Origin of the sequence: Nostoc sp. C117 (genome assembly GCF_043099735.1) — a bacterium.
GTDB lineage: Bacteria > Cyanobacteriota > Cyanobacteriia > Cyanobacteriales > Nostocaceae > Nostoc.
In genome coordinates this window covers 57,672-115,342 of record NZ_CP170992.1, presented here as the reverse complement: position 1 = coordinate 115,342, position 57,671 = coordinate 57,672, and the positions used below count along the sequence as shown (strand labels likewise).

The 57,671-nt window shown below is 39.7% G+C and carries 51 protein-coding genes and 4 pseudogenes (1 of these 55 only partly in view); 18 read left to right on the top strand and 37 right to left on the bottom strand.

Annotated features, from left to right (window positions below; genetic code table 11):
• From ACFG4S_RS34310 to ACFG4S_RS34300, 3 genes are all read right to left on the bottom strand, one after another.
• Positions 1 to 898, bottom strand: partial view of a hypothetical protein gene (locus tag ACFG4S_RS34310; RefSeq protein ID WP_392536176.1) — the 5' end (the start) only. 6,848 nt of this gene lie to the left of the window's left edge; 898 of the gene's 7,746 nt are visible here — the first part of the coding sequence; it begins with the start codon at positions 896 to 898; the stop codon falls past the left edge of the window.
• Between the two features lie 799 nt (positions 899 to 1,697).
• A complete protein-coding gene (locus ACFG4S_RS34305; protein WP_392536175.1) occupies positions 1,698 to 2,054 on the bottom strand; it encodes a hypothetical protein in 357 nt (118 codons plus the stop codon).
• Between the two features lie 171 nt (positions 2,055 to 2,225).
• The gene (locus tag ACFG4S_RS34300) at positions 2,226 to 2,903 is read right to left on the bottom strand and encodes a hypothetical protein (RefSeq protein ID WP_392536174.1); all 678 of its coding nucleotides are present in this window, start codon (positions 2,901 to 2,903) and stop codon (positions 2,226 to 2,228) included.
• A 61-nt stretch (positions 2,904 to 2,964) separates the two neighbouring features.
• Here ACFG4S_RS34300 and ACFG4S_RS34295 point away from each other — a divergent pair, with 61 nt between their 5' ends.
• Both ACFG4S_RS34295 and ACFG4S_RS34290 read left to right on the top strand, forming a co-directional pair.
• The gene (locus tag ACFG4S_RS34295; protein ID WP_392536173.1) at positions 2,965 to 3,159 is read left to right on the top strand and encodes a hypothetical protein; all 195 of its coding nucleotides are present in this window, start codon (positions 2,965 to 2,967) and stop codon (positions 3,157 to 3,159) included.
• Positions 3,160 to 3,187: 28 nt separating this feature from the next.
• The gene (locus ACFG4S_RS34290; RefSeq protein WP_392536172.1) at positions 3,188 to 3,550 is read left to right on the top strand and encodes a hypothetical protein; all 363 of its coding nucleotides are present in this window, start codon (positions 3,188 to 3,190) and stop codon (positions 3,548 to 3,550) included.
• A 289-nt stretch (positions 3,551 to 3,839) separates the two neighbouring features.
• Here ACFG4S_RS34290 and ACFG4S_RS34285 read toward each other — a convergent pair whose 3' ends face one another.
• A complete protein-coding gene (locus ACFG4S_RS34285) occupies positions 3,840 to 4,169 on the bottom strand; it encodes a hypothetical protein (RefSeq protein ID WP_392536171.1) in 330 nt (109 codons plus the stop codon).
• Between the two features lie 282 nt (positions 4,170 to 4,451).
• Between ACFG4S_RS34285 and ACFG4S_RS34280 the strand changes: the two genes are divergently transcribed.
• Both ACFG4S_RS34280 and ACFG4S_RS34275 read left to right on the top strand, forming a co-directional pair.
• Positions 4,452 to 4,802 carry a hypothetical protein gene (locus ACFG4S_RS34280; protein WP_392536170.1) on the top strand — a complete coding sequence of 117 codons (351 nt, stop codon included), beginning with the start codon at positions 4,452 to 4,454 and terminating at the stop codon, positions 4,800 to 4,802.
• Positions 4,795 to 5,049 carry a hypothetical protein gene (locus tag ACFG4S_RS34275; RefSeq protein WP_392536169.1) on the top strand — a complete coding sequence of 85 codons (255 nt, stop codon included), beginning with the start codon at positions 4,795 to 4,797 and terminating at the stop codon, positions 5,047 to 5,049. The genes ACFG4S_RS34280 and ACFG4S_RS34275 overlap by 8 nt, the downstream gene beginning before the upstream one ends.
• Before the next feature lie 335 nt (positions 5,050 to 5,384).
• Here the strand turns inward: ACFG4S_RS34275 and ACFG4S_RS34270 are convergent, their stop codons facing one another.
• A complete protein-coding gene (locus tag ACFG4S_RS34270; RefSeq protein WP_392536168.1) occupies positions 5,385 to 6,839 on the bottom strand; it encodes a relaxase/mobilization nuclease domain-containing protein in 1,455 nt (484 codons plus the stop codon).
• A 296-nt stretch (positions 6,840 to 7,135) separates the two neighbouring features.
• Entirely contained in the window at positions 7,136 to 7,660 is a 525-nt protein-coding gene (locus ACFG4S_RS34265; protein WP_392536167.1) for a plasmid mobilization protein, read from the bottom strand.
• Between the two features lie 945 nt (positions 7,661 to 8,605).
• On the opposite strand from ACFG4S_RS34265, the gene ACFG4S_RS34260 reads away from it, so the two are divergent.
• Positions 8,606 to 9,190: a hypothetical protein gene (locus tag ACFG4S_RS34260; RefSeq protein WP_011316726.1), complete on the top strand. Its 585-nt coding sequence runs from the start codon at positions 8,606 to 8,608 to the stop codon at positions 9,188 to 9,190.
• 225 nt (positions 9,191 to 9,415) lie between these two features.
• Positions 9,416 to 10,660, top strand: a complete 1,245-nt coding sequence (locus ACFG4S_RS34255; RefSeq protein WP_011316727.1) for a ParM/StbA family protein — start codon at positions 9,416 to 9,418, stop codon at positions 10,658 to 10,660.
• 92 nt (positions 10,661 to 10,752) lie between these two features.
• Here the strand turns inward: ACFG4S_RS34255 and ACFG4S_RS34250 are convergent, their stop codons facing one another.
• Positions 10,753 to 11,247 carry a hypothetical protein gene (locus ACFG4S_RS34250; RefSeq protein ID WP_392536166.1) on the bottom strand — a complete coding sequence of 165 codons (495 nt, stop codon included), beginning with the start codon at positions 11,245 to 11,247 and terminating at the stop codon, positions 10,753 to 10,755.
• Positions 11,248 to 11,304: 57 nt separating this feature from the next.
• Positions 11,305 to 11,646 (bottom strand): hypothetical protein, encoded by a 342-nt coding sequence (locus ACFG4S_RS34245; protein WP_185564191.1) that lies wholly within the window; start codon positions 11,644 to 11,646, stop codon positions 11,305 to 11,307.
• Between the two features lie 421 nt (positions 11,647 to 12,067).
• Between ACFG4S_RS34245 and ACFG4S_RS34240 the strand changes: the two genes are divergently transcribed.
• Both ACFG4S_RS34240 and ppsA read left to right on the top strand, forming a co-directional pair.
• Entirely contained in the window at positions 12,068 to 12,640 is a 573-nt protein-coding gene (locus ACFG4S_RS34240) for a dihydrofolate reductase family protein (RefSeq protein WP_096585369.1), read from the top strand.
• Positions 12,641 to 12,743: 103 nt separating this feature from the next.
• Positions 12,744 to 15,362 carry a phosphoenolpyruvate synthase gene (gene ppsA, locus ACFG4S_RS34235; protein ID WP_392536165.1) on the top strand — a complete coding sequence of 873 codons (2,619 nt, stop codon included), beginning with the start codon at positions 12,744 to 12,746 and terminating at the stop codon, positions 15,360 to 15,362.
• A gap of 56 nt (positions 15,363 to 15,418) precedes the next feature.
• On the opposite strand, the gene ACFG4S_RS34230 is transcribed toward ppsA, so the two are convergent.
• The 4 genes from ACFG4S_RS34230 to ssb all read right to left on the bottom strand — a co-directional run bounded on the left by ACFG4S_RS34230 (position 15,419) and on the right by ssb (position 18,187).
• The gene (locus tag ACFG4S_RS34230; RefSeq protein ID WP_392536164.1) at positions 15,419 to 16,405 is read right to left on the bottom strand and encodes a ParB/RepB/Spo0J family partition protein; all 987 of its coding nucleotides are present in this window, start codon (positions 16,403 to 16,405) and stop codon (positions 15,419 to 15,421) included.
• Positions 16,402 to 17,172, bottom strand: a complete 771-nt coding sequence (locus ACFG4S_RS34225; protein ID WP_096585972.1) for a ParA family protein — start codon at positions 17,170 to 17,172, stop codon at positions 16,402 to 16,404. Before ACFG4S_RS34225 ends, ACFG4S_RS34230 begins: the two co-directional genes overlap by 4 nt.
• Positions 17,173 to 17,310: 138 nt before the next feature.
• On the bottom strand, positions 17,311 to 17,730 hold the full coding sequence (locus ACFG4S_RS34220; RefSeq protein ID WP_053458066.1) for a hypothetical protein: 420 nt from the start codon (positions 17,728 to 17,730) through the stop codon (positions 17,311 to 17,313).
• Between the two features lie 73 nt (positions 17,731 to 17,803).
• Positions 17,804 to 18,187, bottom strand: coding sequence for a single-stranded DNA-binding protein (gene ssb, locus ACFG4S_RS34215; protein ID WP_096644728.1), 384 nt, complete (start codon positions 18,185 to 18,187; stop codon positions 17,804 to 17,806).
• Between the two features lie 235 nt (positions 18,188 to 18,422).
• Between ssb and ACFG4S_RS34210 the strand changes: the two genes are divergently transcribed.
• Positions 18,423 to 19,598, top strand: coding sequence for a hypothetical protein (locus ACFG4S_RS34210; protein ID WP_392536276.1), 1,176 nt, complete (start codon positions 18,423 to 18,425; stop codon positions 19,596 to 19,598).
• A 326-nt stretch (positions 19,599 to 19,924) separates the two neighbouring features.
• On the opposite strand, the gene rppB is transcribed toward ACFG4S_RS34210, so the two are convergent.
• Both rppB and rppA read right to left on the bottom strand, forming a co-directional pair.
• A complete protein-coding gene (gene rppB, locus ACFG4S_RS34205) occupies positions 19,925 to 21,310 on the bottom strand; it encodes a two-component system sensor histidine kinase RppB (RefSeq protein WP_392536279.1) in 1,386 nt (461 codons plus the stop codon).
• A complete protein-coding gene (gene rppA, locus ACFG4S_RS34200) occupies positions 21,303 to 22,001 on the bottom strand; it encodes a two-component system response regulator RppA (protein ID WP_392536278.1) in 699 nt (232 codons plus the stop codon). The genes rppB and rppA overlap by 8 nt, the downstream gene beginning before the upstream one ends.
• A gap of 127 nt (positions 22,002 to 22,128) precedes the next feature.
• Between rppA and ACFG4S_RS34195 the strand changes: the two are divergent.
• The 4 genes and pseudogenes from ACFG4S_RS34195 to ACFG4S_RS34180 all read left to right on the top strand — a co-directional run.
• Positions 22,129 to 22,446: pseudogene (locus ACFG4S_RS34195) on the top strand (cobalt transporter); the annotation flags it as partial.
• Between the two features lie 178 nt (positions 22,447 to 22,624).
• Positions 22,625 to 22,975: pseudogene (locus ACFG4S_RS34190) on the top strand (cobalt transporter); the annotation flags it as partial.
• 21 nt (positions 22,976 to 22,996) lie between these two features.
• Positions 22,997 to 26,125: an efflux RND transporter permease subunit gene (locus ACFG4S_RS34185; RefSeq protein WP_392536275.1), complete on the top strand. Its 3,129-nt coding sequence runs from the start codon at positions 22,997 to 22,999 to the stop codon at positions 26,123 to 26,125.
• 262 nt (positions 26,126 to 26,387) lie between these two features.
• On the top strand, positions 26,388 to 27,773 hold the full coding sequence (locus ACFG4S_RS34180) for an MFS transporter (RefSeq protein WP_392536277.1): 1,386 nt from the start codon (positions 26,388 to 26,390) through the stop codon (positions 27,771 to 27,773).
• Positions 27,774 to 28,154: 381 nt separating this feature from the next.
• Here the strand turns inward: ACFG4S_RS34180 and ACFG4S_RS34175 are convergent, their stop codons facing one another.
• From ACFG4S_RS34175 to ACFG4S_RS34065, 23 genes are all read right to left on the bottom strand, one after another.
• Entirely contained in the window at positions 28,155 to 28,829 is a 675-nt protein-coding gene (locus ACFG4S_RS34175) for a hypothetical protein (RefSeq protein ID WP_392536274.1), read from the bottom strand.
• Between the two features lie 78 nt (positions 28,830 to 28,907).
• Positions 28,908 to 29,783, bottom strand: a complete 876-nt coding sequence (locus ACFG4S_RS34170; protein WP_392536273.1) for an AAA family ATPase — start codon at positions 29,781 to 29,783, stop codon at positions 28,908 to 28,910.
• Positions 29,780 to 30,739, bottom strand: coding sequence for a DNA polymerase III subunit delta (gene holA, locus ACFG4S_RS34165; protein WP_096585978.1), 960 nt, complete (start codon positions 30,737 to 30,739; stop codon positions 29,780 to 29,782). Before holA ends, ACFG4S_RS34170 begins: the two co-directional genes overlap by 4 nt.
• 120 nt (positions 30,740 to 30,859) lie before the next feature.
• On the bottom strand, positions 30,860 to 31,642 hold the full coding sequence (locus ACFG4S_RS34160; protein WP_190592083.1) for a hypothetical protein: 783 nt from the start codon (positions 31,640 to 31,642) through the stop codon (positions 30,860 to 30,862).
• Between the two features lie 88 nt (positions 31,643 to 31,730).
• A complete protein-coding gene (locus tag ACFG4S_RS34155; protein ID WP_392536272.1) occupies positions 31,731 to 33,548 on the bottom strand; it encodes a 3'-5' exonuclease in 1,818 nt (605 codons plus the stop codon).
• A 156-nt stretch (positions 33,549 to 33,704) separates the two neighbouring features.
• Positions 33,705 to 34,994, bottom strand: a complete 1,290-nt coding sequence (gene dnaX / locus ACFG4S_RS34150) for a DNA polymerase III subunit gamma/tau (RefSeq protein ID WP_392536271.1) — start codon at positions 34,992 to 34,994, stop codon at positions 33,705 to 33,707.
• Between the two features lie 64 nt (positions 34,995 to 35,058).
• A complete protein-coding gene (gene dnaN, locus ACFG4S_RS34145; RefSeq protein ID WP_392536270.1) occupies positions 35,059 to 36,393 on the bottom strand; it encodes a DNA polymerase III subunit beta in 1,335 nt (444 codons plus the stop codon).
• 79 nt (positions 36,394 to 36,472) lie between these two features.
• Positions 36,473 to 37,465: a DUF5895 domain-containing protein gene (locus ACFG4S_RS34140; protein WP_392536269.1), complete on the bottom strand. Its 993-nt coding sequence runs from the start codon at positions 37,463 to 37,465 to the stop codon at positions 36,473 to 36,475.
• Between the two features lie 111 nt (positions 37,466 to 37,576).
• A complete protein-coding gene (locus ACFG4S_RS34135; protein ID WP_073600880.1) occupies positions 37,577 to 37,864 on the bottom strand; it encodes a hypothetical protein in 288 nt (95 codons plus the stop codon).
• Between the two features lie 220 nt (positions 37,865 to 38,084).
• Positions 38,085 to 39,140, bottom strand: coding sequence for an SAM-dependent DNA methyltransferase (locus ACFG4S_RS34130; RefSeq protein ID WP_392536268.1), 1,056 nt, complete (start codon positions 39,138 to 39,140; stop codon positions 38,085 to 38,087).
• Positions 39,103 to 39,450 carry a hypothetical protein gene (locus ACFG4S_RS34125; RefSeq protein WP_392536267.1) on the bottom strand — a complete coding sequence of 116 codons (348 nt, stop codon included), beginning with the start codon at positions 39,448 to 39,450 and terminating at the stop codon, positions 39,103 to 39,105. The genes ACFG4S_RS34130 and ACFG4S_RS34125 overlap by 38 nt, the downstream gene beginning before the upstream one ends.
• A complete protein-coding gene (locus ACFG4S_RS34120) occupies positions 39,447 to 40,130 on the bottom strand; it encodes a hypothetical protein (protein WP_392536266.1) in 684 nt (227 codons plus the stop codon). The genes ACFG4S_RS34125 and ACFG4S_RS34120 overlap by 4 nt, the downstream gene beginning before the upstream one ends.
• Before the next feature lie 44 nt (positions 40,131 to 40,174).
• Positions 40,175 to 41,032 (bottom strand): ThiF family adenylyltransferase, encoded by an 858-nt coding sequence (locus tag ACFG4S_RS34115; RefSeq protein WP_392536265.1) that lies wholly within the window; start codon positions 41,030 to 41,032, stop codon positions 40,175 to 40,177.
• On the bottom strand, positions 41,020 to 41,616 hold the full coding sequence (locus tag ACFG4S_RS34110) for a Mov34/MPN/PAD-1 family protein (RefSeq protein WP_392536264.1): 597 nt from the start codon (positions 41,614 to 41,616) through the stop codon (positions 41,020 to 41,022). The genes ACFG4S_RS34115 and ACFG4S_RS34110 overlap by 13 nt, the downstream gene beginning before the upstream one ends.
• 2 nt (positions 41,617 to 41,618) lie before the next feature.
• On the bottom strand, positions 41,619 to 42,341 hold the full coding sequence (locus ACFG4S_RS34105; RefSeq protein ID WP_392536263.1) for a hypothetical protein: 723 nt from the start codon (positions 42,339 to 42,341) through the stop codon (positions 41,619 to 41,621).
• Positions 42,338 to 43,066 (bottom strand): hypothetical protein, encoded by a 729-nt coding sequence (locus ACFG4S_RS34100; RefSeq protein WP_392536262.1) that lies wholly within the window; start codon positions 43,064 to 43,066, stop codon positions 42,338 to 42,340. The genes ACFG4S_RS34105 and ACFG4S_RS34100 overlap by 4 nt, the downstream gene beginning before the upstream one ends.
• A 43-nt stretch (positions 43,067 to 43,109) precedes the next feature.
• Positions 43,110 to 43,532 (bottom strand): hypothetical protein, encoded by a 423-nt coding sequence (locus ACFG4S_RS34095; RefSeq protein ID WP_392536261.1) that lies wholly within the window; start codon positions 43,530 to 43,532, stop codon positions 43,110 to 43,112.
• 5 nt (positions 43,533 to 43,537) lie between these two features.
• Positions 43,538 to 44,020 (bottom strand): hypothetical protein, encoded by a 483-nt coding sequence (locus ACFG4S_RS34090; protein WP_392536260.1) that lies wholly within the window; start codon positions 44,018 to 44,020, stop codon positions 43,538 to 43,540.
• 2 nt (positions 44,021 to 44,022) lie between these two features.
• Positions 44,023 to 45,015, bottom strand: a complete 993-nt coding sequence (locus ACFG4S_RS34085) for a bifunctional DNA primase/polymerase (protein ID WP_392536259.1) — start codon at positions 45,013 to 45,015, stop codon at positions 44,023 to 44,025.
• Positions 45,016 to 45,082: 67 nt separating this feature from the next.
• Complete coding sequence (locus ACFG4S_RS34080) at positions 45,083 to 45,307, bottom strand: hypothetical protein (RefSeq protein WP_096585832.1); 225 nt, start codon at positions 45,305 to 45,307, stop codon at positions 45,083 to 45,085.
• A gap of 28 nt (positions 45,308 to 45,335) precedes the next feature.
• Positions 45,336 to 46,082: a hypothetical protein gene (locus ACFG4S_RS34075; RefSeq protein WP_392536258.1), complete on the bottom strand. Its 747-nt coding sequence runs from the start codon at positions 46,080 to 46,082 to the stop codon at positions 45,336 to 45,338.
• A gap of 100 nt (positions 46,083 to 46,182) precedes the next feature.
• Positions 46,183 to 48,903, bottom strand: coding sequence for a DEAD/DEAH box helicase (locus ACFG4S_RS34070; RefSeq protein ID WP_392536257.1), 2,721 nt, complete (start codon positions 48,901 to 48,903; stop codon positions 46,183 to 46,185).
• 322 nt (positions 48,904 to 49,225) lie between these two features.
• Entirely contained in the window at positions 49,226 to 49,579 is a 354-nt protein-coding gene (locus ACFG4S_RS34065; RefSeq protein ID WP_096585838.1) for a four-helix bundle copper-binding protein, read from the bottom strand.
• A 322-nt stretch (positions 49,580 to 49,901) separates the two neighbouring features.
• Here ACFG4S_RS34065 and ACFG4S_RS34060 point away from each other — a divergent pair.
• From ACFG4S_RS34060 to ACFG4S_RS34040, 5 genes and pseudogenes are all read left to right on the top strand, one after another.
• Positions 49,902 to 50,417 (top strand): annotated as a pseudogene (locus tag ACFG4S_RS34060) (DUF305 domain-containing protein); the annotation flags it as partial.
• Positions 50,418 to 50,501: 84 nt separating this feature from the next.
• Positions 50,502 to 51,989: an IS1380 family transposase gene (locus ACFG4S_RS34055; protein ID WP_392530136.1), complete on the top strand. Its 1,488-nt coding sequence runs from the start codon at positions 50,502 to 50,504 to the stop codon at positions 51,987 to 51,989.
• A 279-nt stretch (positions 51,990 to 52,268) separates the two neighbouring features.
• Positions 52,269 to 52,472, top strand: a pseudogene (locus tag ACFG4S_RS34050) (DUF305 domain-containing protein); the annotation flags it as partial.
• A gap of 311 nt (positions 52,473 to 52,783) precedes the next feature.
• Positions 52,784 to 54,451, top strand: coding sequence for an efflux RND transporter periplasmic adaptor subunit (locus ACFG4S_RS34045; protein ID WP_392536256.1), 1,668 nt, complete (start codon positions 52,784 to 52,786; stop codon positions 54,449 to 54,451).
• Between the two features lie 2 nt (positions 54,452 to 54,453).
• On the top strand, positions 54,454 to 57,579 hold the full coding sequence (locus ACFG4S_RS34040; RefSeq protein WP_392536255.1) for an efflux RND transporter permease subunit: 3,126 nt from the start codon (positions 54,454 to 54,456) through the stop codon (positions 57,577 to 57,579).
• Positions 57,580 to 57,671: the final 92 nt, after the last annotated feature.

The following is a 57,671-nucleotide window of genomic DNA, read 5'->3' as shown; positions in this document are numbered from 1 at the left end:
GTTGTGCAAGTTGCCGAGGATCATCCTGTGCTTCTTTAAGCTTTTTGGCTTCAAGTTCTAGCTGTTCAGTAAAGTCTTTCAGTCCGTTAGGGAATGAAGCGAGTAACTGCGATATAGCTGTCTTGCCGAGTTCAGATTGTGATTTTTCACCTAGCCAGATATTTTGCCTGTACAATCCAGGTTGAATTTGAGGCTTAGTTGGGCCATTAGGATTATCTTTATCAGTTCCCTTGAACGCAGATAAGGGAAGAATTAGGTCAATTTTAGTTGAGTTATTCGAGTTTTGATAATTGAGGATTTGCTCAAGGTTAGCAGGGCGTAATGTACCTTTACCAAAACGGTATTTCTGATCATCTCCGTCTCGATCAGTCCAACCAAAGCGGTGCTGAATTACTCGATATTTATCACCTTTTTGATGCTTGGTTAATTCGTGATATAGGTCTTTTGATATTTGTCCGTAACAGTCTCCTGTTAGCAGATATGCTTGGTCATTACTGATAATGCCGCCATTTTCACCATTATTATCATCAACTATTAGGATGTTTAACTCTTTATTGACAGCATTTTTGCATGAGCCAAGAAAGATAGACCCGTAAGCACCTCTATCTTTGTTATCAGGGCATAATTGCCTAATTGTATCTAGACATTCTTCGGGTCCATATAACAACCGAGTTTTTGACGATAGTAATAATTTATGACCTTCAGGATGATTAGTTAATTGTTCCAGAGTAGACTTTTCGTCCATATGCCCGAACGAAAAGTTTATCCCAGGAAAGAAATATTCTAGTAGAGTATTATTAAGTTCTTCCTTTAACAGCGAATCTGGGTTATTTGTATTACCATCTGTATGAATCCATTGATTTAATCTAGTGTCAAAATGTTTAGCTTGAATTGTCATATATGAACAATTAAACTTATAAAATTAAATATAAATTTTCACTTTTTGGCACTAAAATACCCGTAGAGTTTAATTTTACTTTTTCTATACTGATAATTTATTAAACAATTTTCTAATTTATACCAACAAATAGCTATATTTTTTTATACCCTGAAATATAATTATTACTGAAAAATAGTTCCTAAAGACTTAATTCAACGTAGTCTTAAAATTTAAGTGGAAAAAAATATACAAACTTTTTGATTACTTCTTGCTTAACGCTAAATCAGTAGTAACATTTTTCATGTTTGCCATTGTGGTTATATTTGCAGTTTGGGATAGAAAGCTAAATTAGTGTGGCAGCACCTTGATAATTTTATACCTCCCTAATTTTTTACTCTCTGTACGTTTAAAATAAAGTCTTAAAATTTCTGAAGCGTGAAGGCATTAATTTTGCGTACTTATAGTTTGGGCTAGAAAATAATAAAGTCCTGAAGTTTTAGAGGAGGAATCTACCGACGCTAAGAGATCGAAATAATAAAGTCTTGAACTGTCACACAAGTGTAAGCTGCATCGCTACGATTCTTTGTCGGCTTTAACGTCGTAAACCACAAGGTCTTTTTGTGCCAGTTAGTTTAGGACTTTATTTTAAATTTGAAGACTTTGTTTTAAATTTTAGAATTTTATTCTAAATGTACACTCTCCTGTAGTTGTTCAATTTTAAGTGTCTCCTTTGTTCTAGCTATTATTTTTATTTAAAGTAACTAGAACAAAAATAAAACTGCCTAAAAGCTTGAATTCTCAGTAGACTGAGCAAGATTCAAGTAGGATTTTTATATAAAATACATAATCTTGTATAGTGCTGTAGACGTTCTGCGTAATATTTAGCTTTAAATTTGTTCTCTAATTCTTCCAATTTAGATGTTTCTATAGGTTCTAAACCCAAATAATTATGATACGCCTCATTAGCTTTATTAAGAACACTATAAGATTGATATGATGCTTCATTTTTAACCATAAACTCTATCAAGCTTTCTATAGTGCTATCCTGCCAAGAATCTGAAATATTATCTTGAAATTTTCCTCTTTTAGTCGATGTGGCATCACTCCATAAATCACCAAAAGGTATATCTTGATTTTTAAATTGTTTAAGCCATTCTCTAAAACTTATAGTCATTTTTCACTTCTCCCTAGTCGGTTTTTAGCCTGTTGCCATACCTATCAGAGCGATTTGATTGTAATGGTCACGTCGCACTGGTAGATAAAGCAGCTTTACACATAATCCTGAAATACAGGATTTATATTTTGTGGCAGTAATGAAGTAAATTTTCCCATTTTGCTGGTTTTATTAGTCGATGGATATAATTTCATCGATGTTGAAAACTTCAACTGTAGCATTTGGACTGTTCATATCTGTAGTTTGTTCGAGTAGACGTGTTGCTTCCTCAAGCAATGCGCTTGCGTTCTGAAGCAGTGTTCGCACCTGGGTTAACTTGTTTCGCCGTTCGATACCAAGTTGTGCTTCTATATACCGCGCATCATTATGATGGCTGAGGTGAATTACCCGTACTTGTTGTTCTTTCTCTGAAGGTGCAAATATTGCGTTTTCGGCGGTTAGTTTATAGTATGAGTACGTACCACTGGGGCGTTTAACATTGTAGATGTGGAGTTCGCAACTAGGTGGTGCGATGTACTGTCCGTCCAAGTTAGTAAGTCCAGTACGAATATTATCTAATGTGGTGGCGATCGCCTCGACGGCGGAGACAATACCTAACGATTCTGGTGACTGCGGGCAACCGCGCCTCATCAGCATCATAATGGCAGCAGAACGACGAGTCAGGCGAATTTGTTCTTGATACTGGCGCATTTGTTCTTCCCGGATACGAACAAGTTCGAGTTCTTCATCAGGGGTTAGTTCAACCGCACTCCCACAAGTTTTGTAATTTAAGCAGTCGCCAGGGTCTATGCCTGGGTACAGCATCATACTGGCACAGTCAAATCCAAGTCCACATTTTTTCTTAGGCATGGGTTATCGTTTTTTGTTCTAGTTACTTTTATAATTTTATATAGCTAGAACAAAGAGGCTTATGGGCGAGATAAACGATGTTAGAATTTTTGCGCCTGAGCAAGATATTGCGTCGTGGCAGTCGTTGTTTGAGGAGATGGAAGCGCAAGGACTGGTTGAAATTGTCCAAAAACCAGATAAATTTTATGAAGTCAGGGGAAGTGAGAAACTTAAACGAGGGTATTTCAAGATTAAGCTGTTGCGCTGTGATTTATAAAAACATTTGAGTGTCTTAGCTAATAAATATGGTTAAACTAAAAACCCAAGAATATATAGCCAAGTACAGTGCTGAGTTTCCTGACGGAAGAATTAATCGTGAGCTTCCCTTCCCCACAGATACAATATCTGTAGTTTCCGATCCCAAAAATTGGCATTGTTATCCAGAAAACGTAGTCAGGATTTACTTGTCTAATTATGGGCAAGAGGTTTGGGTGGTGGGAGTAGGAGATTATCAGCACCCAACTATTTGTAACAGAGTGTTTGAAGAATTAGATGACGCTTGCAGCTTTATTGTTAATCGTCCTGATGCTATTTCTAAACAGTGGCTTGTTGAAAGCGGATTCGATTTTTTAAAACCTCCTGTATCAAAAGCTGAACGAATTGGTTGAAGTTGGCAATCGAGCGAATAAAATGAATAAAATTACTCTTCTCTAAAAATAAGATTAGAAATTATGTCAGAATACATTCGTCAAAATAGTTAGAAAAAATAAGTGTAAATTGACAAATCAAACTATTAATTATACTGAGGTAATTCTGTATTCTGGCTCTTAGCTTATGAGTGCTGAATTCTTACTATATTAAGAGAAAATTATTGCTGAATTGCCACCAATTTTACAATTGTATTTTTTTTTAGTTTAGGATTATTCTTATAAGTTTAAATTTTTCTCACCAATAGGCTCAAATAGCTATCATACAAACTTCTTGATGTCCGGCAACTGCTTGTTCCCAAGTTGAATATCTCCAGAATTTACCACTATATTCACCTCCAAAAACCATAGTTTCAAAAAGCTGTGGTTCTTGATTCGGAAAATTAGAGTAATCCTTTCCTAAAAAGATGGTAGATACTCTTCCCCACGAAAAAGTATCTAAAGCGACTTGTATATTGTTCTCATTTTTCCGCCAATTAGACCATTGCTCAAGACTGTCGGGCTTAATAGGTTGTTTATTTTCATCTAGTATATAAAGCTCATCGAGTATATCCATATAATTTCTAAAATTTTGTGTCATAAGATAATCATCGGACAAACTTATGTGTATTGTGTACAGTTTGTCACCTCAGTCTTCGTACACGATGTAAGGGTAATGTATTGCCTAGGCAACTGTCTTTGTTATGAGAGTTATGTTGTCAGAATTATATTTTAACAGACATTGCAGAACTGCAAAAATGCAAAACAATGTAAAATTGTTATATTACTTTCAACATTTATGACAAAAACAAGAGTTATGTCACAAGAAAGTAAAATTATAGAATTAGCTAACTAATTTTGGAACAAAATATAACTTTTGATTATGTGCATAGATGAAACGATAGCATCTGATATTAAGGAAGCTGTAGCTAGAGTCTCTTGCTATTTAGATGATTTTGGCAGTCATATTAGCCACTTAGATTTTTCAATTGAAAATTTAGAAGATTTAAAAGAAGAATTTGCAGAAGGAACTGATAAAGATTCAATCGATACTTATTTGTACATTGCATTATCCCGAATAACATCTACTAAAAATCGACTAGAAGAAGACATTAAAATTATTAAAAGTTACTTGACTTATTTTATTGAATCCTCTAGTAAAATACCTGAATTTACTTACGATTATGAAAAAAATAAAATCAAAAATAGACAAAAAAATAAAAGTTATGCCTAAAAAAGATGTCTGGGTAGTATTTGGTCACTTTCTAGATTTAAATTACTATTACGTATCAAATACTGAATGGACTTTTGAAATAGAAGAAGCTTGCTTATTTAAAACCAAGGAATTAGCCGAAAGCACAGTCAGTAGGCTAAAAACTTATGAGAAAAAGAATCTAGACTTTCACGGAATCAACCCAGATAGCTTGTCTGTTGAATGTACCCGCCTTGAAGTTAGCGAATTTCTACATTTTACGGCTTAATTTACCTCTAATAAATATAAACGCAAAAGATTGTACTTTTGATTGTTAGACACCAATAGACAAAACAATTTTTTATCCCCCACAAATTCACAAATAGCTGCCCCAAATTCATATCTAGCTTGACAAAGAACCTGGATTGCTAGACGAAATTTTTAAAACCTAAACTGTTTAGTTTGCACTTGGTGACAACTTTGCCAACAGTGTCTTAGCCAGCCCTACCCCTAATTCTGAGTAGATTAAATTCTCTTTATCTACAGATTTACTATTGCTCAATACCTTTTTGCGATCGCAGGTGAAAAGTTTTACAACAACTAATCAATTTAGCTACAGATTTACTATTGCTCAATACCTTTTTGCGATCGCTGTTGATTGATTAATGGTTGTTGGGTAAAGAAACGCAGACTTTCAATCTGCTCAATTTCGTTTCTTGTTAATCGAGTTGGTATCTCTTCGTACCAGTTTCCCTGACTGTAGCAGGTTTGCATCATAGGGGTATTATCCCCATAACGGCAAACACTCAGAGTATTGTTATCTAAGCTGGCACTCAACTCCCGTCCTTTGAGACGGAAGTTATTGGTAACAAGCATATAGTCAGTGATTATAGAAGGCAAATGTTTGAGATTAGAAGGCAGAAGGTTAAGAGAAGGAGGAATAGGGGAAGATTGCTCTTCCAGGAATTGTTTAGCAGTGAGACCATTTTCTTCTGAAATATCCTGTTGTGGGTGCTGTTTCTTTGGATGTGGTTGAACTTTTTTCTTGGTCTTATTAGTTTCCAATGTGGGGTTATCTTCTAATTTGGATTGTATTACTGGAATCTCACTTGGATAATTACTGTTTAGTGTATATGTACTAACAAGTGTTTTGGAGTTACTGTCAGTGTCACCATTACTATCACTTGTACTGCTGCTATTAGGTTTATCATTATTTAAGTAATCATTATTACTTAAAATTATGCTATTTATGCAAGCAATTGCTTTGGCTTTAGCTTGTTGAATTACTTCTTTATCTTTATCTGGGTCGTACATGATTCCATATTCAGACCGCAGTTTGTTCCAGCTATAAGGTTTGTATACTTGATAACCTGCAATTTTTACATCATTATGAATGTAGGTAAATCCTAGTAGTTCTTCCCCCTGCATCTTAGGCAATACTCCAATGTTGTTTTCCTCCAGGCGTTCAATGAACGTAGAGACGGTGGGACTATCCTTAATGGCTTCTCCTATTGCTTGGCGAATAATTTCCTTACTTGTTGGGGTTTTGTGCTTACTGTTGACTGCTCTAATACTTTTTGATCGGTTGGGACTGATGAGTGTAATTATTCCGTACTCTTGCTCTAACCTAGAGGCGACGGCTTCATTTGTTGTCGGTGTTACTTCCAATCCTAGTTCCGCCGCGATGCGTCTAGTAGAGACTTGGGATCTGAAATAATCATAGGAATCATTAACTAAACTACCATCTAACCGAATCCGGGAAGCGATTATATGCAGGTGTTCGTGGTTGCGATCGTGGTGGCGTACTGCAACAAACTGACTGGTAGCTGCTACAGATGATTCTTCCTTGGGCAAGTATCCCATATCTTTGAGATATTCTCGTGTTACATAACTGTACTGACTGTCCGATAAATGCTCGTGGTAGTTGGGGCGATGTGCGATTGAGATGATGAGGTGAGCGCACTGCCGTTTAACTGCTTTGTTGGTGTACTTGATGTTGAGAAACTGCTGATTAAATTCATCTGGCCTTGTTCCCATCATATTAGTATCGACAATCGCAGCATCATCTTTGCCCAACACATATTTGAGCGTGTCCAGAAAGTTGGGTTTTTTATAGATGACAGGAATCAAGTTGAGGTTAGAGTTTAGTAGCTAAGAACGTTTTTCCAACCTAGCAATTCTACTTAGAAACGCAAAGAACTTGACTGTAAAGATTTGAACAAAGTTTAATTATTGCCTAATCTCAACTAATATCAATAAACAAAATAGAGATTTATCGCTTCTTAATTTCTCTACTTTCTATATATATCAGCACTTGTATCGAAGTATTCAAATTTGAATACTTCGTTATTGATTAGTATAAGTTCTCAACAAGCTTATTTTTCTATTTCTTGGTTGTGTACAGGATTCTCAGCGTCTTGTTTAGAGCCTGCGATCTCTATATTAAATGCAGCAGCAATAGTTTTATCTACGAGTGCGATCGCAATTTCGACTTGGTTAATAATTTGTTGGTTGTTTGTTTCCTTGGCAAGGTGAGATAACATCATCAGTTCGCTTTTGAGGGTTCCTGCCGTAGCACGGATGGTTATTACATCTGCGGGTGGTTTTGCTGCTAGCACTCGTCTTAACCCACATGAACGTAGATACTCAGATGCCGTTTGTCCTGTGGCGGTGGCTTTCTCCTCAATGGCGTTTTTTTCTTCCTCAAAGACGTATACCTTAACTAATTTGGTTCGTTTAGCAGGCCTATTTACCATACCTTGTTTAATCATTGGACTGGGGGAAGTATCACGCTTTTCTGTACTGTGCCAGGGAACTCGTTGGACAACCAAAAGTTCCACTTTTCTCACGCACACTACCATTGCGGATAATATAGCCGTTATCCTTGGTATAACTGACATTGCGGCTATATGCCTCTCGTAATAGTACTGCAACTGCTGTGAAATCGCTTTTACAAGCATTATGCTGTTAGGGTCGAACTATGCGATCGCAGATTATTCTCTATGTAAAAATACTTACTTTATTATAAAATCTAGTCTTTGTTTCCTGTCCTTAACTAGAGAAGGAGAATATTGTGTTTTTTGTTAAAAATAATACATATTTTATTTATTGTAGAATGCTGAGAGCCGTGCAGTAATCGTGCCATTGTAGTTATAAAAAAGATTATCAGTCAATAATCAAGTGTGCGAGCGTGAAATTTTACCTAAATATATAAACTTAATTTAATGTATAAAATCAACCGAAAATGATTTGTTTAAAATTGAGCGTATATTAATTAGATTAGGTTTGCACTACAATTTTGTATTTTTGTAGCATATAAAAATATGAGTTGTATAGAACTTATTATCAATTAATTGTAATTATTGATAATAAATCTAGGTTGAAATAGGCCCATTTGCCATACCTTGTTTACTATCATGATTGCACCAAGTGCGAGGGTAGGATGTAGTAGAGCGTGCAGTGAGTACGGGAAAAGTAAGCAGAGAGTAAGCGGTGAGTACTAGGGAAGTGCGTGTGTCTTATGTAGGTCTAATTTAAATGGAAAAAGTATACTAAATCAATAATTTAACTAATAAATAGAGATTTTTTACCACTTAGTCAGTGAGTACTCGGCAAGTTGCGGGAGAGTACTGAGGAAGTAGCTTGGGGCGTACAGATATAGTAATTTTAGTCACTTTTACATTACTGGAAATGTTGATTAAGCCTATCAAATAAGTGGTTTTAATATTACTAATTACTACATTATGTAGTATAAAATTGGCTAATTGTAATTTGAATTAATTAGGTTAAAAGTTGAGATTGTTTTATTACTGTTGATTGTTGTAACTAACTCGGAGGGGGGAATTATGCCAAGGAAGGTGCAATCAGATTATGTAGAATTGTCAGTGGCAAGAAAGAAAGGTTCTAGTGAAGCGAGATTGTTGCAATACCTGAAGGACAGTGAAAAGGGAGGGGGGGATATGATAATGGAGGCGATAATTCCCCTCTATCTCCCCTATATGCTCTACTCAGAGGGTGTAAGGGGTGAAAAATTATCTTCGTGCGTATTAGATGCGATCGCGCAGTTGGAAGTACAAATAATTAAGATGAAACGGGCTTTCGGGATGGAGGGACTTGCCCAAGTAGTGCTAGTGCAGCCTTATGGTAGTGGACTTCCCACTTCTGCTGCAACTACCACACAACCTCATGGTAGTGGAGTTTTTTCTCTGATAGCTGCAACTGATATTCAGGCTCAAGCAGAGAAGAGTGCGAGTTTTTTTACGGGCGTAGTTTCGACCGATGATGTTTCTGTTTCATCAGAGGTGCCGCTTGTTGTGGAGGAACAGTCTTTTCAAGAGGAAGATTTGGATGATGATTTCTTCAATGATGATGAAGATGATGTGATTGCTAAAGCAGAGATAGAAGTTGATCCGGGATTTCGTTTAGAGTAAGGAAACTGTATCCAGCGATCTCATTTGTAGATTGTCCACCCTATAGATTTGGGTATCAAGGTGGTGAGGTCATCGTCTGCGCTGCAAAAAAAAATGGATGATAATTGTAAAATTTTTTCTAAGACAGGGTAATACTGCTGTAAAGTAAGCCTTTTTCCATACCGAGTTAATACTTATAAAGGTTAAATTGTAAGCAATAGCAGAGATGAATTGAAACCTTTATATATGCCCAAAACTAAGGAGAAATCAGATTTAAAAAAGATAGTAATTACGATTGATATGGGTGCGAGTAAAACCAAGGCTATCGTTCAGGAGTATCCAGAAGGAAAGCCTGTTGTTTTACTTTTAGACTCAGAAATAGCGGATGTTGCTAAAGCCTCAGTTGAAAGCGTCCAACAAGAAGGTAGTCCTGAATCTCGTGCTTGGGTAGGAATTGGTGATGAGTATTACGCCTTGGGAGAACTTGCTCGTCGTCGGTTTGGGGGTATATCGCAACTGAGGGAGTTAAAATACGAACTAGCAGTTCCCAAAATTTGCGGAGCATTTTGGCTGGCTAAGGAGAAGTTGAACCTGGGTAATGATGTTGCAGCTTACTTGAGTGTCCTGCTGCCGCCGGGTGAAGTGCAAGACAAGGAACAGTTACAAATTCGGTTGAAGGATACGTTTCGGGGGTTTGATACACCAGCAGGTAAGATGCGGGTGAAAATGCTTCGTTATGATGCAGCTTCTGAAGGTAGTGGAATATTTTTCCACCGTAGGCGAACGCTTGGCGATCGTGTACCTGTTTCGATGTACGTAATGCTTGGTTATCGCAACGCGAGTATTTTCACCTTTCGGAGTGGTTCGATTGGCGCAGGAATAACCAGCAATTTTGGTATGTCTTGGTTAGTAAATAATTTGATTTCCAAAACATCGGGACTGAGCCCTGATAATTCCAATATTATTGAGGTACTGATAGAAGCTGGAGCCAGTTGTGACCCCCAGGTGATGCAAAAACTCTCACGCAAGCGCAAAGGTGATGAGATTCAACTTGATGGAGAGTCGATGTCCAAAGCTTTATTACTTGCTAGAGACGAATATTGGCGTGCGATCGCCAGGTGGTTGCGCTCAAAGATGGATGAGGATATTGAAGAACTAGTATTTTGCGGAGGAACTGCGGATTACATTCGTCCAGAAATAGATGCTTACTTCCAGAAAGAGGGGATGAAAGTATCCTGGCACGCTAATATTTTTATACCTGATGAAATATCTTCTGGTATGGGCAATCGGATGGCGGATGTTTGGGCTTTTCACCAGCACATGATTATTCAGTTTGATAAGTTAACTGGTTATATACGCTCTGAGGTTGTACCGTTAAATAAATCTGTTGAAGGTAATACAAATAATACAGGTGAAGAAGTCAAACGTAGGTATAACTTTACGCCTTGTGAGCGGCCTAGTACCTTTATTGCTGTAAACGAGAATGTTTGATAGGTTCAGGCAAAAATAAATGTAGTAAAAAAAGAATCAGCTAGAGTGAAGTGCTGCATAAAACAGTACTTTCTAACTGATTCTTTGAGATTTTAGTATGGCTGTTGCTCTAGCATTTGGGAGCAATCAACGTGAGAATTGGTAATTTCTGGAATGTGCTGAATTACAGAGTTAATTTGCTCCATGTCTGCATATTGTTGTTCTCGTCTTTTGCGGAGTTCCCATGATTTACGGTTATAAGCTAACAAGTCTTCCAAACTCATGTTGAATTTGTATTTGGCGAAATTCAATAATTGTTCTGTGGTGTAACGAAAATCTTCAGGACGACCAAAACAAATTTCAAACTGAAGCTTAAAAGCTTTCCAATCGAAATTGTCAGACCCCAGTTGCCGTTGTGATTCGCGTCCGTAAAGGTCACGAATTGAATAGAAAATTGTGTTGTATTTACGCACGTCGAATGATTCAATCTTGAATTGCTCCATTGTTGAATCATCGACTGTAGCAGCTTGAGCTTTAGTAGATTTATTAGCAACCATAGTTGTTTCCTTGATGAGTGTTTCGCTTTTAGCTGCGTCAGCATTAGTCAAAAAAATAAATCCCACTCTGTATGAGCGAGATTTTCTGTAAAATCAGATGATTTGTGATTATTTTGCTAATAAACGTTCGCGTTGTAGCCAAGTACGTTTGTTGACTTCGAGTAATTCTTCTAAGCCTTTGTTGAAGTGCTTAATGGAATAGTCAACCATTTGTTGTACACTATATTTGGGGTTTTCGACTGAGCCGAATGTAGCAATAAATCTGGCTTTAAAAGTATCCCATTGTGTTTTATTCCAGTTAGTCTGTGACTGCGCTTGAATAGTTTTACCCCAGGTTTCTTGTAGCCCGTAGTAGACTGCTTTAAACTTACGCTCGTTGTAGTCAGCAATTTTGTAAATACCCATTGCGTTGTCATCAATTAAACTAACTTTTTTGGTTCTAGTAGCCATAATTTTTATCTCCTATGTGAGAGTTACTTTTTAAGGATTTGAGCGTTAGCTATAGTGCTTTCTCTTATTTATTTGGACGTAAGTCCGTGTAAAAAATAACAATCTTAAATTGGAAATGAATGCTAACGCCTCCGCTACTATCCTGTTTTCAAAAATTTTCAAATAGCCCTGTTGTGTCACTATCGCGGTAGCGGCAGCTAGTGAGCGATACCTTCTCCTGTCAAAGACGCTCCGCGTAGCTTGCTTCCCCGCAGGGGTACGGCACACTTCTCTACGAGAGGCTACGCCAACGTGAACGCCGTATAACAACGCCCATGCACACCGACCGCCGAGAGCGATCGGTTATGATACAAAGGCGATCTGCGGCAGGTGATGGACACCGTTATGCACTTGAAGTCATATTTAGGAGTTGCATACAAAAATGAAAACTCAGTACTTTACAGCGACAAGTCTTGATGGCTTCATTGCGACTGAGAATGACTCACTAGATTGGCTGTTTCCGCTTGGCGACCTGAATGACTCCAGCTATCCAGAGTTCATTTCAGATGTGGGTGCGTTGGCAATGGGATCGGCAACTTACGAGTGGATGGTACGCAACGCCCAAAAGGTAGCTACTGAGACTGGCTTTGCGTGGCCATACACTCAGCCAGCCTGGATATTTTCTAGTCGCAAGCTGACAATAATCGAAGGTGCGAACATCCGATTCGTCAATGGAGATGTGCAGCACGTCCACACCCAAATGCGAGCTGCTGCTGGCACTAAAAACATCTGGATAGTTGGAGGCGGAGATTTGGCTGGTCAGTTCTACGATGCTGGTTTACTGGATGAGCTGATCATCCAGGTTGGCTCGGCCACCCTCGGCAAGGGTAAGCCGCTATTCCCTCGCAGAGTACTAAGCCCAGTTCTGCGCCTAGTGTCTGTTCATCAGATGGGTGCTGGCATGGCTGAGTTGCGCTATGAAGTACACAAAGGCGGTGTGAGTGGAGCCGCCTAACAATTGCAATGTAGCGGACTTTTGAAGCTCCTGATTGTAATGCAAAGGCTGTTTGCCGCGGCTGATTGCAACCGTAGTATCAATTGCCAAAGGAGGAAAACTGATGAGTTCATTTGTCCTTTGTTTTCAAGATATTGACAAAACAAAACTCAAGGTCGTTGGTGGTAAAGGCTCGAACCTGGGGGAACTTACCAAGATTGAAGGAATACTCGTACCAGATGGCTTTTGTATTTCTACTGAAGCTTTTAAAAGAATCATTGGGGAAACGTCTTCGATTAACGAATTACTCGACCAGTTATCGCTTCTCAAGGTGGAAGATCGGCATAAAATCAGTGAACTTAGCGGTGAGATTCGCTCTTTCATCGAAGGGATAACCATCCCTCAAGACATTAATGAAGAGATCGCGCGCCTTCTCTCCAGGCTTGGAGAAAAAAATGCCTATGCAGTACGATCCAGCGCAACTGCTGAGGATTTACCGATAGCCTCCTTTGCAGGACAGCAGGATACGTATTTAAATATTATCGGGAAGGAAGCAATTTATCAGCATATCAGCAAGTGCTGGGCATCGCTATTTACTGAGAGAGCAGTAATGTACCGCCTTCAAAACGGCTTCGACCACCGTAAAGTCCACCTGTCTGTGGTTGTTCAGAAGATGGTCTTTCCGCAGGTGGCAGGAATTTTGTTTACTGCCGATCCCGTCACTTTTAATCGGAAGGTGTTATCCATTGATGCAGGCTTCGGACTTGGTGAAGCCTTGGTCAGAGGTCTGGTGAATGCTGATATCTACAAAGTGTGTAACGGCAAAGCGATCGATAAAAAGATATCTATTAAGAAACTGGCTATTTACGCCTTAAAAGATGGCGGTACAAAAGAACAGGAGATTGAGCCTGAACGGCAGAATAGGCAAGCGCTGACAGACGAGCAGATTTTGCAGCTTGAGCGCATCGGTAGGAAGATTGAAGAACATTTCGGACACCCCCAGGACATCGAATGGTGTTTGGTTGATGATACATTTCATATTGTCCAGAGTCGCCCCATCACTACTTTATATCCCATTCCGGAAGCAAACGATCGCCAAAATCACGTTTATGTATCTGTCGGTCATCAACAAATGATGACTGATCCCATCAAACCATTGGGATTATCTTTATTCCAGTTAACAGCTGCTCGACCCATGTATAAAGCGGGTGGACGTTTGTTTGTTGATATAACACAGGATCTGGCTTCACCTGTGAGAAGAACGATTCTGGTAGATGTTTTGGGAAAATCCGATCCGCTTATAAGGGACGCACTTATGACCATACTAGATCGGGGAGATTTCATAAAATTGTTACCAGATGACAAGCAAGAACAAAGTTCTGGTAACAGCAATAAGGGTGCATCGTCTTTGGATTTTCAAACGCTGACCGAATACGATCCGGCGATCATTTCTGATTTGATTGGGCGTAGTCAAACATCGATAGACGAGTTAAAACAGAACATCCAGACGAAATCAGGAGCGGATCTGATTGATTTTATTCAAGAAGATATCCAGAAATTAAAGAAGAGTTTATCCGATCCACAAAGTTTTGGTGTGATTATGACTGCGATGAATGCTTCATCATGGCTCAATGAAAAAATGCAGGAATGGTTAGGTGAAAAAAGCGTAGCAGACACGCTTTCTCAATCTGTACCCAACAATATTACTTCCGAAATGGGTCTGGAACTATTGGATGTCGCAGATGTGATTCGTCCTTACCCGAATGTAATTGAGTATTTACAACAGGTAAAAGATGACAACTTTCTGGATGAATTGATTAAGTTTGAGGGTGGACAGTCAGCCAGGGACGCTATCTATGCTTATCTAAACAAATACGGAATGCGATGTGTCGGTGAGATCGATATTACAAGACCTCGTTGGAGTGAAAAACCAACTACACTTGTCCCCATGATTCTCAGTCACATCAAAAACTTTGAGCCTTGTGCGGGCGATCGCAAATTTGAGCAAGGGCGACAGTCGGCTTTGAAAAAAGAACAAGAGTTATTAGAGCGATTGAAGCAATTACCGGATGGTGAACAAAAAGCCGAAGAAACAAAACGAATGATCAGCCTGATCCGAAATTTCTCTGGTTATCGTGAATATCCCAAATACGCCATAGTTAATCGCTACTTCGTTTATAAGCAGGCTTTACTCAAAGAAGCTGAACAACTCGTACAAGCGGGCGTTATTCATGAAAAAGAAGATATATACTATCTCACTTTTGAAGAACTTCGCGAAGTCGTAGGCACAAATAAAATTGATTACCGGATGATCGGCAAACGAAAAGATGAGTACAAATTATATGAAAAACTAACTCCCCCACGTGTTATTACGTCTGATGGTGAAATCATTGCAGGTCGATACAAACGCTCAAATCTTCCAGCCGAAGCTATTGTAGGTCTACCTGTTTCCTCCGGAGTTATAGAGGGACGAGCGCGTGTCATCTTAAACATGGAAGATGCCGAGCTAGAAGATGGAGATATATTAGTCACCTCCTTTACTGACCCTAGCTGGACACCATTGTTTGTATCCATAAAAGGCCTAGTTACCGAAGTTGGTGGACTGATGACTCATGGAGCAGTTATAGCACGTGAATATGGCATAAGTGCAGTTGTTGGAGTGGATAATGCTACCAAACTGATCGATGACGGACAGAGAATTCGGGTTAATGGAACGGATGGCTATGTAGAAATCCTAAGTTAATATACTTTGTAATGATGAATTAATCTATGAGTTGACTTCTAGCCATCCAGTACTTTTTACAGAGAGTTGTCCGAGATTAGACTACCTTGCTGTAAAGAAGGATCATCTTTCTTTTCTTCTTCTAGAAGTGCTTCAATTTGAGCAAAAAGCTTATTAATTTTTTTTAGCTTTTTCTCATCATTCCAAATTTTACTTTTTCTAAGTGCTTTGTATATTTTGTCAGCTTTTTCTTTTTGCTCTTGGTTATGAGATGATGGCTTATTTTCTGACTGTTGCTGAAGAATATTTCCTACTAGAATCCTAATTTCAGATAGTGATAAATCTTCTGCGATCGCTTTATTTAAGACTTTCTGTCTTTCATCATCATTTTTTATCCGGTTGATTTCCTTAGCTTTTGTATATTCAATTTCACCTTTTTGCAGTGCGGTTTGGATATCTAAATGGAGTTTGAGTAAAGGAAGACGATTGGCTACAAATGACTGCCAAGTAATTTTTCCTAACCTCAAGAATACATCTTGTATGATTCGTCCTTCATCACTAACCATAACGTTATGGTTAGAATTACCTTTGCTTTCGTTATTCATGTCATAGAGCAGTTTGACCACTGTCTCTTGGTCAACATCGAGTTCTTCGGCTAGTAATTCGAGAATTCCGATAGTTTCTTCATAGGCATTGAGGTCTTCCCTTTGGAGGTTTTCAACTAAGCGTAGTTTACGAGCTTTTTTCTCGTCGCATTCAATAATGACTACAGGGATTTCCTCAAGTTTTACGATTTCACAAGCTTTGAGACGGCGTTCACCAGCGACCAGCTCGTACTTATCTTCCTCAATCTTTCTAACGACAATGGGTTCTAGTAACCCCACTTCGTTGATGCTGTCAGCGAGCGATTTGAGTTTTACAGGGTCAAAATAGCGACGAGGCTGACTCGGCGGAAGGATGATTTGAGATAAAGGTAAAGTGGAATCAGATAAAGATTGTTCGTCTTCATCTCCAAATAAATTATCCAGTCCGGTTAGTTTTTCTAGTTCGCGTTTTTGGCTCATAGTTGAGTAATATATTTTGTAATTTCTTCGAGTATGCTAACTGCGGGGTGGTTTTTCTTGTGGAGTGCAAGTGGTAGATGTGCTTGGGTTGCGTCAGGAAAAGCTGTTGATTTAGGAATGGGGGCAGTAACGTGTATCCGTCCTTCAACCTGTTGTTTAATTTCTTCCAGTATTCCTGTGTCTTGAAGATTACGATTATCGTATTTGGTTGGAATTATACAGGCAATTTGTAATTTCTGGTGTCCTCCTTTTTTGAGTCGGGCAATTGTTTCTAGCAGTTGGTTGGTGCCAAGATAGCACTTATATTGCGTTTCAACAGGAATAATAACGTGTGAAGCAGCGACTAAGCTCATAATGCTTAGGATTCCTAAAGAAGGCGGGCAATCAATCAAAATATAATCATACTGGTCAAGTACATTTGATAGCACAAACTTGAGCCGTTGGCGGTTGTCGATGGTCAAGTCATGAAAAATTTTTTGCTCCGTACCTGCCAATTGGATATTTGTTGGTACAATGTGCATCCCGTGAATAGGTTTTTCCCATATATACAGGGGAGTTTCTTCAGCGATCGCACCATAGATAGTTTGTTCAGTTTGCAGCTTGACTTCCCCTAATCCCATAAAAGCTGTTAGTGATGCTTGTGGGTCCATATCCACAAGCAGTACACGGTGTTTTTTAGCAAGGTGGTATCCAAGATTGTGTGTAATAGTCGTCTTAGCTGCACCACCTGACTGATTGAAAGTGGCAATTATTTTGGTTGATGACATATATTAATGAAGCGATTTTGTGAACCCATGTCAGCGATTCTACCAAACAGTGGATTTTTATTTTGGATTTTTGAAAAAAAATAACGCTAGTTCAAACCAGTAAACCTGTCTGGACTAGCATTATTCAGTTAGTTGGTTCTAAAATGGGGGTTCTTCGTCTAGGTCTTCATTTGTCGAAGTAACGTTATCTTCGAGTAGTTCCTTGGCAAAATCGGGAGTTTCAGGCGAGTGAGAGTTTTTGCTAACTTGGGTAAGTTCGTTAATCGGTTGTGCTGAGATAAAGTTTCTAATTACGAATGTGGCAATCTTTTCTTTGTACTCGCCCCTGTTATCTACCACTAAATCAAGATATCCTTCTGCTGTACCATGTACGCCTTCCCCCTGTTCGTTGATAACGACAGCAGGTGCGCCCTTGGAACGGAATGGTATCTCGTCAGTAACGACTCCTTCCTTGGAACGGTAGTAGAATTCAGCAATCCCAAAAGCAATCAAGGAACCTTCTTTGTCGTGGGTTGTGTTCACTGATTTAAGATTAATAGTTGCAGTATTATGAATCATGGTCGTTTGATTTGTAGATTGATTAGATGGTTAATCGCCTACGATTTATACTGCATAGGCGATTTGTAATTTCCTAGAAATTGGCGTTAGCTACAGCCTGTGTTTCGTTTGGTACAGAAGTAGAAGTAGATTCTTCCTTACGGGGTGAACCTAATAATTCGATTGCATTGATTGTAATTACGGGTTTTTGCCGCATAGTACCAGAATTTTTATCAGCCCAACGATCAAATCCAAACTCACCAGTAATTGCAATCTGAGTTCCTTTACGAACGTAATTTCCAATCACTTCTGCTTGATTTCCCCAAGCGACTAAATCAAACCAAAGAGCTTGTTCACTTCTGTAGGGTGGTCTTACTGCAATAGAGATTGAAGCCTTAACTGCGCCCGACTCGAAAAATTTTAGATCGGGTTCTTGTCCACATCTGCCAACTAGCATAACTTTGTTGATATAGTTCATAACGCGAGAATTGATATATTTCTCTTATTGCTGCGTCAGCATTAGTTCTTTTAGGATTTATTATTTTGACGAATTGTTTTATTTAAAGCACACTTTTTGATTCATACTTGTGAGTTATTTTTTATCCCTGTTTCTCATAGCATTGCGGTTTTTACTAAGGAACAGCTAATTATCCTGTGCTATGGTGGGATCGCAAATGTCGTGGTATGTATCTAAAAATTATAAGTGATGACTTATGCTTGAATATCTTCTCCTAAAGCGAGTAAGTATTTGTAAGCTGATGCTCTTGGCTTTGATGTGGATACAGTTCGATGAAGACAGCCAAAATCAGCTAACTCCTGACTACTCCTCTCCTTTGCAAGTAGAAAATCTTATTTGGTTAGGAGAAACATCTGTTGGGGAAGAAGTCGAGCATTTTTGTGATGTTTCTAATACCGCTAGGATAGGCGTTTGGGGAGAAATTCTAGAACTGAAGTTAGTAGATTTAATTGCTGATTTACCGACTTGTTTGCACGATGCCTCGTGGTTTGCTCTACTGGCAATTACTATGATGTTGGTGGATAAGGAATTAGACGGGATATGTGTACACCCACAAGATGAGTATTTTGCCCGGACTCTTGCGCTTGAAAGTTTGGCAGATTTGAGTGATTCTTACTTAGCCAAAGGTCATCCTTATCTGGATTTTCCTCTATCTTTAGAAGACGCTAAATCATTACTGCCAGTTAATAGAAAACAAGAGCTAGAAATCGAGTTAGAGAAATTTCTTATTGATACTTATGAAGATGATTTTGATGATGAGGCACCGGATATTTGTGAGTTTTCATCCATCTACTTGCAAGATATTTTAAAAGAGTTTTTTACTGAATCTGATTGGCAGGGTGATATCAATCAAGAGGCTGTTGCACAGCTTCAAGAAAAGTATGGTTCACAGTATTCAGAAGGTGCATTCTCTCCTGAAACTAAGGAACACGAACGTTGGGGCAAAACGCTTGTTTTTCTAAAACAGTTTATAGGTCTGGATTCTAGTTTTATCGAAAGGCAAAGCGATTTATTCCTTGATGAATCTCAGGCGGCTGATTTATCTGATTACTTCTGTATTAAGTCTCATTTAGAGCGTTGGCAAGACCGAACAGTAATTTTATCCCCTTTAGTTCATACTTTAGTTTATTTTTTGCTGGTAGGACAAAATTATCATCCCAGTCATTTGGAAGATTTGATGGCTATTCCAGCTTCTTCACGGGCTATATCCAGCCTGCAAGCTTGTTTAGGTGTAGCTGCTTACAGAAGTGGTTATTACATGGCTGCTTCAAATATTCCCGAATCAGAAATTGGGTGTAACTGGCTGCTAGAAAAAGCTTTCCCTAACCTGCTTGATTTTTATCAAACAGGCCGGTTAAGTGGAAAGCAATAATTATTCTTTTATTGCAATTCACTGTTAAAACTTGTAAGATTACAGATAACTAGACTTGTCCGAAAACTTTAAAGTCACATTGTTCAAAACTTTGATACCAAACTTTGATATCTTCGGAAAAACTTACTCATATTTGAAATAATTAGTGATAGTTGAGAGCCATAAAAAACATCTCCTAGTTATCGCTTGAAGACTAAATTTTTAATTTTTAATTCAATGTGATTTTGAACCACATATAATATGGAAAGTTTTGTGGCTTCAAGAGAGTTTAAAAAGCTAATACATCCAATTACGTAAAAAACGTAATTTCGCTAGTTAATGTATGATCAATTTTCTATATATTTAGAAGATAAAACTTTCATCTCTAGCGTAAAAATACTACCTTTTCCCACCTGGCTTTCAACTTTCAGAATCCCTTGATGTTTTTGGGCGATCGCTTGAGCAATCGCTAGCCCCAACCCTGTGCCTCCAGTTTTACGAGAGCGATCGCCATCAACACGGTAAAAGCGATCAAAAATTCGCTTTTGATCAGCAAGCCCAATCCCAATCCCCGTGTCTTTTACAGCAATGACAGCAGTGTAATCACTCTTGACTAAGCTAACAGTTACATATCCCTCTCTGGGTGTGTACTGGATGGCATTGGCAATCAAGTTTGACACTAAACGGTAAAGTTGCGATTCGTTACCTAGAGCATAAACCTCGCAAGTGGGAATTTGGCTCCTTAAGTTAATATCAGCAGCAGTGGCCAGCTCTAAAAATTCTTCGGTCAAATCGCTCACCAAATCATTTAAGCAACAGGGCTGAAGAGGTTTTGAGGATGAATTTTGCTCAAGACTGGTTAACAAAAGTAAGTCCGCGATCAAATGGCTCAACCTTCGCCCCTGTCGCTCAACAGTATGAAGCATTATTTGCATATCTTGTTGATTTGATTGTGGTATGCGGAGGATAGCTTCCACAGTCGCCAACAGACTAGCCAGGGGCGATCGCAATTCGTGGGCAGCATTTGCAGTAAACTGTTGCTGTTGCTGATAGGACTGGTAAATCGGCTGCATTGCTAATCCTGAAAGCCACCAACTGGAAGTAGCAACCAAGCTCAGAGCAATAGGCAACCCAATCGCCATAATCCATTGAATTCGCCTGATTTCTGCATCAAAATGTTCTAAAGTGCGGCCAATTTGCAAATAGCCCCAGGATGAATCAGCATTGGCTTCATTAGCTAAAGGATGGGTATTGGCACTATGCAAAATCGTGGTGAATTGGTGATAGCGAATGCCGTTAGCCGTGCGAAAGGTTTGCCATGAAGTGCGGTTGAGAGTTGGCGGCAGAGATAGCGGTTGATTGGGTGAAAAAGCCAGGAGCTTCCCTTGATGATTGAACAGACGAATATAGTATGTAGTGCGATCGCTGATGCCGATGGTGTGCCGTTGAATCAGCGTTGGGGTAGCCTTGCAAGGTTGTCCACTCAAACAAAGATCCGGGAAAATTTGTTGCAGCACAGCAGTCGGTTCTTCGGAAGCAGGTAGTAGTGGTTCGACGCTATCGTGTAAAGTTCCAGCAATTGATTCAATTTCACGCTCCATTGCTGCCCAGTTTGTTTGTACCATTGCGCGATACATCCCCAAGCCAGAAACACTCAAAATCACACCCATAACTCCGGCATACCAGAGGGCTAACCGTAGACGACTGCGCCGAAACAGTGAGTAGCTATTCATGTTGAGAATTAAAGCGATAGCCAGCACCGGGAACAGTTTCAATCGGGCAGGGACAACCATGATTTGCTAACTTGCGACGTAGTAGGCGCATTTGCGCTGCAACTACATTACTAATCGGCTCTTCATCCATATCCCAAAGTTGTTGACGCAATTTGCTACCGGGAATGATGCGATCGGGGTTTTGCATCAAATACATGAGCAACTGAAATTCTTTGGTGGTTAAGGGAATGACTAAGGGTGTAGATCCATCTGAATTTACTCGGAGGACATTGTTTGCTGTGTCCAGAGTAAAACCTGCAACAGTCAGGGTAGACGGTTGTAGTTGAGGCGATCGCCTCTGAAGGGCGCGCAAACGCGCCAGCAATTCTTCCATAACAAACGGTTTGACTAAATAATCATCGGCCCCCGCATCCAGCCCCGCCACCCGATTTTCCGGCTGACCCAAAGCAGTTAGCATCAGCACTGGTAAGGGATTTTGGTGCAGTCTGAGCTTCTGACATAACTGTAATCCCGACATTTCGGGCAGTAGCCAATCAACAATAGCAACTGTGTAGTCTGTCCACTGGCTTTCCAGGCACAGCCATGCTTGAGTGCCATCTGTTACCCAATCCACGACATATCTTTCGCTAATTAAGACTTGCTTGATTGCCAGTCCCAAATCCGCTTCATCTTCCACCAGTAAAATTCGCATCACTCCAAGAAAATCAACCATGAGCCTGATCTTACAAAAACATCTGCCATTTCACCTGGATTTCATCTGCCCTTTGGCAAACTATGGAGAACTTTTGTTTAACCCGTATCCATTGTGAGGAGTGAGCATGAAACCTTTTATGCTAGTGAGTTCCATTCTGGCAGCCAGTTTAATTATCTCTGCGCCCACAGTTGTATTTGCTCACGTTGGGCATGGTGATGAATTTCAGGCAACAGGCGGCATTAATCGCGTGAAAGTCAATCCCCAAACCGATCAACTATTAGGTATTGTGGTCACGCCGATCGCCTCCTCTGCAAAATCTGGATCTGCCGTGATGATTCCGGTGACGGCATTAGTTGATGCCAACGGTAAACAGATAGTCTTTGTACAGTATAAGAATTTTTATGAGCCAGTGGAAATTACAACTGGCGCGACCAAAGGCGAACTAACCCTGTTATGTCACTCTCGGAAAACAATAATTGAAGCAAGATTCTAAAACTTTTATTGAGTCAAGCTTTGAGACATTATTTTCTAACAGAAACTAAAATTTATAGCCAAAAACCCAAAAGCAAAGCTCTCAAAGGCTTTCAGGCATTGGCTTCTCCCAAAGTGACAGAACAGGGCTAATCACTGTTACCAAAGGATTGTCAGTTGGGGAAAAGCTCGTTACCCAAGGTAGTTTGTCGCTCTATGCCGAATCTCGCAAAACCCAAACCGCCGATACAGCAACCAGTCCAGTTGCAAGTGCCACTCCTAAAACTGATACAGCCCATGCTCAGGCAGATGCTAAAGGAATACCTCATAGCCATGATGCTAGCGGTAATCTCGTCTCACAGGCTGGTGAAACAACTCAGCAATCGGGCGGATTCCCGATGGGTATCTTAGCAGGAGTCGGTGGTGGAGTGGTGCTTGTGGGCGGAGCGATCGCCGTTGTCGCAGGCATGGGCAAAAAGAAAAGCAACTTGTCTGAATAAGAAAGGAGACTTTTAATTGAGATGTTTAACTCCATTCTGAATCAGATTCTCAAAACCTCAATTGTTCAGCGTTGGTTCATAGTTATTTCTGCGATTTTAGTGACGGTGTGGGGAGTATTCACTATCACTCAGATGCCACTGGACGTGTTTCCTGAATTTGCGCCCCCCCAGGTGGATATTCACACCGAAGCGACTGGACTAGCTCCAGAGGAAGTAGAATCACAAATTACCGTGCCGATTGAAAGCGCGGTGAATGGTTTGCCGGGGGTGACTACGGTGCGTTCTTCCTCCAAAGTTGGGCTATCGATGGTACAGGTGGTGTTTGACGAGGATGCCGACATTTATAAAGCGCGGCAATCAGTGACAGAACGACTCCAGCAGGTGACAAATCAGTTACCCGAAGGGGTGCATCCACCGGAAATTTCACCGTTAGCATCGCCATTAGGCACAATTTTACAGTATGCCTTTACTGTGAATGGGCAGGGAAAAACCTCACTGATGGACTTGCGCCGTCTAGTGGATAGCACCCTGAGCAACCAAATTTTGTCTGTGCCGGGAGTCACCCAAGTCACCGTTTACGGTGGGGATGAACGACAGGAACAAGTGTTAGTCGATCCAGCAAAATTGCGATCGCTCAATGTTTCGCTGACCGAAGTGACCAATGCTGCCAAAGGTGCAAATTCTAACGCCCCTGGTGGATTCTTAATTGGTGGTGGTCAAGAACTGTTGGTGCGCGGCATTGGCCAGGTAAAATCAATTGCAGACTTGCAGCAATCTGTGGTGAAGGTGCAAGAAGGGAAACCGATTTTGCTCAAAGATGTGGCGGAAGTTACAACGGGTGCGGCACTGAAGCGGGGAGATGCTAGTTTTAATGGGCAGCCGGCTGTGGTGATGATGATTAACAAACAGCCTGATGTTGATACTCCCACGGTGACAAAAGCGGTAGAAGCGGTGCTGCAATCTTTGCAACCTACTTTTCCCCCTGATGTGCAAGTGAAACAAACATTCCGACAGTCCAACTTTATTGATACTGCCATTCGGAATGTTAGCAGTTCCTTAATCGAAGGCATCGTGATTGTGTCGGTGATTATGCTGCTGTTTCTGATGAATTGGCGCACTGCCCTAATTACTTTGAGTGCGATTCCCTTGTCGTTGTTGATTGGCGTAATGTTGATGAAAGCCTTTGGCTTGGGAATCAATACCATGACTTTAGGTGGATTGGTGGTTGCCCTGGGCGGCTTCGTCGATGACTCAATCGTCTACATGGAAAACTGCTATCGCAAACTCAGGGAAAATCAGGCGCAAGGTCATCCCATCCCGGCTTTTAAGGTAGTGTTTGACGCATTTGTAGAAGTGCGATTAGCAGTTGTCTTTTCCACAGTGATTATCATTGTGGTATTTGCACCAATTTTTAGTTTGACAGGTGTAGAAGGTAACATCTTTGCACCAATGGGTTGGGCATATCTGCTTTCCATCGCGGCTTCTTTATTTGTGGCCATGACCCTCACCCCTGCGCTGTGTGCCATTTTACTGGCGAATCAAACCTTGCCTCAAGAAAATACCTTTGTTTCTCGCTTGGCACAGCGTCTTTATCGTCCACTGCTCAACATCTCACTAAAATCGCCACAAATCATTCTGGCTGTAGCACTTGCAGCATTGGTTGCTGCTTTTGCGACTGTTCCCGCTTTAGGACGGGTGTTTCTGCCCGAATTTCAAGAAAAATCGATGGTCAACTCAATGGTCTTATTTCCCGGCGTGTCGCTGGATATGACCAATCGCGCAGGTATGGCACTGTACACCTCACTCAAGGATAATCCTCTGTATGATTGGGTGCAAGTACGATCTGGGCGCGCTCCTGGTGATGCTGATGGGGCAGGAGTGAGCATGGCTCATGTGGATGTAGAACTAAGTGACCGGGCGATGGAAGACCGGGAAGCCAGCATTAAACAACTGCGCGAAGCGTTCAACAAATTGCCCGGTGTAGCATCAAATATTGGCGGATTTATCTCCCACCGGATGGATGAAGTGTTATCTGGGGTGAGAAGTGCGATCGCGGTGAAAATCTTTGGCCCAGATTTAATTGAACTGCGAAAGATTGGCGAACAAGTGCGAGATGTGATTCAGCCCATTGCAGGGGTTGTAGACTTGCAGCTTGAACCCCAACTACCCATTCGTCAGGTACAAATTCAATACAATCGGGCTGCTGCCGCTACCTATGGATTGAGTATGGAGCAGTTATCCAACGTGGTGGAAACTGCTTTAAATGGTCGTGTAGTATCGCAAGTGGCAGAAAATCAGCAGCTTATCGATATTTCTATCTCCTTGACGGAGAAAGCCCGCAATAGTTTAGATGCCATTCGCGCTATTCCTCTGATTACCCCAACTGGTCAAACTATCCAGCTGGGCGCGGTTGCTCAAGTAGACTACGGCATGGGAGCGAATGTTGTGAATCGGGAAGATGTGTCACGGCTGATAGTTGTTTCGGCAAACGTTGCCGAGCGCGATTTGGGCAGTGTCGTTGGCGATATTCAGTCCCAAATTCAACAAAAAATCAAACTACCCAATGGCTATTTCATCCAGTACGGCGGACAGTTTGAATCGGAGCAGCGTGCTACCAATAACCTATTAGTGTTTAGCATCTTGGCAGCGATCTTGATTGCCGTGTTGATGTTCTTCTCCGTTAAATCGCTTTCCGCGACAATCGCCATCATGCTCAATCTGCCTTTGGCTTTAGTGGGTGGTATTGTTTCAATCCTGTTAAGTGGTGGTGTCATCTCAGTTGCTTCTCTTGTTGGTTTCATTACCTTATTTGGCGTTGCTGTTCGCAATGGCTTGTTGTTGGTAGACAACTACAACAACAAGTTTGCCCAGGGGATGCTCCTTAAAGATGTGATTATTAAAGGTTCCCTGGAAAGAATTGATGCCATTTTGATGACCGCACTTACCTCAGCTTTGGGAACACTCCCGCTAGTGCTGGCGAGTGGTTCTGGCAATGAAATTCTGCAACCCTTGGCGATCGTGATTTTGGGCGGTTTATTTACTTCTACGGCTTTGACTTTGTTGGTTATTCCTGCTCTCTACGCCAAATTTGGCAAACAATTAATGCCTCAACAGAAACCTGTTTTGGTTAACCAAACCTGGTCAAACTAATAACAATGATGCTGTGATTGGTACTTTCAGAACCACCTTCACTTTCTAAGGTTGACAATCCTACGGCTAAAGCCGTGGGATTTTTGCTACTCTGCGGGAAATGCTACGCTCCATTGAGATAACAACGTGAGCATGGCAAGATGTGGAAGAATTGTATGCCCCTATAGGGGATATACTTGAAAGTAGCTTATAAAAAAATTTTAAAACATATCCCCTTATAAAATAGGGATAAATTAGCTTTAAGAAACACTGACGGAGCATGATTACGAGGCTTCATTTATTTGACAGTTTGAAAAACCCTGTATTTGCGCGGCTTTATGCTGCTCAAACTACTAATTTATTAGGAGATGCGCTAACTTGGGTGGGTTTGGCTCTGCTTGCTTTCGAGTTAGCTGGAGATAATAGTGCGGTTGTACTTGCCTTGGCATTGACGTTGCGAATTACTGCCTTTGTCTTGCTGTCTCCCTTGGCTGGGGCTTTAGCTGACCGGGTTGACCGCAAATCGATACTGGTGGGAACGCATTGTGTACGGATGGTAATTGTTAGTCTGTTACCTTTTGTAACACAAGTGTGGCAAGTGTATGTCTTAATATTTGCTCTTAACGTCTTCAATGCTTTTTTCACACCAACGTACCAAGCTACAATCCCTTTAGTGACTAGAGAGAACGATTATGCAGGTGCGATCGCTCTTTCTAGTGCCACCTACCAATTACTTGGTGTACTTGGCCCTGGTATTGCTGGCAGCGTTGCTGCTTTCATCGGTGCAAGACAGGTTTTCTTTTTGGATGCCGTAACTTTCTTTGTGGCAGCAGTATTAATTTTTACTCTCCCTGGACAGTTAAGAGTAGAGCCGAATCAACAGCCATCAAGTACGAGTGGTAGAACTTGGCGAGACATTAAAGATGGTACAACCCGCCTACTGAGTGATGCACCCATTCGGTACGCACTCTTTATGCAGTTGGTTACATCCATTGCCGGAGCGCAGATTTTGGTCAATACAGTTGGCTATGTCCAAGGGACATTGAAATTAGGAAATGTGCAGTACGGCTGGGTAATGGCTGCTTTTGGTATTGGGGCAACACTTTCAGCAGTAGCTTTTGTTGCAATCAGTCAACGCTTTACCAGAACAACCTTTGTATTGTTCGGTGCGGTTTTGATAACTTTGTCTCTACTGCCTGGAAATTATGCTTCTTTAAGTGTATTGATGATTTTGTGGCTATTGGCTGGTTTTGGACAAAACTGTGTGAACCTACCAACCCAAACATTGATTGCTGATCGCATTCAACGTGATGCCCAAGGACGGGTTTACGGCGCACACTTTGCTTGGAGTCATTTGTGGTGGGCAATTTCCTATCCCTTAGCTGGGTGGTTGGGAAGCCAATTTCCTGAAAGTGAATTTTTGTATGCCAGCTTCCTTGGTTTCGCACTGCTGGCTGTGGTACAACTTACCCTAAGGCCACCAGTGGATGAAAATGAACACGTCCATGAAAACATTTGGCACGAACACTTACACATCCACGATGAACATCATCAGCATGACCATCACCAGGGAATATTAGAATCAGAACCACACGCCCATTCTCATCAACATAGATTAATACGTCACTCTCACCTCTACTCTGCTGATATTCACCACCCTATAAGATAACGTATTAACTAATAATGAGAATAGTTAAAAAATAAGTACCTATCATGAATCAACATATTTTATACACATTTGTCAAACATAAAAACATAAAGCTTTAGTGCTGCATAGTAATGATAAGATCAAGAAAATTTCCTCCTTTCATGGAAAAATAGAGGAAGGAATTTAAGAGTAGTTTTAAAAAAACACTAATGGGACTTAGACAAAAAGTTGCCAGAAAAAATACTCAAATATATATATAGAGACACTTTGATATGGATTTGCCTAGTTTCTTGATATATCTGAGTTTCCAGCATTTTTGAGTCTTTAATGTATTTATCTTGCCCTGTATGAATTTAAGGCTTTTTTATACATCAAAAATGTTTAAGTCCCGCTAAAAATTAGTTATGAGAACAGTGACAATTGCTCCATCTTAGTATTACTTTCAGTTGAATTTGCTGTAACAAGTTGCTTGTTGTTATTTGAAGACTTCTTACCCCATCCCTCTTTCGCCGCGTGTTTGACTACACGAGAACGAATATCAGCAGCCAGGGTTTCATAATCAGAGCGAATTTTGTTATACGAAACCGGAGTTGTACCAATTTTCTCCCAGAGGTTTTCGTAGTTGAAATTCTTGAAAGGTCTGTGTCTGACAAGGGCATCATAACTTGCCCAGAGGTAAACATCTGTCCATTCGGATGATAGCGGCACTTCAAAAGCAATTGGCATCATCAGTGCAACGACTTCGCTGCTAGAGGCGAGTTTACCTACTTCTCCCTTGTCTATCTCTTGTAAAGCTGCGTCTAATCTATCAACTGCGATCGCTTTTCCTACCCAAGTGGGAATTGACTGTTGCCAGCCGTTCTGCTGAGTGACAATTGGCCCAGCGATGTATTGAACAATTTCACGACTTGCTCCTGCTAGATCGAGTAGGCTGGCTGTTACAGCTTTGTTAATCCCTTGGCTGGTTAGTAACTGAAGTATCTTTCTAGTGCTAGGGTTTAATATTTCGCTGGTTTTTTGGTTTTTACTGTTGCGGATGGTTTCTTCGACATCGAATAAACTGTGTTGCTGGTTCATATCTTTTATGTGTAAACAAATACTGCCAGCTAGAAATACTTCTAACTGGCAGTGCTTTTTGATAATGAGTGGGTTTTGTTATGGCAGAAGTAGGCTATCCCAAACGCTTCTGGGAGTAACGTGATGCAGCAATTGCCGTCTTGCCTGGGTGAATTTAGCTAGTAGCTTAGTGCTTTTTAATTTCTGCCACCAGTTGTATTGCAGGTAAGTAAGCAACCATAACTGCGTCTGGTGATTCCAGCTTGAGATGGAGTTACTTAAACTGAGTGCGTTGAGGATATCATCAGGAGGCACTTCCAGTTGACTTGTGATTTCTTGTGAAATGGAAGCTAACATTTTAATATTGGCGATCGCTTGACCAGGACTGCCCGAACTGATAGCTAGTATTTTTTCTGTTGCCTCAATCTGTTGGTCTTTAAGAACAGAAATAACCTCCTCATCAGTCAACCTTTGGAAAGGTATGATTTGACACCTACTCTTGATAGTGGGTAATAGCTTTTGAGGATAGGATGATATCAGAATAAACGTTCCAGTTTTGGATTCTTCCAGCGTCTTGAGAAGTTTGTTAGCGGCAGTAGGGTTGAGCATATCTGCTTCGTGGATAATCACTACCTTTTGCTTGCCCTCGACTGCACTAGTTGAGAGAAATTCAATTACCTCGCGCATATGTTCTACTCGGATAGCAGGGACACTTTTCTGCTGGGAGGTGTTTTCGGTATAGGTTGGTTTGATTTGTAAGATGTCTAGATGTTTAGATTCTCCTGCGATCGCGGATCGATTTCCTCTTGAGAGTATTGCATTTGCGAATGCCAAAGCAATTTTTCCTTTGCCCACTCCCTCAACTTCGCTGCTAAATAGATATGCGGGAGCAATTTGATTATGTTCAATTGCTTTAGTTAGTAGAAGTTTGGCGGTATGCTGTCCGATGATTTCTGTAAATAAGTCGTTTTTCATATCGTGCAAATTTCGATAATTCGGCTAGTTAAATTGTTAGTGCCGCTTTTGAGTTCGGTTTCGAGTTTTAAAAGTAAGGTAAGGCTGTTTTTCAGTTTTTGAATGCCTACAAAATTGATTTCATCTTTGAGGTAATACAATCTTTTGGGGTTCTTCAATTCGGCTATTTCTGCAATCTTCATGTCAGATAATTTAGCTTCTAAACCACCTTTAGTTATTAGCCAAGTGCGAAAAACTGACGTAAGAGTTGCTACTATTTTGAGTGGATGTTCATTACTATCTAGTAGTTTATCCACCTGCGCTATTGCCAAGTTTGAATGATTCCTTAACATAGCCATAGTAAGCTTTTGATACTCAGTATTGTGATTACTAACTAATTGTTTTATTTCCTCAAAGGAAATAATTTTTTCACTTGCATAAATAGCAAGTTTAGCAAATTCGCTATCGGCTCTTGCAGTGTTATTACCAATTGCTTCAACCAAATAATCAGTCACATCCGGTGTAAGTTTAACTTGATGGATAGCTGCATACTTCCCTATCAAATTAACTATCCCCTTTTTATCCCAACAAGGAACGAGAGGAAACTCTTCTTGTTGAGCATATTTTAAGATAGTTTTCACTACTGTTCTTCGGGAATCTGGCTTTTTGTTACTAGTAATTAAAAGAATGTTACTTGCAGGGATTCGAGAAAGTTGATTTTCAAGTCCTTGGTTATTATCCTCATTTGATAAACCTCCAATTAAATGATCGCTGTCTGTATGAACAATTTTATTACCATCTCCAAAGGGTAAAGTCATAACCTCAGTAAAAACCTTGCTAGCAATATTTTTCTCATTTCCAGATAGCTTGATGTAGTTAAAAGCTTTCCATTCAGTATGAACATTTTGATTCACCAAATGGTTTATTTTTTGATTGAGCGAATAGGTATCTTCGCCGTAGTATAGGTATACTGGCATCACAAATTAGATAAACATCTAATTATCATGCGTTAGTTATAAGCAGTGGTTAAAAAAAGAAGAGTTAGTATTAACTCTTTCTGCTTGGTATTTATTATGTGTGACCAGTAAATACCTTACTTAAGTTTGTGCTGGTTGTACGAAATTTTGAATTGAGTCTTTCTCAATATGGTTCTCTACTGGTTTATTACCCAAGTATCTGCGCCAAGAATCTAACTGTTGAAGATACTCTATTACTCCACTAGAACCAGCTACCTCGTATAGTGTAATAGCTGTTTCCCATTCCTTTAAGTCGGCTTGTTTCTCTGAGAGAATTTTGACTATAGCTTCGGGAAGTTTAGTGTCTTTACCAGTATCTAAATTTAAGTGTGGTGTGTTTTCTAGTAATATTTTTTGTCCAGATAGAGTAACACCATCATCTTCTATATTTGTAGTATGAAGTTGAATACTAATCTCTGTTAGAGGAAGAGTATATTGAAGAAATTTTTTAACTTTTTTGGTTTGAGTATTTCTCCTTTTTGGTTTAATGATAACTGGGTTGTTTGGTTCTGCAACTTCGTAACATTGAGGGAGTTCTAGAGAGAGTTGACCTGTTAAGTGCCATGATGCGCTTCGTTTTTCTGGTGGGGTAATGCGATAAGAGAACTCAGATGTTTTCCTGGGGTCGCCAGACTTTCTTAATTTGACCCACATGTTGTAGCTGATAATTCCTTGAATGTAAGTTTTCGGGTCTAATATTACTGGGTTTGTGTTTTCCCACCACTCAATTTGAACTACGCGATCGCCATCTAATTCGTAGATAGTTCTAACTCTGGCATTAGGATGAGACGACAGGAATGAGTTTACCCAAGCCCTTTGCTTTTTATTAAGCCTGGGCTTGCGAGAAGAGGATTTATTTTTCATTAGTTACAGACAAATCAGAATGTATGAATTTGAAAAACCTTTATATTTAGTGCCTTCAAAATTTACCTAAAATCTCAACTTTGTTCATTTAGAAAAGAGATAACTGACGCTTGTTACTTTCTAGCGTTATAGGAGCAGCTATTTTGAGGATTTCTTCTCGCCTTTTTTCAATAAGGTGAAGATAGTATTGACGTGAGTAATTTTCATTACTGCTGATATTGGTTATGCCACTAACTCCGTAATAGTAAGTGACTACATCTCTAGGTTTCCCTAGTTTGAGAATTTCTTTTTCGCCCTCTTTAATTTTGCGTGTGATTGCAAGTTTTTCTTTTGGATATTCCCTTGATAAAATCTGGGATTTGATGTGTGCATAATAATCTTCTGCTGCTGATACATTTTGAATTAGCAGGGTTAAATACTCAATAGAAAACTCTTTCTCCAATTGAGAGCGATCGCGGTTGCGCCAGTTGCCTTTGGTGATGATTTTCCCGTCTGGAAGCCATAAAAGGTAATTTTTGGTTCCCCGTTCGGGGATAAACATAGCGTCAGCAATAAACTCTAGCTTGACAGTTATCCCTTTAGGCAATTGAGATTGAAGTAAACTACGTACTTCTTCTGGGTTGGGATGGGTGAAAAACACTCCATCGGTGTCAACTTCCACAGGAGTACCGCCGTACCGCGTGATAATTTCAATCATTAGCTTGAGTACTTTTCGACTGTAGGCTGTAACTAATGCAGCAGCCTCCATATCATTGAAGGCGAGTTCAGAGGTGCCTAAGAATCCAAATTCGGAGTTAGCTAAAACCTTGACTGATTCTCTTTTTTCCTTAGCAGCAACATCTCCAGCAGATGCAAGTTGTTCCAACCTAAATTTTTCATTTACCAAATATTGCAGAATACTTAGCCCAATACGTTCTGTATCTTTAATTGAGCAAATACCCTTGTCTAGCATTGCCCAGGGGTGCATTGAGCTAATATCTGTATATCCAACCCTTCTATACAGTCCAGGAATAGAGTAAGCCATCCCTCCTTGGAATTTGTACTTGCGATCGGGTTTTGGTTTATAATCTGGATAATGATGCTCAAATATTCGTTCCCATTTAGTACCGTTACCAGCAAGTGTTAGCTGCTGGAGGTTCATTTCCGGTACAATTAGTGCTTCGTAATAGTATGAGGGTACAAGTCTATTCGCAATTAGCCGGGTGTCTTCGAGGTCGTACACAAGATACTCTTTCAGGCGTTTCCATCCCTTACTGTTGGGGCCATCTTTCCAACAACCGAGGATTTCCTCATAGGGAAGAACTAGCCTAGTGTTCTGGCGCAGTCCCATGTCCAATACAGCCTTTTTGAGCGATCTGCCGTTAGTTAGCTTTTTGGCTATGAAATCCCACCTGAGAACACAGATATAGATGTCTACGTGTTGGCTATTTCGGATGAACACCTCCTGAATTTTTAGTGGCTCACCCCGTACTTGGGCGGTACGAATAGTCCGAGATTTGGATGCAACTTGAAATGGGTGTTTTATACCGTGCAAGTTGCATCGAGTAATAATAAATGGAATATCAAATGCCATCCCGTTATATGTGAAAATTACATCTGGATTTCTTTTACTGAGATGGTTGATAAATTTGGTCAGTATTTTAGCTTCTGAGATATCCATGAAAATAGTAGAATATCCCAATGAATCCATACAACCAATAGCATAAATACGGCTTTCAAATGGGTTTATTCCTGCTGTTTCGATATCAACAAATATTTGTGAAAGTTCCTGATACGGCTTGAGTTGTATTTTGGGCTGCCAAGGTTTTATTGGAGAGGGGTCTTTCCAATAAATGTTTAGTTTGTCTTCATCGACAACGATTATCCCTCTAGATTTTTTTACAAAATCTCTGTGGTTATAACTCATTAATTAGAGATTTTCCTAATTCATGTTGATATTAATTTTTAACTATCAACTTAACTGCGTATGCTGCTGTGGTAGTAAATGTTAATTTATTTGGTTATTTGATTGAATACACAAAGAAATATAGGGTTATAACCATAGCTATAACCCTCCTTAAAATTAAGCTTGCTGTAATTGTTTTTGTTGCAGCTTTTGGACAGCTTCTACCCAAGCAGGTGCCTTTTTACCATTAATAGGTGTTAGCTTTTGCCAGTGTTCTTGTAACTGCGCTTGTGTTAAGTGGGGTAACTGTTCCTTGCCCCAGTTAATCGCATCTTGAGCAGTTTTCCAATCTTTCCAGGGTTGTGATTGGTGACTATCCTTGGTGGTTGGCACTATCTCGATAAGTGTAGCTTCTAACCAAAGGTGCGCGTCTTCATCCCGCATGAGACTTTGGCGTGCCATTAAAATTGCGATCGCATTTCGGATCTGGTCAATATTCCACAACTGCGAGATACTTACTAATTCCTCCCATGTGTCCTCTTCTAGCTGCGTAAGATGTCTGCCATTGGGATTAGTTTTGCACACAAGTAAGTCTTTGAGGAAGTTGACAAGACTTGTATGGATGGCAGTTGGCTGTTTACCAGATTCAATCCAATCTTGGAGAATGCCTAAATTGCCCGTAATTTCTCCTTTGATGATATTTTCACAGACGGTGAGTAAATCGTATTCAGGAATAGTGCCTGATAGTTCCCAAACCCAGTTAGAGGTAATTTCCTCTTCACCTAGTAAGGTTAACTGGTCTAGTAGTTTAAGTGAGTCGCGCAGATGTCCCTTGTTTGCTTTAGCTACGGCGGTAACTGCTGATGACGCAATGTTGATACTTTCTTGGTGAGATATTTGTTCTAGGTAGCTTGCAACTAGCGAGACAGGAACTCTCTTAAAGTCAAACTTTTGGCAACGGGAGACAATGGTTTCTGGAACTTTGTGTAACTCGGTTGTGCAGAAGATAAATACTACATGACGGGGAGGGCTTTCAATGGTTTTGAGGAGTGCTTGCCACGATTGGCTACTTAGGGCATGACATTCATCAATAATGAATATTTTGAATCTACTCTCCACTGGTGCAAATTGGATAGTGGATATAAGCTCTCGGATCAGTTCTACCCCACTATTGCTTGCTGCATCCAGTTCGGTTACATCAACAGAAGAAGATGCTGTAATTCCCTTGCATGAATTGCATTCTCCACAGGGCTTAGTTTTCGGTTCATTGCTTGATTGACAGTTGAGGGATTTAGCGATGATGCGGGCGGTACTGGTTTTGCCTGTACCTTTGGGGCCGCTAAATAGGTAAGCAGGTGCAATCTTTTGGAGAGCGATCGCATTTATGAGAGTGCGAACGATATGTTCTTGCCCAATAACTTCACTAAGAGTCTGGGGACGATATTTAAGATGTAGTGGTTGGTACATAGTTTTAATGACTAAAAGTGTTTTATTTACTCCTTACCAACTGCACTGATAAGGAGTTTAATTTTTAAGCAGTCGCGGCTTCTTTTTTCGTTCGTGACGAGCGTGAGGTTGACTTACCTTTAGTAGTATTTTGTGCTACTAAAGATGGTATTTCTGTTTCAGAATTGTCACTATCATCTGTTGCCTGTGCTACATCTGTTAATTCTTCAGTGCTAGGCTCAGGTTGAGTGCTGGCTTCTGTCTTTGTACTTTGGTTATTTAACTTTTCAAACCCCTGCTTAATTTCTACAGGCATTACCAGATACAACTGATTGAGCAGTCCTCCCATTGGGCAGATAATGACTGGTTGCGTGGGTTTGTTACACCGCACCACGATTTCGTCAGTACTGATGTGCTTTAATCCTTCGAGAAGGTAGTCGATATTTAATCCAATACTGATGTTTTCTGAATGACTAGTTGCTGGTTTCATCAGTACCGAGTCAACTGCATCCCCGATATCAGTAGCTTCGGTGTAAAGTGTTGCCTGTGTAGCTTTCAATTCCCAAAGAATTTTGACAACCTTTTGCTTGCGTTCAGCTAGATAACTTACCCGCTTCAGTGCGCTCTCAAATCCCTTGCGTTCTAATGTAAATTCATACTCAAATGTTCTGGGAATCAAACTATTGATTTTGGGGTATTCTCCCTCTAAAAGTCGGGAAATGACCTTTGTATTAGGAAGACTAAACTCAATAGTTTTATTTGATAGAAGAATATTGCACACGCTCGTATCGACACTTTGAGAGAGAATTTTGTTTAACTCGCCAAGTGACTTACCTGGAACAGTAAAGTCAATTGGTTCAGAATATTCGCTATCAAGTGTTCCTGTGACTAGTGCTAATTTGTGACCATTTGTACTAGCAGCTTGCCACTTATTGGTATCAATTTTGAAGTTGACACCAGTTAAAACTAACTTTGTTTCGTCACCATTGGTGCAATAGAGTGTCCCTTCAAGTGCAGCTTGGAGTTTCTTGGCACTTAAATTTACTTCTATTGGATTTTTTCCCTTGGGAAGAGTTGGAAACTCGTCAGGTTTTCCACCAATCAGACGGCATTTACCGCTATTGTGAGTAATTATGCAGGCTTGGTTTTCTACCTCTAAGGTAATTTCTCCTCTGACATTGTTAATAGTGTCAGTTAATAGTTTGGCTGGTAGTGCTACCTGACCTGAAGTTTCCACATTTGCGGTTGTTGTAGTATGAATTGTGAGATTAAGATTTGTTCCTGTTGCTGATACTATCCCATCTTCATTTGCTATCAGTAAGATATTTCCTAAAATTGGGTCAGTGGGCTTAGGACTAATTGCGAGATAAGCGGTTTCTAGAATTTCTGCAAGTTTAGATTGTTCAATGCTTAGTTTCATTTGTTATTTTGCTTTTAGTAGATGATGTTTTAACGGATGCTATTTCTAGCACCCTTTTTGGTTACATGAGATAGTTGTTTTAGTAGGGCAATGCTTCCATCTCAGTACTGTAGGCTGTATAAGTCTGGCCTGCTGTACTAGGAGGAAGTGCTGCTACTGGCATATCAGCTGCACCTACCAGGCGATTATGTTCTGCTACAACAGTTGATGTTTTACCGATGCGGTGAGAGAATTCGGGGTTTGCCTGCATTGTGGTTTGGATATCGATTTCTTTGCCTTCTGAGAAGAATTCGAGAAAATCGCTTCCATCGGGGTTTGGTGATTTATAGGAAGTGACAACTGCTACCCAAGATTTATCTCTTTGATTGACTGCTTCTTTAGGTTCAAGAGATGGCGTAAAGGTGGGTTGAAATACACCGAGGCGATGAAACTCTGCACGTTTTTCAGCGACAGTTGTATCAGTAAATCGGGCGAATGCAACCTCTAGTTCGCGTTGGAACTGTTTATAAGCCTCGCCAAATTTTGATGATGCAACGCCTTTAATTGATAGGACAATTGGTACTGAGTGCAGGTTATGATTATTTTCATCAACAAGTTGCAATAAGTAGAACCTTCTCAATACTGCGGCATCTTTGCCAAGTGCTTGGTACATTTCGTACCCATCAGGTGATTCGTACACTCCTACAATTTTGCCATCATCGCGCTGTTCAATATATCTGGGAGAAACATCAAGAATGTGCATCCTGGGCGATTGCAATAACACTCCCATTTCTGGCGTGCCACTAGAGAAGGTGTGCTTGTGTGTAGGTTCTTGTCCTTGCCAGTTAATTGCTGCTAAGTATTTATCTTTGATAAACAACCCGACTTTTTCTGCTTCCATGTGGTTAATGACTTGGCAGATGCAGATGTTACTAATCGGCGCATTGTACTCAGAATTTGCAAATTTAGAAATAGCTAATTTACGCTTTTGTATGTTTGTACTATTTTGAACTGTTTCTTCAGGGGGTTCAGACTGGGATACTGTGCTTTCTTCAGTAGCAGAATTAGTAGGCTTTGTTTGACTTTTTGGCATAATTTTAATTAATTGAAATCAATCTTTAATGCGTAAAGCAAAAAGTAGTTGTAAAAAATAAAAGTCGTCTGTTGTTAAGACGACTTGAAAGATTGATTGATGCTTAGTTATTTAGATAAACTTTTCATCACACTCTCCCCTTAAGTCTGTAAAGCTGTCAATGCAAGTATCTCCCTGAATAATTTCAGTTTTAGTATTTATAAGTGTCTGGTATATTTGCTGAAGACTGATGATAATTTGTCTAAGAACAGATGTGTTTTCAGTTGTGAAAGTCAGTGACACAGATGCCATGCTTGAATTATGAATTGCGACTGTTTGTTCTTCAGGAGATCCATAACTGGTTATTTGGCTGTCTTTACCAGGAATAAATCTATAAGAAGCAATAGTTTCAATTGCCATATTTATCTCCTTGTTCGTTTGGGTTTGATTTCAAGCATTTTATTACTAAGTTTGGTGATATTACTGACCTTCCAACCAGCAAGCTTGCACTTATTAAGTGCTACTTCTAACTCTTGCTGTGTAAGAATTTTGTATCTCATATATTGTCCTCATATAGGGAAGATATAAGTGACATATTTAGTTTTATCAATCTGGCAGTATGCCATGCGTTTGTAGTACACTATGGTTTAATGAGTTTAATGATTCTGGTAGCTACGTTTGTAGGGTTATTTGAACTCAAGAAGGCATCTTGATCTACCATTTCTACATAGCTATTATTGGCTTGTAGCCAGCCTTTGAAGGTTTTGTACTTACGATTGAAGAAAACTGATTCAGGTATAACTGAAACTAATACGCCACCCGTTACGAGTAACTTCCAAGCCTGGTAGATATGTTGGACAAGTTCACAAAATGGAGGATTCATGATACAGGCATTGTATAAATGATTGGGGTTAAACTCCAGAAAGTTTTTCCCTACGAGATTCAATCCTTTGAGTTCTAGAATTTGTCGTAAATCATAATTAATCTCAACCACCTCTAGTTGAACATTAGGGTAGGTATTAGTGATATACTCAGCAATATTTCCACTACCAGCACTAGGCTCTAAAATTTGCCAATTTGGTTTAATATCTGCCAGTTGAACAAGCCGTTGACAGACTAGTTTAGGAGTAGGGAAGAAATCTCCATCTTTCATCCCAATGATTTCTAACTCAAGCTTATTGAGTAGTTGCTTGGTAGTATCAATTGCTTCAGGTTTTACTAACCGTTGAATTTCTGTTATTGCGGATATGATTTCGCTTGGTGTATGTAATCCGGCGCGACTCAAAGACTTTACCCAGTCTTGGTAATATTCGCCTGCCAATTTTTCTTGGACTTTCTGAATTGTTTCTCCCATTTGGGAAATTCTAAATAGGGCTTCTACTTGCGATTTGTGAGATATACCGCGTAGTATTGGTGGGATATTTCCTACTTCCCACATTTGTGCGATCGCAAATAGCCAAGACTGAATAATCTCAAGTTCAATTCCTTCTTGGATTATTCCTTGAGCTATAGTTTTACGACGCTTTGTTATCCTTTGATTTCCAATAGCAGGATTTTTCTTTTGGTCGATTGTTGGCTGCATGGAAGCAGCTAAATTACGGAGTAATTCTGCTTTTTCTAAGTTAGGAATATTAAAAATATCTGCTATGGGTGAATTATCATCGTTGTAGGGTAGATTTAGTAGAGATAGTTGCATTGCTTGATTCCTTTAAATCTTTGACGGCGCATTCAAGAATTAGGGAGGTTGGCACATTCCAAGCTTTTACCTCCCATTCAGTAGCTAATCGTTCTGAGTGACGGATAACTGCACTACTACATTTGTTTTTTCTGACAAGCCAATCTCTAAACTTTTCTGCTGGTTTTTTGCTATCGAACCCGAAGTAGCTGGTTTTTCTATTTCCCAAGGGGTCAGTAATAGTCGCTACCCGACGCGAGAGAATATTTAGTGTCCAACCACTGTTAGGAGTGAGTTCGATTTTCGTGATATTTAATTCTGTTGGATTCATATTTCAACTTCAGGAATTGCTGCTAAATATTCCATAGTTGATATTTCTTTTGCTAACCATTTATCATGTGCTTCTTGAGGGTTCATTTTGTGGGTTAAAAGTTTTTTCTCATTGTCATCTTTTACAAAAGGATCGAGTGTTTTTTCTAGCCGGGCTTTGAAATTCAAATGTTTATATTCAGAATAAGTAAACTGATAAATACTATCAGTATTAACGAACAAGTAAACCAGGCTAATTTGCTCCAATGGTATTCCAGTTTGTTCGTATAGGAGAAATAACCTCAGTTGAGTTTGCCATTTGCTCTCAAGAATTTCAAATTTCGGAGGTTTTTGAATTGTCCAATCAAATCCAACTACTTGATTTTCACCATAGATAATGAGGTCGCACTCGCTGTAGAGAAGAATATCGTGGTATAAATATTGAAGTTGAGCGTTCCATTGTTTGTTGCCAGGAATATTTAGAAAAGGTTTTACCTTATCGACCCAGTTATTAATTTGGGGGTATGCCTTCAATAAAGCTTCGACTGGTAGCCCTAACCCAATTTGTTGCATAATGAGGTGAAACTGACCGCCAGCAACTTCAGATTCGCTTTTGACAGTTAGATTACGATAATTTATCGTTGATAAATATTCTGGATTCTGTTCAACTAGTTCAAGCGTTTTGTGATTAAATCGATTCATAAAAATATATCCCAAATTTAGTTTTTGGGATATATTTGCGTAAGCTATTTGTGGTAATTTGGCTGTGGAATATAGTATTTTTTGAGTTGGTCGATGCTTGTATATAAACTTCTAGTTGACATTGCTTTGAGGTCAAAATAACTGGCGAACTTTTTCAACCCCCCAGTGAGGGTTAATTCAAGTAAATACTGGGCTGCGATCGCACTCGTCATTTTATTGACGAATAGTGATTGATAATTCCGTGCTTGAATTTCTGCACATGAAAGGTTGTTGTCGCTAAGTTCTTCTGGTTGAGGAACTAGCAGTTCTGGGTGAACCAGCACCGGGGAGGGAAGATGCAACCAGAATTGAGGTTTGTCTGGGTTATTGGAAGCTTGGACTATATCAAAATTAGAGTGCGTTCCAATTACTACTTGTCCAGAGTAGTTGCTGTTTCCACAATCCAGCCAAAATAGAGATGCTGGCTCATTTGCACTGTTGATTTTGAGAACAGAGTGAATTTTGCTCCTGGCTGTGCTGTTATCTACACAGCCAATAATTACCGTTATGGTATTCCACCAACTAGCCGTGCGAATCATGTCTTCTTCAAACCAGTCGCAAACGGCTGTAACCTCTATTCCATACTTGGCACTGCATCTTGCAGCCAGTGTTTCTGCCTTTGGTAGCCCAATTTCAGCTTGTTGATAATTTTGGCGGCTGATATTTTTGAGTTCGACAGCATCGCCATCAACGATCGCAAAGTTAATTTCTTTCTTAGTGCGCTGGAGTTGCAGAATAATTCGACATAAATCTTCTGCAAGAAACCCGCCTGTTCCTCCTACTCCTACTAAGACGAAGTTGATACGAGTATGATTGCGAGGTAAGACGGGTAAAGCTTGTTGGTAAGTAGTTAATTCGAGCATTTTACCTGTGGCGGCAGTTCAAATATTTGATTGGGGTTGATGTCGAAAAAGTGGTTGTATATCCCGATGCGGGTATAAATTGTGGGAATGGTATTCAGTGTGCCAATAATTGCGAACACTCGAAATTTGCCTTTTTCTTCTTGATTGTCTGCACTTGAAGGATAAGCAGCTAGAGTTCCATGACTGTGCATTTCCACAAAGCCATCTGTATAGTTTTTATTGAGTGCGCTTTCTAAAGATAAGACGTGAGTAGAGGACGCGGTTTGCAGTGGTGTGTGACACCACCATTGGTTGTTTGTCACTCCCAAGTAGAATAGGATTTCCTGTTGGGGGTTGATACTAGCAGCATTGATAATCTCGGCGATCGCTTGGCAAGGAACTTTTGGGACTTTTAGACGAAAGTAGGGTTCAAGGGGTTGGAGTCCAGCAACTTGAGTTTGAGTCAGTTGCAAGCAAACCTCTAACTCGCGGCGGTGCGATCGCAAGAAAAGCCCATTTGCTGCCAGCCAGTATTCCTGGAGTTTTTGACTGTAGGGAGGAAAGTTATTACTTGTAGCGAGGTGATAACCGATAAAAGGATTCATTGTTAACTGAACAAATGATTGATAATGTCTTCTGGGGTTGTGACTTTCCAGCTATGAACGGGAACAAGGTCACTTGAAGGGTAGGATTTAGCTTTAGATTCGTGTAATTTGATTAGCTGATTGCAGATATTATCGAGATGAGTTTTTGACTTGCCTTGAGACAAATCCTTGTTAAAAGGTGATTTCCAGAACAAATTCCAAACTTGGCTTATGGTTGCAGCACTGCACATACTGAGAGAATTTCCCCCAAAGCAAATACTAGAGTCGTCCCAAACGTTAGGTAGAGGAGGCTTGTACAGTTGTGCGTTTGGTTTAAATACCCTCCCTTTAACTGCCCACAGGTAATATCTACTACCGCATCCAGCAAATAAAAATGCAGGCATTGGTACAGTAATTACTTCAGGTTCCTGTCCCATAATTTGAATTTGATATTTTTGGGGAGAGTAAAACTGAATAATGGCCTCTCCCTCTGGATTTTTACCCCACCAAATCGTGTTGCTAGAAAGCCATCCAGATGCGGCAGTTTTACTTGTAAAAGCTTTCTCTACTGCTTCAGGAGACAAGAATTTATATTTAGACTCTTTGCCTTCGCGTTCGACTAAAATAAACTGTCCTTTGAGGATAATTAACTGCCCTAGTAAATCATTTTGGGGAATATTGGCTAGCAGAATTTGGGAGATATTTTCTAAGTTAATTATTGGTAATATATTTGTGTCTACATTCATGCTTTTGATGCTTGGTTCCAAATTTTTACTGCTGCTTTTCGAGCAGAAAGAGATGTTTCTAACAAATGGCTAACCTCATTTGATTTCTCCAACATCAAGACGGCTTCTCGCCACTTTTGAGCGAGAAATACGATATTGTCATAAGTCCATTCCAGCCAATCGCTTGTTTCACACGTAATATCTAGCCAAATATTTTCAGTCGAGTAATCTATAATTCGTATGGCTATATCTAAATATTGCAGGGGACTTTTGTAACGACGACACAGCTTTACGAATTTCTCAAAGTAAATTTCTTCTGCTGGAGCAATGTAATCAGGAGTAAAACCAAAATTTAGTTTCCATTGGCTGATATTGTACCCTTGCCCCATCAATGAAAGTAGGAACTTCTCCGAGTATACCAGTTCCTCAAAATCTTCATTCCACCATTCAAGTCTTTGTGGTGAAACTAGAATACTATCACGTTCGGGATTAAACTCGATTTCATCGATATATTCTACTGGGAATAGATTTTCATTCACTAGGTTAATAAATTCAATTTCTCTATCTAGGTAAGCACTAGTTGGATGTGATTGTTTATTAATAGGTATAGTTGATTCTAACCATTTTTCTGGAAATAATCTTTGATACAGGCTTAAAATATTTACTCGTTCGGAAAGATTTTCTAGGTAATTAATTGCTGTTAGACAAGTAATAGGTATTTTGAAGGAGTGGATGTTGCCAAACATAATTAATCAGCCGCTACGAGTTATAGCGGCTATAAATTTGTGATTACAGTACAGGATATTTACTCGTAATAGCAGGTTGCTGTTTAAGGCTTTGAGCAACTTTTTCGCTGTAAGTCTCCCAAGATTGGCCGAGCTTGATAGCTTTATCTATCTCAGGTTGTAAGGTAATTAAATTTTCGAGACTAATTTGACTGTTTATCTCTAGAAGCTTTATCTGCCATCCTAACTTTAGTGCATGATTTATTTCTTCATAACTATTTTTCAATTCTCTAAATAGATTTCCCTTAGTACCTGCTTTTTTTACTAAACGAATTGAAACTGTATCATCAGTTGTTTGTCGTTCAATTTCGGCATTAGCATACTCTGGAAAGTAGACGCTAATGGCTGTTTTGAGGGTATTGTCATCCTGGGCGATCGCCTCATCCAGAGAAATTTCTTGTCCTTCGATAATAGCAATGTACTTCATGGTAATTAAAATAGTGACAGTTGGTTGTTAGGTGCAGGTTTTTTATCTTTATCTTCAGGTAGGTTACGCTTTTGTACTTGTCTGGATTGTTCCTGTCGATTCTGCTCTGTAGTCTGCTTTTCCATCCTTTGTTTGCAAATATTTAGCATTTCTGGGAGAGATTTTTCTAAATCATTTAGCCAGTTATTTATGATAGGCTGAGATTTAATCTCAGCTAGAGGAATTATCTTAATAATCGGAGGTGCATCTTGAATTCCAATTGAGACAATTGCTTTTTCAGAATTTGGTGTTAACTGAATTGTGATTATGGCGGTTTTGGTAAAAGTTATCCCGCTAGATGAATCTTGACTTATAACTTTAGTATTTACTGATTCATCTAATGTTTCTTCTAAATTTAGATTATCCTGAATCTCAGGATTAAAATCTTTACTGCTATAGTTATCTTCAAAGCCAGTTATATTCTCGTCATGTGATGTTTGATTACTCATGATTAAGAGAGATTAGCTAATCTAAATAAAGTGCGGATGGTGATACCTGTCTTGTTAAAAGACTGCCATTTGTAGGCGCATTCGCCTGGTTTGTACTTAGGAGAAAGTTGGCTCCAGGTGTCCCATGCTTTAAATAAAATGGGACTAACACTCTTGAGTGCCATCCCGACTTGAATCCACGAATGGTAGTCATCTGCAAACCGAGGGTGGATGACTTCAAGTAGTACAAGTGCGGTTTGAATATTGGTTTCTATTGAGGGAATTAAATGAGCGTACCTATCTACCCCATATCTGCGGTTATATTTTTCTTTGGGTAGGTTAAACTTTCTTGTTTTCTCCTGTTTGGCAAGCATTTGGGCAATTACCCAATCGGGAGCTATTTCTATTTGCCTTTCAGATGGACTACAGCCGGGAAGCCATTTGTAATTTCTACCTTCTGGGTGAAAGGACGGGGGGAGGATTGAAGCTAGGTTTTTGCCTCGAAACTCCAGGTGTTCGTCCTTCCCAGTTTTGATTTTGCGAGATTTTACTTCCCAAGCTTTTGATTTGGGAATGAGGTATAGGCGTTGGCTGCGATATTTCCTCCCAGAGGTAAATGCAATTGTGGGAGGGAGATATTTTTGAGCGCGATCGCATAACGACTCCATAGGAGTTTCGCTGATGGGTGTTAGCTGATTAAATTCTTCTGGTTCAGAATGTTCGTTAATTTGGATGATTTGTCGCCAGGATGTTTCCCCATCGCAGTCAATAGCTACTAAGTATCCTTCGGGATGATTGAAACCGCATACCAAAGCTACACCAGTGGGTGTGATAAATCTGTTATTTGTCCAAACTTTTAGCCGACGGCGGATGAGTTCAGTTTGTAGTTCTTTGGGAGAGTAAGTGTTTTTTTCCCATTCTTTCCCTAAAGGACGTTTACCAAAGGTAGGAACGATTCGCCATTCTTCGGGTAGGTTGTCAAGCGAAGATACCAAATGACGGATTTGGGCGTGCATGAATTCATGTGGCTAATTATTTCGATAATTCATGCACGAGTGCGTTAGTGACCGTAGTGGTTTGAGATTATGACTGTGGTGCTAATTGATGGCCAGCTTCAACTAGCTTAACAAGTGTATTTTGGTCAAACGCTTTGATACCGGATACAAATTGTTGCCACTGCTGCCATTTCTCTTTTGAATAGGTGTGGTTAGGGTCAAAGTTGCAAACTTGACAGAATTTATGAAAATCAGCATTCCAGTGAAACGTACAAATACCTGTTATGAAATAGTTGATTTGTTGCTCGTCCATGATTAATATTTCAGATAGTGATTATGTTTTAAGCTAACCTTTTGTTAAGTGCATTTTCGACTTGGTAAGTCCCAAGAGTACAGTTTGCATTGCAAGGAAAGGTAGGAAATTCAAGATGGTTATTCATAGTTTTTGTTACCTTGCACAGTACCATTATTCCCTCCCTACCCTTCTTTTTTTGATTGTGATAGTAGCTGATAACCTCAAATTCATTATTGCCAGCCTCAAATTTACTTCCTCTATATTGAGAGATAGCCTTGTTCCAATCTGGTTGCCAGAGCATGAGTGTATCTATTGCCATTGCTCTCACAGTTGGATTATCTAATTTTATTAGGATATCTGGTAAGTAATGACATTGCTTGGCAATTACTTCTCGTGCGTAATTTATCAGCCAATACTCTGCTTCTCTTAAAAGAGCTTTTGATTCAAGATTTTGGCACACTTCATCGTAAACCTTAGACATTAAATATGCCCTTTGTTCAAAAACCATCCCATTAGTTCGCAGTTTTAAGTCTGATGGATAATTAATTATCAAATCAGCTAGTTCATCACTGATTTTGGGAAGAGGATATTTATTATAGTGTTGGGTTTCAGGATGGGATATTTTCACCTGATAACCTAGATTTACAGCATGATTGATAATAAAATCAATATTGTTCGACTCGACAAAATCTCCTATTTGAAAATTTGTTTCTATAAGTAAATATGATGGTGCATGAATAATTTGAAACCTTTTGGGATTTGGATTTGAATCAGCTAATAGTTCGACGTACATCACTTATTCTCAAAACTTTCATCAATCTTGTGCGTAAGCGATGTATGTGGTTGAATTACTAAAAAAATAATCCTACCCAAGCTGGATAGGATTATCTTAACTATTGATTAATAGTTCTTGTCTCTGTTGGATTAATTATTCCCTTGAGTAGAGATAACCCAACTGATTTAAACAGTGCTTCGTTATCATCAGGGCAGCGTTGAATTGTTGTACAAGAAGAGCAGCCGTATTTACAAGGACAATTATCGACTAGAAACTTTGCCTTAATAAAGGCAGTCTCTAAATACTTGATGAGGGTATCGCACATACCTGTACCATGTTCACAAGTATCAAAGAAATAGCCAACTATCTTAGTATTAGACGGCACTTCTACTAACATGAAATCTATATCTCGACTGTTTGCTCCATGTTCGACAAGTGGTAAACTGAGTATAAGGTGATGAGCGAGAGTATGAACGCAAATTTGGGTTTCATTGCTTTCAAATAGTTGTTTCTCCTCATGGGTAATATATTTCTGTTTGTTAAGTATCTCTTTTCTGTGATTTTTGACCAAAATTGAAAAATATTTTCGTGCATCAGCGTTAATTTCAACCCTGACACAGAATGTATTGTAGTTAAGAGCAAGTGATTCTTCGTATTTATTTTCCTCCAAGAGTTCGACAAATTCTCGTTCAATCAGTTGGGTTTTACAAGTAGGGCAAGTTTGTAAATGCCCAGGTAAATTTAAATTGAAATTGCGACATCTGTTATTAGTGCAAGTCCATTTTTGTTCCAGTCTGTACAAGTTGTAGCCATAAATTTCTTCTTTGATTTTGGCTGAAACAGGTGTAAATCTAGCAGCCCCTTGGGGAAGATTGATAATTTTGGCTTCCCCGACAATTTTAATTTCCTCGAAATTTAAGCTTCCTTCAGGACGACTAAATAAATTGGTTGCTTCAATTGGCTTGAGAATTGCTTTCCCTTCGGTTAAATTTAGCTCTTTTGATTTATACTGTACGGGGTTGCCATCAAAGTCTTGAGCAAGATATATTGCACCAGGGTAAACTTCTCTTAGTGCAGAAGATGCCGAACTTTCCTCAAACTCTTCTGCGCTATCTTGATTGATATAACTGATGTTTTGGTCAGTGTTACCTCTAACTTTAATTTTTGAGTGGACATAACCGAGATTTCGATTAGTTGTCAGTCTTTGATTGTAGCTGAAGATTAGTTGATTATCACCGATTAACTGTCGGGCGATCGCATTACCAGAATTACCAAAATGTCGGGCAATTTGAGCTTGTGTCGGTTTACTTTCTTTGCAACAAGCGAGAATATGCTGCTCCAAAGTTGTTTCATAATTGTGGTTAAAGTTGATAATTTCTGGAGGATCGGATAAAAGGCGTTCTGGGTAATTGGCGTAGTAAGAATCCATAATCGACCTTTTCGACGGAATAAACACCAATAGTCCTGCTTCCTGCCTCCCCGCACGTCCTGCCCTTTGGCGAAAGGCAAGAATTGAGCCAGGGTAACTATGTACGATAGTTGCATCAATACACCCAATATCTAGACCCGCCTCCAAAGCACTTGTGGATATAATGAACTTGACCTTCCCGCTTTGTATATCTGCAATAATTTTGTTACGCTGATTTGCCTTCATGCTCCCATAAAATGCTGAGATGGTTTCTCCCAGGTGGGGCAGTTGCATCTCGATTAAAGCTTTACGTATGGCATTAGTTAAAACCTTAACTAGTTCCCTACTATCGCAGAAACAAATCCCGACGATGCCTTTACTTACGAGCATAGCTGCGACTTGGGCAGTTTGGTAAAATGTATTGTTCCGTGGTTTGAGGCTAATAAAAGTAATCTCCGAGCGTTTTGCCCCACTTTGGTCAATAATAGCAAGGTTACTTTGTTCTTCTCGATTAGATATCTTCTGGGCAATTTCGCTGCTGTTACTAATTGTTGCAGAAGCGAAGATGTACTGTAATTTTGAAATATCATTACCGACAGATTCTATCATGAGTTGAGTTCGCCGATTAAGTAGTGCAAAATGCGAACCAAATATGCCTTGATAAAAGTGCATTTCGTCACAGACTATAATTGAAAGTTTTCTAATAGTTTCTCTAAATCCCCAATTTGAATCGAATTGAAAGTTGTTAAGTTCGTGGTTCCATACATCAGGAGTCACGCATAAAATTGAGGGTTTATTGCTGTAAAGTTGTTTGCGCTCTTGGGGAGGAATATCTCCATTAATATTGAGAATTTGGGGGCGAATATTTTCATTTAAGTGGCTAACAAAGGAACGTATTTTCTCTACTTGGTCAAATGCAAGTGCTTTCAAGTTAAAGAATATTAAAGCTGATTTACCCTTTAGACACTCATGAATGATTGGAATGAGAAAAGAGATACTTTTACCACTGCTGGTAGGAGTTTGAAGAATTATATCTTCTCCTTTTTTGTAAGCTTGCCATGCCTCGACTTGATGAGAGTATAGTTGGGCGATTCCTGACTTACTTAAAGCCAGTTTAACTAGAGGGTGAATATCATCCGGGATGGGATAAAGTTTAGCTTCTTGAGCAGGAATTACTTCGCAGTTTTGTAGTTTTCCAGATCCATCAAGAATAGCAGCTATCTCTTGGTAGAGAATGCTTTTACCTGTTGGTGCTTGGTTTAGAGGTAATAAATTACCGTTATTTACCTCATGCTCCCAGTCAAAAATAATTTGATTTAAACTGCCCTTTTTAAAGTAAAGGTTTTTCTCAATGATGGCGGCGATATGGATAACACCATGTTCTTTGGAATAAACCTGCTTATTTGCTTCTAACCATTCAGGTTGGTTCATAAAAAATTACCTACTTGCTGTTTTAGCAAATAGGCGTTAGTTAAAGTCGTAGTTTCTATTATCACGACTTTTTTATAGTAATTTATAATAGGTAGTTACAGCTTCTAACAAGAAATTTAATTACATATTATATTTGAGTAAATTTCAATACATCTAAATTAATTTAAAAAATAAAAAGTATTTGTTTAAATATAAAATATTTGTATCTTAAAAGCATAAGCAGTAAAAAATATAATAATGCTGTTTAGTACTTTTATTTAAATTGCGATCGCTGACCGCAGCATAAATAAATTGCAACGCAGCAGTCAGCAATTATACATACTTACACCATAGCTGTAGCCATTTGGCGACAAGACTCGGCGCAGCGACGACAAGATGCAGCACAGCGTTTACAATGGTCGCTATCGTGTTTTTCACATTCGCTAGCACAGCGATCGCAAGCTTCCGCACAAATTTCACACATTTGAGCATGGAGAGCAGAATTGCGCGACATGAAACGGGCGCAGAGAGCGCAAGTATCAGCACAGTCTCGGCATAGTTTAATACATTGAGCCATCATCTGTACCATATTGCTATTTAAGCAGGAATCGGCACAGTTTTCACAATCACGTAAGCAATTAAAGCAAGCTTCTATGCAAGTTTCAAGCAAGGATTGGTGAGATTGAGTTGTCGTCATAATTATACCTCCGATTTCAGGTTATCAATTTCACAAAAGGCAGTGGTCATACCTTTTCGCCTTTAAGTTAAAAAATTACTAATATGCTTGCCTCTGTCTCGTGATATAAAGAATATTTATTACTAATTGACTATAACTATTTCATCCTAATTTCATTTAAGTATGTATAAGTAGTTTTGTAATTAAAAACTTTAGTACAAATTTCTAATCTTTTATAACTGCTGCGTGCCATAAACAAGATTAGATTTCATCCTGATTTCATTTTTGTCTGTCAAACTATATAGTGGCAACAGTATATTCTAAATAATTAGTTATTTTGCAAATGTTTAATTTAACAAATAGATTTTTGTCATTAGCCTTAGTAGCGATCGCCTCTTTGAGCAGTAGCGTGTTGACAGCCTGTTCTACAACTAATTCTCAAAACCAGGCATCAAACCCTAATACCACCGCTACTGATACGAGTGACAAGCAACCGATGAATCACGACGGTGGCATGATGAATCATGGTGCTGGCACGATGAACCACAACATGACAATGGATTTAGGTTCAGCCGACGCTAATTATGATTTGCGCTTTATTGATGCGATGATTCCGCACCATCAAGGGGCTGTTGATATGGCAAAACAAGCACTTGAGAAATCAACACGTTCTGAAATCAAAAAGCTGGCTTCGGAAATCATCAAAGCTCAAGACCAAGAAATTGCCCAGTTAAGGCAATGGCGAAAAGCGTGGTATCCCTCTGCAAGTAGTACCCCAGTAGCTTATGATGCGAAAACAGATAAAACAGTCCCAATGCCTCACGAGCAGATGCAAGGCATGATGATGAATATGGACTTAGCCCGGATTTCTCACCAAGATTGAAAGAAGAGGGTCAAAAACTGCCAAAATGTATGTTGCAAAAGAATTCCAGCAGCTTAAAGCATGACCCCAAGTAAAAATCATTCTATACCGGAACAGTTCATATTTGGACAAGCAAAGTCATGTCCAGTAGTAGTTAATTTCAAGGGTGAGCCTGTAACATCGGATGCAGGATTAGCATTAATTGCGGAACTAGACAGAAAAAGAAAAATAACATCACGATTGGCAGGATGTTTCAAAGATTACAGAGACTCAAATAAAGTTTTACATCCAGTTCATAACTTAATAGCACAAAGGATATATGGCTTAATCATGGGGTATGAGGATATAAATGACCATGAAACCCTACGTCACGACCCAATATTCGCACTCGCGGTAGGAAACGTTATTAACTCAGAACAAGAATTAACCACTTTGGCAGGAAAAAGTACCCTAAATCGTCTCGAACATTGTCCAGAAAATGTATATTCGAGAGAAAATAGTCGGTATCACCGTATTGAGTATGACGCTCTGGCGATAGAAACACTTTTAGTTGAGCTATTTTTAGAATCTTATAAGAAGCCACCGCGACAGATAATAATAGATTTAGATGTGACGGATGATTTAGTACATGGCGATCAAGAAGAAACATTCTTTAATCCCTATTACAGGGGATATTGTTATGCTCCACTTTATCTTTTCTGCGGTAAACAAATACTAGCAGCAAAGCTTCGTGCATCGAACTTAGACCCAGCAGCATGGGGGTTAGAAGAATTACAAAGAGTAATAAAAATAATACGTTCACGATGGAAAAATGTCAAAATTATTATTCGTGGAGATAGTGCTTATTGCAGAGAAGAGATAATGGCTTGGTGTGAGTCTGAGAGTGATATAGATTATGTGTTGGGAGTTCCGGAAAACCCTCGTTTACTCCAACTATCGCAATCAATAAAGTATCGTGCATCCCAAGAATATTGGAGAAAAATTCAACCTATAGTCGAGTTTTTTGAAAGCTTATTTCCTGGAACACCTGATTTAAAAAAAGATGCAGCAGAATTTGTTGATAACTCAGTGTGGTATTGTTCTCTGGACTATCAAACATTAGATAGTTGGAGCCGTAGCCGTCGTGTTGTAGCCAAGGTAGATTATGGCAATGAAGAAGTCAAGACTCGCTTTGTTGTGACTTCGCTCCCTGTTAAGAAGATTCCTCCAGGACAACTTTATACTCAAAAATACTGCCCACGAGGCAACATGGAAAATTGCCTTAAAGAACAAAAGTTAGATTTACAAAGTGATAGAACAAGTACACATACATTTGCTGGAAATCAATTACGTTTATGGTTTACAGCTATTGCCTACATTTTAATGAATTTCATGCGAGAGAAATGTTTAGTCAATACAGAATTCAAGAATGCAACGATTGGAACTATACGCACAAAAATATTAAAGCTAGGGGCTGTTATTGCGATTAGCAAAAGACGAGTTTTAATCGAAATTAGTCGTGCTTGTCCTTACAAGGAAATTTTGGCGACAATTTATGAGCTTTTATCTCGACTTCCTTGCCCTGGATAATGAGAAAATTGGTTTTATAAGTAATGGCTAATTCTGGTTTTAAATAACTATTTTCGGGGTGATTTTGATTAATTTAACCTAACAATTTGTCATATCAATTTTTATCACTATTTTTTGTGCTTAAGTATATTTTGTGTCAAAGGTATTTTATATATCTTTTTTACTTCGGTTTTTACTGCTAAATATTTTTAATCGGCGGTGAATTCAACAATGTGTCAATTAATTTATCCTAAATCTGGCTAATCCAGGTGTTTTTTTCTCCCTCGTGAGAAATCCGGGTTAGGATCTGCCGATACTGAGTTTGACTTGCGGTTTATAAATGCGATGATTCCGCACCATGAAAGTGCGATCGCAATGGCTAAAGATGCATTGAGTAAGTCTCAGCGTCCTGAAATCAAGAAATTGGCTCAAAGTATCATTGATTCGCAGCAAACAGAGATTAACCAAATGAAACAGTGGCGCAAGTCCTGGTATAACCAGTAAGCAAAATTATCTGTGTTAAGCAGAAAGTAAGTGTGCAATACCAATAAAGGTATTGTTTCGCCTTTAAATTCCAAGTATGTGTAGGGTGATTTCAGCAATTGTTCAAGCTTGATTTCATCCTAATTTCATTTCTCAATGAAAGACTAGTAAAAGAGTGCATTTGGTGAAACTTAAAAGCACTTTTGAGCGATTGCAAGGGAGCGCAGTGCCGTAAAGCCCTGCGGGCATAGCTGCGCTTACCGCGTAGCGTCTCCGACAGGAGAAGGCGATCGCAATTCCTTCTGTCCCATATCCAAGGGCTTTTAATAGCGATGTCTAACTCTCTGCGTTCTCAAACATCTACAGCTATTGGTTGTGTGTCTAGCACATTACTGAGCCTGCTGTTATTAGCAAGTCCTACACTTGTTATGGCTCATGGCGGACATGGAAATGAATTTCAAGGAGGAAGTGAAGCCACCTCAACTAATAATTCTATTCAAGTTGATGCCGACACAGCCAAACGGCTAGGGATTAAAGTCGAGCCAGTTCAACGCCAAAGGTTAGTGATCGGCATTAAAACCACTGGACAAATCGAAACTCTTCCCAACCAAAAAGTAGAAGTAACTACTCCAATACAGGGGGCGAAAGTCGTTGAATTGTTGGTAGAACCTGGTGCATCAGTCAAAAAAGGTCAGCCTGTTGCTGTTGTTACCAGCCCAGATTTAGTGACATTGCGTGTAGAATCTCAGGATAAATTAGCACAAGGTCAAGCTGATTTAAAGCAGGCAGAAGCCGACTTGAGACTAGCTCAACAAAATTATCAACGATATCAACAAATAGCCGACTCGGAAATTGCCCAAGCACAAAGTCAAGTTGACTTTGCTCAGGAGAAGTACAACAAAGACAAGCAGTTAGCTGATACAGGCGCTTTACCCCGTCGCAATGCCTTGGAATCTCAAACTCAGTTAGCACAAGCAAAAGCCGAACTCACTAAAGCCAAAAGCCGCCGGGATGTTATTGAAGCCGAAAATCAACTCAAACGCGCTCAAGCATCAGTCGAGCTAGCAAAGTCAAATATTAATCGTAGTAATACTAGTTATCAAACTCGACTTGCTCAACTGGGAAATCTTCCCAATGCTAAAGGACTAGTGACAGTAACCGCGCCTATCTCTGGTAAAGTTGCTGATAGAGAAGTGACTATTGGGCAAACTTTCAATGATGCTGGTGGCAAATTAATGACGATTGTTAATGACAGTCAGCTTTTTGCTACAGCTAACATTTATGAAAAAGATTTAAACAAGGTAAGAACTGGTCAGAGAATCAGTTTAAAAGTTGCTAGTATGCCAGATCGTACCTTTTCTGGACGAATTTCTCGAATTGGTACGGTGGTAGAAGGAGAAACAAGAGTTGTACCAGTTCAAGCAGAAGTAAATAATTCAAGCGGACAGCTCAAACCAGGAATGTTCGCAGAGCTAGAAGTCTTGACAGACCAAACGTCCTCTGCCACTTTAGCCATTCCAACTTCAGCAGTAGTTGACGCGAATGGTAAAAAAGTTGTGTATCTGCAAAATGGTAATGCTTATCAGCCTGTTGAAGTCACCTTGGGTCAAACCTCTGGAGATACAGTTGAGGTCAAGAGTGGCTTATTCGAGGGGGATATGATTGTGACTGTGCGCGCACCGCAACTTTATGCACAATCATTGCGGGGTGATACTAAGACAACAGCAGACGAACATACACAAGCTCTATCCCAAACAACAGAGGTGAAATCTACCTTACCAGTAACGTTGTGGTTGCTAGGAGCAGGTGGAGGAGTTGCAATAGCTGTTGTAGCTTTCATGGCAGGTCGTCGCAGCAAGCCTCAACTGGTTAAAGTAACGCCAGAACTTGCCTACAACATACCAGAAAATTCTGCCAATGATTCGATAAACCTAGATGATAACCATCGTGCGCCTGAAGAATCAAAGGTCATAATCATCACTAAAAATACTCAACAATAAAGATGCTGAGTGCAATTATTAAATGGGCGATCGCTCGCCGTTGGTTAGTTATCCTGGGTACAATTATCCTGACCATTTGGATATTTCGGACGATTATCCAAATGCCTTTGGATGTTTTTCCTAGCTTTGCACCGCCCCAAGTCGAAATCCAAACTGAAGCACCAGGACTCGCCCCTGAAGAATTGGAATCTTTGGTAACTTTACCAATTGAAAGTGCAATTAACGGTACTCCGGGAGTTACAGCAGTACGCTCATCTTCAGCAGCAGGAATTTCTGTTGTCAAAGTCATTTTTAACTGGAACACTGATATCTATCAGGCTCGCCAGTTGGTAACAGAGCGATTACAACAAGCGCAAAGTAAGCTGCCATCAGGGGTAGAAACTCCGCAAATTTCCCCTACAAGTTCTCCTATCGGCACTGTATTACAATACGCTTTTACATCAGAAAATACTTCTTTAATGGAAGTGCGGCGAATTGTTGATTGGCAAGTGACAAATCGCCTGTTAGCTGTGCCTGGTGTCAGTCAAGTTGTGGCTTATGGTGGCGATGTTCGCCAATATCAAGTATTAGTCGATCCAGCAAAACTAAGAGCCTTTAATGTCACTTTAGAAGATGTAGAACAAGCGGCTTCTGCTGCTAATATTAATGCTCCTGGTGGCTATTTAATTACTCCAGACCGAGAAAAGTTAATTCGAGGAATTGGGCGAATTGAATCTATTGAAGAATTACAGCAATCAGTAATTACTGCTCGTAATGGTACGCCTGTCAAAATTTCTGACGTTGCTGATGTGCAAATTGGTGCAGCTATCAAACGGGGTGATGGTAGTTTTAACGGTGAAAAGGCAATTATTGTCATGATTAACAAACAGCCTCAAGCCGATACTCCTACTGTGACTCGTGCGATAGAACAGGCAATGTCAGAGATTCAAGCAGGATTGCCCAAAGATATCAAAGTTACACCTACTTTTCGTCAAGAAAACTATATTGATTCTTCTATTGAAAATGTTCGAGAAGCTTTAATTGAAGGTAGCATTATTGTTGCTTTAATTCTGATTCCTTTTTTAATGAATTGGCGGAATTTAGCTATTTGTTTAACTGCGCTTCCTTTATCTTTATTATTAGGAGTGCTACTACTAAATTGGCTCGGACAAGGTTTAAATACTATGACCTTGGGAGGGTTAGCAGTAGCAATTGGTTCAGCCGTTGATGATGCAATTGTCGATGCTGAAAACGTCTACCGTAATCTGCGAGAAAATAAATATTCACCCAACCCGCGCCCGGTTTTAGATGTTGTATTTGACGGTTGTCAAGAAGTACGCGATTCGGTATTTGGAGCTACCATCATTACCATAGTTGTGTTTTCGCCAGTATTTGCTTTAGCTGGTGTAGAAGGTAGCATTTTTATCCCTATGGGATTAGGGTATATGGCAGCAGTTATCGCCTCAAGTATCACAGCATTGACGGTAACTCCGGCTTTATGTGCCATATTACTACCTCATGGTCGCTTGCCAGAGACAGAACCTTGGGTGGCGAGATTTTTTAAGCGACTTTACTATCCTGTACTCACATTTTCACTCAAGCGATCGCAAATTATTTTAGGTTTAGCGATCGCTTGTTTGGTGGCTGCGGCTGTAATTGTTCCCTCTTTCGGCAGAATATTTTTACCAGAGTTTCAAGAGCAAACTTTAGTAAATACACTCACTCTTTACCCAGGGGTATCTCTGGAAGCTACTAATGCTGCTGGTGAAACACTCCAGCACGCACTTAAAGGAGATGCTAGATTTCCATATGTGCAACTGCGTTCTGGACGTGCGCCGGGAGATGGAGACGCAGCTGGAGTGAATTTGGCACATTTGGATATTGAGTTAAGCGAAGCAGGGATGAAAGACAGGGAGGGTACGATTGAGAAGTTACGGCAGGAATTCGCTAAATTACCAGGAGTAGCACCAAATATTGGCGGTTTTATCTCACATCGTATGGATGAGGTGTTGTCTGGGGTGAGGAGTGCGATCGCTGTCAAAATCTTCGGCCCCGACTTAGAGCAACTCCGTACCATTGGGCAACAAGTTGATAATGTAATGAAAACCGTAAATAGGATTGTAGATTTACAACTAGAACCCCAAATACCGATTGAACAAATACAAATTAAATTCAATCGCCTTGCTGCTTCACGCTATGGTTTAACAATAGGAAAACTGTCAGAAATTATTGAAACCGCCCTCAATGGACGAGTAGTATCTCAAGTTTTAGAAAAACAGCAAACTTTTGATTTAGCTGTGTGGTTAAAGCCAGATGCAAGGCAAAATTTAGATACAATTCGCAATTTATTAGTTGATACTCCTAACGGTCAAAAGATTCCTTTAGCACAAGTTGCTGCAATTGAAAATGGTACTGGGCCTAATACTATAAATAGAGAAAACGTATCCCGTTTGATTGTTGTTTCTGCCAATGCTAGTGGTAGAGATTTACGCTCTATTGTCAATGAGATTCAAAACAAAGTTAACCAACAAGTACATCCACCTGCTGGTTACTATATCCAGTATGCTGGACAATTTGAGGCAGAAGAAAGAGCAACTCAGAATATCTTAATTTCGAGTGCTATAGCTTTTGTAGCAATTACAGTCATCATGTATCTGTCAGTTAAATCTATTCCTTCGACTGCCATGATTATGATTAATTTGCCTTTAGCCTTAGTAGGAGGAATATTTTCAGTAGCTTTGACAGGTGGAGTGATATCTATTGCTTCTTTAGTTGGTTTTGTCACTTTATTTGGTGTTGCTACCCGCAATGGTTTGTTACTTGTGGATAATTACAACACCAAATTTGCTGAAGGTATACCACTGAAAGAAGTTTTGATTAAAGGCTCGATGGAACGCCTAAATGCTATTTTGATGACAGCTTTTACCTCTGCTTTAGGATTAGCACCTTTAGTAATTGAGAGTGGCCCGGGAAAGGAAATTCTTCAACCACTTTCGATAGTTGTATTGGGTGGTTTATTTACTTCTACGGCACTAACTCTAGTCGTTCTACCAGCTTTATATGCCAAATTTGGTAAATTCTTGCTACCTAAGCGTATTACGTCAATTGTAGAGGATATCAAAGTACCAAAAGCAGTTTTTGAGCGATGACAATATCACAGAAAATTTATCTTTTAGCATATCTATGTGGGAACAGCTATAAGAGCGACCAAATCATAGCTACACTATGCCATAAATATTCA

Excerpts from the sequence above, each read along its gene's own strand:
- ACFG4S_RS34305 (WP_392536175.1), bottom strand. The coding sequence starts at position 2,054 with ATGACTATAAGTTTTAGAGAATGGCTTAAACAATTTAAAAATCAAGAT.
- ACFG4S_RS34300 (WP_392536174.1), bottom strand. The coding sequence starts at position 2,903 with ATGCCTAAGAAAAAATGTGGACTTGGATTTGACTGTGCCAGTATGATG.
- ACFG4S_RS34295 (WP_392536173.1), top strand. The coding sequence starts at position 2,965 with ATGGGCGAGATAAACGATGTTAGAATTTTTGCGCCTGAGCAAGATATT.
- ACFG4S_RS34290 (WP_392536172.1), top strand. The coding sequence starts at position 3,188 with ATGGTTAAACTAAAAACCCAAGAATATATAGCCAAGTACAGTGCTGAG.
- ACFG4S_RS34285 (WP_392536171.1), bottom strand. The coding sequence starts at position 4,169 with ATGACACAAAATTTTAGAAATTATATGGATATACTCGATGAGCTTTAT.
- ACFG4S_RS34280 (WP_392536170.1), top strand. The coding sequence starts at position 4,452 with ATGTGCATAGATGAAACGATAGCATCTGATATTAAGGAAGCTGTAGCT.
- ACFG4S_RS34275 (WP_392536169.1), top strand. The coding sequence starts at position 4,795 with ATGCCTAAAAAAGATGTCTGGGTAGTATTTGGTCACTTTCTAGATTTA.
- ACFG4S_RS34265 (WP_392536167.1), bottom strand. The coding sequence starts at position 7,660 with ATGTCAGTTATACCAAGGATAACGGCTATATTATCCGCAATGGTAGTG.
- ACFG4S_RS34260 (WP_011316726.1), top strand. The coding sequence starts at position 8,606 with ATGCCAAGGAAGGTGCAATCAGATTATGTAGAATTGTCAGTGGCAAGA.
- ACFG4S_RS34255 (WP_011316727.1), top strand. The coding sequence starts at position 9,416 with ATGCCCAAAACTAAGGAGAAATCAGATTTAAAAAAGATAGTAATTACG.
- ACFG4S_RS34245 (WP_185564191.1), bottom strand. The coding sequence starts at position 11,646 with ATGGCTACTAGAACCAAAAAAGTTAGTTTAATTGATGACAACGCAATG.
- ACFG4S_RS34240 (WP_096585369.1), top strand. The coding sequence starts at position 12,068 with ATGAAAACTCAGTACTTTACAGCGACAAGTCTTGATGGCTTCATTGCG.
- ppsA (WP_392536165.1), top strand. The coding sequence starts at position 12,744 with ATGAGTTCATTTGTCCTTTGTTTTCAAGATATTGACAAAACAAAACTC.
- ACFG4S_RS34230 (WP_392536164.1), bottom strand. The coding sequence starts at position 16,405 with ATGAGCCAAAAACGCGAACTAGAAAAACTAACCGGACTGGATAATTTA.
- ACFG4S_RS34225 (WP_096585972.1), bottom strand. The coding sequence starts at position 17,172 with ATGTCATCAACCAAAATAATTGCCACTTTCAATCAGTCAGGTGGTGCA.
- ACFG4S_RS34220 (WP_053458066.1), bottom strand. The coding sequence starts at position 17,730 with ATGATTCATAATACTGCAACTATTAATCTTAAATCAGTGAACACAACC.
- ssb (WP_096644728.1), bottom strand. The coding sequence starts at position 18,187 with ATGAACTATATCAACAAAGTTATGCTAGTTGGCAGATGTGGACAAGAA.
- ACFG4S_RS34210 (WP_392536276.1), top strand. The coding sequence starts at position 18,423 with ATGCTTGAATATCTTCTCCTAAAGCGAGTAAGTATTTGTAAGCTGATG.
- rppB (WP_392536279.1), bottom strand. The coding sequence starts at position 21,310 with ATGAATAGCTACTCACTGTTTCGGCGCAGTCGTCTACGGTTAGCCCTC.
- rppA (WP_392536278.1), bottom strand. The coding sequence starts at position 22,001 with ATGCGAATTTTACTGGTGGAAGATGAAGCGGATTTGGGACTGGCAATC.
- ACFG4S_RS34185 (WP_392536275.1), top strand. The coding sequence starts at position 22,997 with ATGTTTAACTCCATTCTGAATCAGATTCTCAAAACCTCAATTGTTCAG.
- ACFG4S_RS34175 (WP_392536274.1), bottom strand. The coding sequence starts at position 28,829 with ATGAACCAGCAACACAGTTTATTCGATGTCGAAGAAACCATCCGCAAC.
- ACFG4S_RS34170 (WP_392536273.1), bottom strand. The coding sequence starts at position 29,783 with ATGAAAAACGACTTATTTACAGAAATCATCGGACAGCATACCGCCAAA.
- holA (WP_096585978.1), bottom strand. The coding sequence starts at position 30,739 with ATGCCAGTATACCTATACTACGGCGAAGATACCTATTCGCTCAATCAA.
- ACFG4S_RS34160 (WP_190592083.1), bottom strand. The coding sequence starts at position 31,642 with ATGAAAAATAAATCCTCTTCTCGCAAGCCCAGGCTTAATAAAAAGCAA.
- ACFG4S_RS34155 (WP_392536272.1), bottom strand. The coding sequence starts at position 33,548 with ATGAGTTATAACCACAGAGATTTTGTAAAAAAATCTAGAGGGATAATC.
- dnaX (WP_392536271.1), bottom strand. The coding sequence starts at position 34,994 with ATGTACCAACCACTACATCTTAAATATCGTCCCCAGACTCTTAGTGAA.
- dnaN (WP_392536270.1), bottom strand. The coding sequence starts at position 36,393 with ATGAAACTAAGCATTGAACAATCTAAACTTGCAGAAATTCTAGAAACC.
- ACFG4S_RS34140 (WP_392536269.1), bottom strand. The coding sequence starts at position 37,465 with ATGCCAAAAAGTCAAACAAAGCCTACTAATTCTGCTACTGAAGAAAGC.
- ACFG4S_RS34135 (WP_073600880.1), bottom strand. The coding sequence starts at position 37,864 with ATGGCAATTGAAACTATTGCTTCTTATAGATTTATTCCTGGTAAAGAC.
- ACFG4S_RS34130 (WP_392536268.1), bottom strand. The coding sequence starts at position 39,140 with ATGCAACTATCTCTACTAAATCTACCCTACAACGATGATAATTCACCC.
- ACFG4S_RS34125 (WP_392536267.1), bottom strand. The coding sequence starts at position 39,450 with ATGAATCCAACAGAATTAAATATCACGAAAATCGAACTCACTCCTAAC.
- ACFG4S_RS34120 (WP_392536266.1), bottom strand. The coding sequence starts at position 40,130 with ATGAATCGATTTAATCACAAAACGCTTGAACTAGTTGAACAGAATCCA.
- ACFG4S_RS34115 (WP_392536265.1), bottom strand. The coding sequence starts at position 41,032 with ATGCTCGAATTAACTACTTACCAACAAGCTTTACCCGTCTTACCTCGC.
- ACFG4S_RS34110 (WP_392536264.1), bottom strand. The coding sequence starts at position 41,616 with ATGAATCCTTTTATCGGTTATCACCTCGCTACAAGTAATAACTTTCCT.
- ACFG4S_RS34105 (WP_392536263.1), bottom strand. The coding sequence starts at position 42,341 with ATGAATGTAGACACAAATATATTACCAATAATTAACTTAGAAAATATC.
- ACFG4S_RS34100 (WP_392536262.1), bottom strand. The coding sequence starts at position 43,066 with ATGTTTGGCAACATCCACTCCTTCAAAATACCTATTACTTGTCTAACA.
- ACFG4S_RS34095 (WP_392536261.1), bottom strand. The coding sequence starts at position 43,532 with ATGAAGTACATTGCTATTATCGAAGGACAAGAAATTTCTCTGGATGAG.
- ACFG4S_RS34090 (WP_392536260.1), bottom strand. The coding sequence starts at position 44,020 with ATGAGTAATCAAACATCACATGACGAGAATATAACTGGCTTTGAAGAT.
- ACFG4S_RS34085 (WP_392536259.1), bottom strand. The coding sequence starts at position 45,015 with ATGCACGCCCAAATCCGTCATTTGGTATCTTCGCTTGACAACCTACCC.
- ACFG4S_RS34080 (WP_096585832.1), bottom strand. The coding sequence starts at position 45,307 with ATGGACGAGCAACAAATCAACTATTTCATAACAGGTATTTGTACGTTT.
- ACFG4S_RS34075 (WP_392536258.1), bottom strand. The coding sequence starts at position 46,082 with ATGTACGTCGAACTATTAGCTGATTCAAATCCAAATCCCAAAAGGTTT.
- ACFG4S_RS34070 (WP_392536257.1), bottom strand. The coding sequence starts at position 48,903 with ATGAACCAACCTGAATGGTTAGAAGCAAATAAGCAGGTTTATTCCAAA.
- ACFG4S_RS34065 (WP_096585838.1), bottom strand. The coding sequence starts at position 49,579 with ATGACGACAACTCAATCTCACCAATCCTTGCTTGAAACTTGCATAGAA.
- ACFG4S_RS34055 (WP_392530136.1), top strand. The coding sequence starts at position 50,502 with ATGACCCCAAGTAAAAATCATTCTATACCGGAACAGTTCATATTTGGA.
- ACFG4S_RS34045 (WP_392536256.1), top strand. The coding sequence starts at position 52,784 with ATGTCTAACTCTCTGCGTTCTCAAACATCTACAGCTATTGGTTGTGTG.
- ACFG4S_RS34040 (WP_392536255.1), top strand. The coding sequence starts at position 54,454 with ATGCTGAGTGCAATTATTAAATGGGCGATCGCTCGCCGTTGGTTAGTT.